This is a genomic window from Streptosporangium sp. NPDC023825 (genome assembly GCF_040639575.1).
In the GTDB taxonomy this organism is placed as follows: Bacteria; Actinomycetota; Actinomycetes; order Streptosporangiales; family Streptosporangiaceae; genus Streptosporangium.
On the sequence record NZ_JBFAAE010000054.1, the window covers coordinates 1 to 57,498 of the forward strand.

A 57,498-nucleotide genomic window follows, 5' to 3' on the forward strand; every position below is an offset into this window, starting at 1 on the left:
CACCGCCACCGGCGCCTCCAACGGCACCGCGCCCGCCGCCACCGCCACACCCACCCGCTCGACACCACCGCCCGAACCATCGTCAGAGCCGAAGGACGAACCGGCGTCCGAACCGGCGGACGAATCGCCGTCGCCGGTCAGCACCAGCCGCACCCCGGCCCGGCGGTAGATCCGCTCCTTGCGGGTCTCCGGCTGGTCCACCCCCACCGGGACGTAAACGCCCCCGGCGGCCAGCACGCCGAGCACGGCCACGGCCTGGTCCGGGCCCTTGGGCAGGGAGACGGCGACCGCGTCGCCCGGCGTGACGCCGTGCCCGCGCAACCACCCGGCCACCCCCAGCGCCCGTCCCGCCAGCTCACCGTAGGAAAGCTCACCGCCGTCCCACACCAACGCCGTACGACCCGGATCCCGGGCCGCCCACCCGAAGAACCCCGAATGCAGCAGACCCTCCGGCACCACGTCCGCCGTCGCGTTCACCCCCGCCCGCACCAGCAACTGGCCGGAGGGGGTGAGCGCGGGGAGCGGGCGGTCCCAGTCGCCCTCGGCGAGCCAGTCGAGCAGGCCGGCGAAGGCGCCGGACATCGCGTCCAGCATCCCGGCGGGGAAGAGCTCGTCGACCGCGTCCCAGTTGAACAGCAGCCCTCCGTCCACCTCGACCACCTGGTGGTCCAGCCACACCTGGGGCGTCTGGGAGAGCATCCAGCCGAGCTTGCCGAGGCTCCGCTGGACGTCCTGGCCCACGAGGTCACCCATCCCGGCGGCGCTGGTGAGCACCACCGGGGCCGTGACCTGCCCGCCGCGGCGGCCCCGGTTGAGGTCGCGGAGGACCTCGACGCCCGAGTAGGCCGAGTGGGCGACGTCGGCGATGAAGCGGCTCTGCAGGCCCGCGACCCGGTCCTGGAAGGTCTCCTCCCGCGTCAGGTCGACATCGAGGAGGATCAGGTTCGTGAAGTCGGCGACCATCAGGGGCACGTCGGGATGGAGCGTCTGCCGGTCGAACAGCGGGAGGTTGAGCAGGAAACGCGGCTGAGCGCTCCAGGCACCGATGACCTCGGCGAAGGCCGCCGCCAGCACCATGGGCAGGGTCACCCCGCGCGTGCGGGCGTGGTCGGCGAGCAGGTGGCGCCCCTCGGGCGGCAGCCAGTGGCCGCGGCGGACGACGCGAGGCCGCTCGACGCGCTCGGGCTCGACCGCGAGCGGAAGCTGGGGCCCCTCGGGCAGGTCCGCGAGCCGCTCCCGCCAGTAGGCCCGGTCCTTCTCGCGCGCCTCGCGGCCGCGCAGCTCGTGCTCGGCGAGGTAGGTGGGGAAGCCGTACCGCAGGGGCGGCAGCGACTCGCCCCGCCCGGAGTAGAGCGCGGCCAGGTCCTCCAGGATGATCTGGATGCTGCGCACGTCGGCCACGAGCAGGTCGAAGTTGACGTGCAGCCGGTGGGCGCCGCCGGGCAACAGCGAGAGCCGGATGTCGAACACCTCCCCGCGCTCGACCTCCAGGCGCCGGTGCGAGAAGGCCTCGCGCAGCTCGTCGAGACGTTCGCCGTCGTCCAGGCGCAGGTCGTGCACCACGAGGCCCGGCCAGGGACTGCGGTCCAGGATCTGCTGGGTGCCGTCGTCGAGGAACCTGGCGCGCAGCAGCGCGTGCCGCTCGAACAGGGCGCGCACGGCGTCCTCGAGGGCCTCCGCGTCGACGCCCGCGCCGTCGAACTCGGCGTAGAAGTGGCAGCCGACGCCGCCGAGCACCTGCCGGTCCTGCCGGCCGATCCAGTAGGCGTGCTGGACGGGGGTGAGCGCGAAGGGCGCGCTCTCGTCCACCTCCGGCGCCCGAGGCCCGGCCACCGTCGCTCCGGCCGTGTCCTGGCCGGCGGAGAGCAGCTCCCACCAGTCGTCGAGCCTGGGAGACTCGAACAGGTCGGCGAACTTGACCTCCACGCCGCCGCGCCGCCACTCGTTGGCCAGCTGCATGACTCTCATGGAGTCGAGGCCGTGGCGGATCAGGTCGTCCCCGCCGTTCAGCCGGGACGCGTCCAGGCCGAGCACGGTCGCGGTGGCCTGCCGGACCGCCTCGTACGTCAGCTGCTCGGCGGGCCGCGCCGGCCGCGCGGCTCCGCCGGCCGCGTCCGCGGTGCCCGTGGTGTCCGCCGAGGACTCCGAGGACGCCGCGGATGCCGCGGATGAGGACGAGGCCGGGTCCGGCGACGGGGAGGCCGGACCCGGAGACAGGGAGTGGCTGTGGCGCACGTCGAGTTCGCCGCGGCGGTACCCGGTGAGGACCGCGAGCCGGTCGTCACCGAGCCGCCGGAGCTCGCCGGGGGCCAGGAGCGTGACGACGTCGGCCACCAGCCCGTGTTCCCGGATCACGGCGGCGCGCATCCGCCGGACGAGGTCGGCCAGCCCGGTCTCCGGGAGCTCCCCGGAGGTCTCGGCCAGCAGCAGCAGGCCGCCGTCGAAGGGCGCCTGGAACGCGCGGCACTCCTGCCCCGTGGCCTCGGCCACGGTGCTCTCCAGCGGCTCGGGGCGGCGGATGCGACCGCGAATCGACATGTCCCACATAGCGATTCACGTTGTCACGGGCCGCGAATTGCGGCAATTCACATAATCGTCTTCCGTCGGCGAAATGCTCGCCGACGTAGCCGGACAGCGATTAAGTATGCCTTACCTAACTACCCATCAGGGCGGCCGTACTCCTGCGAAGACACCGTGAAGGCGTTTACCAATTGCCCGTCCGGACGTTCGGGAAAATATTCAGGCACCTATTTCGAGGTGCCCGATCGGCTACTTGCCGCCCCCTGTGCCCCGACCTAGCGTCGGCAGGGTCCATGGGAGAGGAGACCGCAAGTGGCCAGCACACTGGAGGTTTCGCCGGACCGTGTGATAGCGGGGCCGGAGGAGGCCCGCGCGCTCGGGGACGAGTACGTCACGGCGGTGGGCAAAATCCTCAACAGTCACGTCCGCAACGAGGCCGTCGGGGCGGCGGTCTTCGACGAACCCTCCATCGCGCTCGCGCCCACTCCACGCGATAAGTGGCTGGCCTGCCGAATGGCGATGGAGGAATACGGCCACCATTTAAAGTTCAACAAACTCGCCGCCGAACTCGGCCTTGAGGACGCGAACGCCAGGGGACCTCTCTCGATATTCGAGTACGAGGTGCGGAACTGGACCGAGTACGTGATGACCAAGGCGATCGTCGACCTCGCCGAGGTCGTGCTGATGGAGGACCTCTGCGACTGCTCCTACCTGCCCCTGCGTAAGCTCTGCCGGTCGCTGATGCCCGAGGAGCGCTTCCACGTGGGGTTCGGCGCGACGAGCGCGCGCCGGCTGGTGGCCGACCCCGCCCAGCGCGACGAGGTGCGGCGGGCCGGGCACGAGCTGCTCACGATGACGATGCCGTTCTTCGGCCGCAGCGACTCGAAGAACAACGAGGTGTTCCGCCGCCTGGGCATCAAACGGATGACCAACGACGAGTGCCGCGCGGAGTTCGTCCGGCGCACGCGGGAGCTCTTCGAGTCCGACCTCGGCCTCGACTACCCGGAAGTGGATGCGCGATGGTACGGCACTTCGAGCTGACCGAACCGCCCGAGGGGCTCGCCGCCGAGCTGGGGCCCGGCGGCGACAGGGTGGAGCGTCTCCTGCGCGGCATCTGCGCCGCCGACCGGCCGGAACGCGCCCCGGACTCCCCTCTCACCGCCCCGGGCTCCCCTCTCACCGTCGTGCGCGATCCGGCCGTCGCCGCCGCGGCGATGGACCGGGTCGACCCCGCCTGGCTGGAGGCGCTCGACCGGCGGCGCGGCGAGGCCCGCGAGCGGCTCGTGGCGGCCGGGCGCGAGAAGCAGCTGGATACGGCCGAGCATGTGGCCATGCTCGTCGCGACGCCCCGCCTCGACCCCGCCGACCAGACCGACCCCGACGCGCGCGCCGTGTCCGGCGCCCTGCTGTGGCTGATCGGCACGGTCGTCGCGGACGCGCTCGCGGATCCCGGCGGCGCCCCCGCCGCGAACGGCGACGGCCCGGGCCCGGGCCACGACCACGACCACGACCACGACGATCCGCTGTCCGGGCTCGCCGACCTGCTGGCCTCCGGCTGGTGGCCCATCGGCCCCGTGAACGGCGACTTCCTGATCTCCCCCTACGCGGCCGACGGAGGTGAACCGCATGCCCGATGACTCTTTCGGCACGCGCCAAGGAACCACTACGGCGCCTTCCGCGCCGGTGGCGCCCGGCGTACCGGCTCAGAGAGCACGGATTCCCAGGACCGGCGGCGCCGGAGCGCTCCCGATCACCGGTGTGGGCCAGGCCCCCGCCCCCTCGCCCGGCACGGAGGGCCCGGGGACGGGGAACGTCGCCGGCGAGCTCGCCCGCCTCGCCTCGGACCGCGGCTGGAACGCGTCGCCCGCCTTCTACGAGGGCGACCGCGTCTGGACCCACGGGGAGGTGCACGACCTGGCGGCGAGGGTCACGATGGTCCTGGTCGACCTGGGCGTGCGACCGGGCGAGCGCATCCTGATCGCGCTCGAGGACTGCGTCGCGTGGGTCGCGGCCTTCCTCGGCGCCGCCCGGCTCGGCGTCACGGCGGTGCCCGTCAACCCCGAGCTGACGGAGGCCGACCACGCCCTGGTCCTCGCCGACTGCGACGCCAGGCTCGTGGTCGCCACCAGGGAGATCGCACCCCGCTTCGACGGTGTGCCGCACCTCACCGGCGAGCAGTTGCTCTGCCTGGCCGGACGCGTCCCCCCGGGACCCGTCGCCCAGGTCGGCCCCTCGGCCCCCCTCTACGCGCAGTACACCTCGGGCACGACCGGGCGGCCCAAGGGGGCGCTGCACCGCCACGGCGACCTCGCGCTCTACCATCGCGCGGCCGGCGAGGGCGTGGTCGACATCCGCGAGGACGACGTGACCCTGTCGGTCTCGAAGCTGTTCTTCGCCTACGGCCTGGGCAACACGCTGGTGTTCCCGCTGTTCTCCGGCTCGTCCGCCGTCCTGCTCGCGGACCGGCCGACCCCGGCGCTGATCGCCGAGGCGGTCGTCCGCCACGGCGTCACCGCGCTGTACGCGGTGCCCTCCGCCTACGCCAACCTCGTCGCCGAGTGCGAGCCGGCCGCCTTCTCCTCCGTACGGGTCGCCGTGTCGGCGGGCGAGACGCTCAACGAGACCCTGGGCGCCCGCACCCGGGAACTGCTCGGGGCTCCCGTCCTCGACCAGCTGGGCTCGACCGAGGCCGGCCACGCCTTCTGCTCCAGCACCCTGGCCCGTGACGAGCCGGGCACGATCGGCCGCGCCCTGCCCGGATACGAGCTGCAGGTGCGCGACGAGCATGGGGAACCGGCCACCGAGGGAGAGCTCTGGGTGCGGGGCGAGTCACTGCTCCTGGAGTACCTCAACCAGCCCGACCAGACGGCGCACGCCCTGGTGGACGGGTGGCTGCGCACCGGCGACCGCGTCGAGCGCCTGCCCGGCGGCGCCTACGTCCACCGCGGCCGCTGTGACGACATGGAGATGGTCGGCGGCATCACGATGTCGCCGATCGAGGTCGAGAAGGTCCTGTCGGAGCACCCGGCCGTGGCCGAGGTGGCCGTCGCCGTCATCGCCGACGAGCGCGGAGCGCGCAAGCTGCGGGCCTTCGTGGTGCCCGCCGCCCCCGGCCAGGATCCGGCGCGGGTCGAGGAGGAGCTGATCGAGCTGGCCCGCGGGCGGCTGGCACCGTTCAAGGTCCCGCGGAGCGTGAAGTTGTGCCAGGCCCTGCCGCGGACGCATACCGGCAAGCTGCGCCGCTTCGCCGTCCGCGACGGAGACTGGTGATCACTGGTGCGTACGCTGCTCGTCGACAACTACGACTCCTACACCTACAACCTGTTCCAGCTGGTCGCGGAGACCTACGGCGTGGAACCGGTCGTGATGAGCAATGACGACGAGGCCTGGCACGACCTGCCCCTGCACCGGTTCGACGCGCTGATCATCTCCCCCGGCCCCGGCCGGCCCCAGGTGGAGCGGGACGTCGGCGTCTCCCTCGACCTCATCCGCGCCTCCGGCCTGCCCGTGCTTGGCGTGTGCCTGGGACACCAGGCGCTGGGCTGGCTGTCCGGCGCCGACGTGGTGCCGGCGCCCGCGCCGATCCACGGGCAGGTCGAGCAGATCCGGCACTGCGGGCGGGACCTGTTCCGGGGCCTGCCGCAGGGTTTCCAGGCGGTCCGCTACCACTCGCTCTGCGTGGCCACCCCGCCACCCGACGAGCTGGAGATCACGGCCTGGACGGGCGACTCGGTCGTGATGGGCCTGCGGCATCGCACGATGCCGTGGTGGGGTGTGCAGTTCCATCCCGAGTCGATCTCCACCGAGTACGGCCCCGCGCTGCTGCGCAACTTCCGTGACCTCGCCCTGGCGGCGGGACCGGTGCCCGGTGTGGTGCCGCCCGTCGCGCACGCCCCCTCGTGGTCGCTGGAGACGGAGCGGATCGACGGCGCCGCCGACGCCGAAACGGTGTTCACCGGCCTCTTCCGTTCCCAGCGGTACGCCTACTGGCTGGACAGCAGCCGCGCCGAACCGGGCGGGGCGCGTTTCTCCTTCCTCGGCGACGCGGGCGGCCCGCACGGCGAGGTGCTCTCCTGCCGTCCCGGCGCGGGCAGCGTGCGGATCCAGGACGCCTCGGGCGCCGGCATGGCGATCCATGTCCCGATCTTCGACCTGCTCGAAGAGCGGGTGAGCGCCCGCGCGATGGAACCGGATCCCGCACTCCCTTTCGACCTGGACGGTGGCTACGTCGGCTACTTCGGCTACGAGCTCAAGCGCGACTGCGGTGCGCGGGCCGAACACCTGTCGCCGATGCCCGACGCGGTCTGGATGTCGGCGACGCGGTTCGTCGCGATCGACCACGAGACGGACCAGACGTGGGCGGTGGCGCTCACCGACGGCGGCTCCGGCAGCCGCAAGCAGGCCAGGCGCTGGGTCGAGGAGACGGCCGCGGCGTGCCGGGGGATGGTCTCCGGGCGTGACATCCCGGTGGAGGAGGCGGGGGGGGAGGAGTTCGATCCCGAGCCCTGGCTGGTACGGCCCCGCGAGCGCTACCTGGCCGACATCGAGGAGTGCCTGCGCCTGCTGCGCGCCGGGGAGAGCTACGAGATCTGCCTCACCAACACCGTCGAGGTCCCCTTCCACGGGTCGGCCGAGGACCTCTACCTGCGCCAGCGGCGGCTGAACCCGGCGCCGTACGCGGCCTATCTGCGGCTGGAGGAGGACCACGTCCTGTGCTCCTCCCCCGAGCGCTTCCTCAAGGTCGGCAGGGACGGGACCGCGGAGTCCAAACCGATCAAGGGCACCGCGCCGCGCGATCCCGAACCGCGCCACGACGACGAGCTGAGGAGGGAGCTCGCCTCGTCCGGCAAGACCCGCGCGGAGAACCTCATGATCGTCGATCTGCTCCGCAACGACCTCGGCCGGATCTGCGACGTCGGCACGATCGACGTGCCGCGCTTCATGGCCGTGGAGTCCTACGCCACCGTCCACCAGCTCGTCTCCACCGTCCGCGGGCACCTGCAGGACGGTGTGAGCGCCGTGCGGGCCGCGCGCAGCTGCTTTCCCGGCGGGTCGATGACCGGCGCGCCCAAGCTGCGCACGATGGAGATCATCGACAGGCTCGAAGGCCGGGCGCGCGGCGTCTACTCCGGCACGATCGGATTCTTCGGGCTCAGCGGCACCGCGGATCTCAACATCGTGATCCGGACCGCGGTCGTCAGGCCGGGCGGGCTGACGGTCGGCGCGGGCGGGGCGATCGTCCTCGGCTCCGACCCGGTCGAGGAGTACGAGGAGATGCTGCTCAAGGCCCGCGCACCGCTGCGGGGTCTCGGCGGGATGCCCGGCGCGCCCGCCCCCCGGCCTCTCACCTGAGAAGGCACCGAATCATCTGAGAAGGCACCGAACCCGGCCACCGGGCCGAGCCGGCGGCCCGCGGCCCGGTGGCCGTCTCAAAGTCGATCAACGGCGTGTCATGGCCCGGTAAGCGAAGAGCCCCTTATGCCGGAAAAACTTCCTTACGGCGGCAATCCCGTCACCGCGCGAGCCGTCCGGAGCGTCGATCGCCGTCGGCTCGACCCCGCAGGTCGGTGGCGATGGCGGCGAACTCGCCGATCAGCGGGCTGCGGCGGGTACCGTCCCAGGCCAGGCACACCTGGTTCGGCGGGATGTCGGCGATCGGGACGTAGGTGACACCCGGCCGGGTGTAAAAGGTCGCCACCGACAGCGGCAAGACGATGACGCCATGGCCCTGAGCGACGTGTTCGAGCTTCTCCTCCACCGCGTGGAAGACCGGCCCTGGGCGACGCGCTGCCGGCCGGCGTAGCTCGGTGGCGAGGTCGCGCCATTCGGGAACGGCATCGGGGTCCTGGAGAAGGTGCTCGTCGGCGAGGTCGGCGATGCCGATGAGGTCCTTGCCCGCCAGGCGGTGACCGGTGGGCAGCACGGCGACGCGTGGCTCGGTCAACAGCGGCCGGATGCGCAGCCCACGCTGGTCGATCGGCAGGCGCACGTAGCCGATGTCCACCCGGCCGTCGTGGATGGTCTCGGCCTGGTCGTCCCAGGTCGTGCGCACCACCTCCACGGTCAGCCCGGCATGGCGCTCGCGTAGCGCCTGGACCGCCGACGTGACGATCAGCCCAGGCATGAATCCGACGGTGAAGACGTCCCTGCCGCGTGCGGCGCGGCCGACCCGGCGGCGCAACGCCTCGGACGCGGCCAGCAGCGGGCGGGCGTCGGCGAGCAGTTGCTCACCCGCGGAGGTGAGCTCGGTGGCCCGCCTGTTCCGCACGAAAAGCTGAGCCTTCAGCTCCTCCTCCAGCACCCGGATCTGGCGGGACAGCACAGGCTGCGCGATATGCAGCGCCTCGGCGGCTCGTCCGAAATGCAGCCGCTCGGCCACCGCGACGAAGTAACGCAGCTTGCGAAGATCGACGTCCACCAGCGCCTCCTCCCAGCGTTGATACCTAAAGGGTATTACAGACGGGTCAGAGGGTCTTGGACGGCGGCAACGGGCCGGGCCCATCGTGGAGGGGTCGGAACTCCCCTCCACGAAGGACGAAATCATGGATCTGCAGGGTCAGCGCATCATCGTGCTCGGCGGCACCTCGGGCATCGGGCTGGCGACCGCGCAGGCGGCCGCGCGACACGGCGCCGTGGTCACGGTCGCCTCCAGCCGGCGAGCCGGCGTCGACCACGCCCTGTCCCGGCTGCCCGACGGCTCCGGTGGCCGCGTCGTCGACCTCACCGACGCCCGGGCGGTGGACGAACTCTTCGAGGACCATGGCCGGTTCGACCATCTGGTGTTCACCGCGGGTGAACCGCTGAGGCTGATGCCACTGGACACGCTCGATCTGGACGCGGCGCGGGACTTCTTCGCGCTGCGTTATTTCGGCGCGCTGGGCGCGGTCCGTGCCGCGGTGCCGCACCTGCGCGAGGGTGGCTCGATCACCCTCACCACCGGCATCGCCAAGGACCGGCCGGGCCCGGGCTGGGCGGTCGCGGCGAGCATCTGCGGCGCCGTGGAGGCACTGACCAAGGCGCTGGCCGTCGAGCTCGCGCCTGCCAGGGTGAACGCCGTCTCACCCGGCTTCGTACGGTCCCCGCTGTGGTCCGAGATGGGCGAAGAGGACCGCGAGCGGATGTACGCCGAGGTCGGCACGGCGATCCCGGTGGGGCGGATCGGCGAGGTCGAGGACATCGCCCGGGCGTTCGTGTTCCTGATGACCGAGCCGTTCGCCACGGGAACCGTCCTCACCGTGGACGGCGGGAACGTACTCGTCTGATCCGGTCGATCCGAAACCGCTCTCGGGCGACCCCTTCCCCCTCGTCGGTTCGGAGCCCTGGGCGGGAAGGGGCCACCTGCTCCCTTCGGCGTCGTGGCCACCTTGGCAGCCGCAGGGGCTTTCGGCCCCTAACGGCCGGGTTCGGGGAGCAGCCCGCGGTTGAGCGCCACCGCGGTGGCGAGCGTCCGGTTGGAGCAGTTGAGTTTGGCGAGGATGTTGGCGACGTGCCGCTTGGCCCCGTGCTCGGAGATGCCGAGGCGGCGGGCGATCTGCTTGTTGCTGAGCCCCGCCGCCATCAGGGCGAGGGCCTGCTGTTCGCGCGAGCTCAGCGGCGAGTCGATGGGGTCGCTCTCCGGGCAGGGATCGTCATCGGGGACGGGCGTCTCCTCGAGGCCCTCCTCGTCGCGGATGCGGGCCAGGAGCCGCCGGGCCAGCGGGTCGGGCATCGGCATGAGGCCGCTGCCGAGGTCGGCCAGAGCGCTCCTGAGCGAGGTCTGGGTCAGGTCCGTCTCCAGCAGCAGGCCGTCGACCGGCAGGGCCGCGGCCTCCGCGAGCGAGGCGTCGCACACGCCGCGCAGGACCAGCAGGACGTGCGCGTCGTGCTCGGCCGCGACCGTGGCCAGCTTCTCGGTCGCGTGCGCCTTGCCGGACGAGGCGAGCAGCAGGACGTCCGGCCTCTGTGACTGCAGCAGTTCGAGAGCGCGGTCGAGGTCGCCCGCCTCGTACGTTTTCTCCACCGTGTTGACGGTCGCCAGCATGGTGCGCAGCCCGCAGCGGAGCACCTCACTGCCCATGGCGACCAGAACGGCCCGGCCTAAAGGATCGAGTCGTTGTGTGCTCATTCTCATCCCGCCGTCGCGTTGGAAAACCGCAGTTCCGCTACCTCGAGAGGGCTCCAATACCCCGAAAAACGCGGCATCCACCTATATTTTAAGAAAGTTTATATTTCAAGAAAGTTGGCGATAAACGATCACAGTTCTTCCGGGCCGGAGGAAGCTCCAGCCGGCCGCCGAGTGGATCCCCCTCCCGGTCGCGGCCGGTCAGGGGACCCGTGGTCGCCGGTGGACGCCGCGATCACGCCTTCGGTGCCGCTCCCATTGGCCGTCTCCGTACCGGCCCCGTAACGACCTCTTCCGCCGGACCGTTTGTCGCTTTCCTGTCGCCCCGCAAATTCCTCAGGCCGCCCGGATCGTGCGGATCCCTATTACCTGCCTACCTTGCTTTTCCCGCATCTTCAATGTCGGAAATGTCCGTTTATACGCGTCTTCGCAGATCACGGGGCCATTTCGGCGCCCCCTGTTTTGCAAGTTAGGGTACCCTTGCCTAATCAGATTTCCTGGTCTACCGTCGGAACCGGACTCCGGAACCGCACAGCCCTGATGATCACCGTGACGCGAAGGCGGCGAACCACGTGAGAATCCTGACCCGGAGCGACCTGGCCCGGGTCGAGCTCGTCCCCTCCGAGGTGATCTCGGTCGTGGAGGAGTCGTACCGGGCCCTGGCCTCCGGGCTGTCGGTCAATCCGAACAGGCAGACGGTCAAGCCACCCGACGGGCACTCGGTGGGCCACGCCCTGGTGGGGCGCGACGGCACCCGCGAGGTCGTCGCCTTCGAGACCTCCTACCGGTTCTACCCGCGGCGCGAGCGCCAGTACACGACCTTGTCGCTGTACGACGACGAGAGCGGGCTCCCCGTCGCGCTGATGGACTGCGCCAGGATCGCGACCATGCGGGCCCCGGCGGCGTCCGCGCTCATCGCCCGCGAGTGCGCCGCCCCCGGCAGCCGCAGCGCCCTGGTGATCGGCACGGGCGTCCAGGGGCGGCAGGCCCTGCCCTACCTGATGGCCACCATGCCCGGCCTGGAACGGCTCATGGTCTACGGCACCCACCCCGACGGGCTGCGCGCGGTGCGGAGGGCCGTGCCCGGCGAGGAGGTGGAGATCGTCGAGGATCTGCGGGCCGCGGCCGGCGAGGCCGACGTGGTGCTCGCCGCCGCCGGACCCAAGACCCCCGCGGCGATCGAGGCCGGCTGGCTGCGGCCGGGGGCGCTGTGCGTGCTGGTCGGCTACGGGCTGGCGTCCTCGACCCTGCACCGGGCCGACCGGGTGCTCGCCACCAGCGCCGCCCGGATGGCGGTCACCGGCACCGACCTCGCCGACGCGCGTGGCAGGCTCCGCCCGGCGGACGTCGAGCTGCCCGAGGTGCTCGCCGGATCGGCCTGGGCACGGCTCGACGCCGACGAGCGGATCTTCGCGTACAACAGCGGGCTCGTCGCCACCGACATCGCGCTCGGCCACCACCTCGCCCAGAAGGCGACGGCGCGCGAGCTGGGGCAGGTGATCGACCTGTGGCGTTGAGGACGCCGCCGGCCTCCCGCGCGCCCGAGGTGCCGACCGGCCGCGCGCCCGCGTCACCCGTCCCCGGTCGGGGGTCGCCCCCGCCTTCCGCCCGCGCCCGCCCCTCCGGCCCGTCCCGCGCCGGGGTCACACCCTCTCGCGTTCCCTTCCGGTGACGACGCGCTCCCTGCCGGTGACGACCTCGCCGGTGACGACCTCGCTGGTGACCCGGCGGTCGACGACGTTCAGGGGACCGAGGCCCGACAGGACCGTGAGGATCTCGTCCACCAGTCCGGGGGGAGCCGACCTCGCGCCGGTGAGGGCGACGGTGCCGGCCTCCCGCAGCAGGCTCGGGCAGAGGTCGGAGACGCCGGTGACGACCCGCGAAAGGACACCGGAGTCACCGGCGAGCCCGATGACGTGACGGGCGTCGGGACAGCCGGGTCCCGCGGCGACCAGCAGGAGATCCCCGGCGGCGGCGACGGAGGCGACGGAGGTCGCCCGGTCGGAGGCGTGGTAGCAGAAGTCGTCGGGGTCGGGGCCGCGCAGGCCGGGGAAGCGGGCGCGCAGGGCCGCGACGACGGGGAGGGCGCGCTCGACGGGGATGCCGGGCTGGATGAGGTAGGAGACCGCCATGGGGTCGGCGGGCCGCAGCCGCGCCACGTCGGCCGCCGTCTCCACCAGAACGGTCGTCTCCGGGGCCTGTCCGAGGATGCCGGGGACGACGGCGTCCCCGGGCCTGCCGATCACGACGGTGAGGTCGCCGCGCTCGGTGAACCGCGCCACCTCGGCGTGGGCGGCGGACACCAGGGGGCAGGTGGCGTCGACGACGGCCAGGCCCCTGGCCGCGGCCTCGGCCCGCAGGACCGGCGGCACACCGTGGGCGGGGAAGACGACGGCGGCGTGCTCGGGGAGCGTGTCGAGTCCGGTGACCGTACCGATGCCCGCGCGGGCCAGTTCCTCCGCGTGATGGGGGGCGTCGGTGACGGGACCGTAGGCGAAAACGGGGCCGCCGCCGGCCCCGCCCCGGGTGACGCCCAGGGCGGTCTCCAGGGCGCCGAGGGCACCGGGGCAGACCGGCCGGGTACCGGCCAGCAGCACGCGGCGGCTGCGCATGACGTCACTCCATCGCCACACCTCCTGACCGGCCGCCTCCACCGCGGCGCGGTCGTCGGGGTGGGCGGCGGCCGCGAGCCCGGTGGCGCGGCCGTGACGGTCGAGCCAGGAGACGGCGAACAGGTGGCCGTCGTCGGGGAAGGCGCCGTCGGCCCGCCCGGTCACCGGCGCGTACCACCGGTCGTCCCGCCGGGTGTCCGAACGGGGCTCGAGGCGAATGTCCGGAGGGACGTGGACGGCCGGACGGCTCTCCGGGTGGGCGGTCAGCGGCGCGTAGCGCACCCGCAGCCCCCTGCGGGTGAGCGCCGCCCCCAGGACCGGCGCGGCGGGACACCCGACGGATCCTCTGCCGGGGTGGTGGAAGGCGGAGGCGACGACCACTTCCCCACCGGCGACGCCCTGGCAGGCGAAACGCTCCCGGATCTTACTCCTGTTCATATCCTCGTCCCCGATCGTCAAGGAAACCGAGCCCACGGCGGCGGATTCGGAGCGGGTTTCCGAGACCCGCCAGATCTCGTTTCCCTGCTCGCAAATGGATACACGGCCCGGTGTGCGGAAATATCAGGGAATTGCCACTCGCACCTCTTTTATGACAATACTTTATAGGTGATTAGGGCCGCCGATCCGGCGGATATCCCTTCGTCACCGCGAACCGGGCCCGGCCCGTCGGACGTTTCCCTGAGAAGGTGCTCGAGAGCTGATCGGCAGCCTCGTCGAGCCCATTCCGGCGGCCTCGGCCCGAGCCGCTGAGCAGGGCGTCCGGCAGGCGCCGGACGGATACGGCTGACGCTCCGGCTGTCGATGACCGCCGCCGACGGCTCCGGCGACCCCCGCTGCTCATCGGCGAGGCCGGAGGGGCAGAAAGGGCCGTCGTGTCATGCCTGCGGTCCTACCCGTCCGCAGGACGGCTTCTCAGGACGGTGAACTCGGTTCCCAGCTCGTCACCGACACGTTGGAGGACTCGCGGCGTGGGATCGATCAGACAGCGACGCGTCGCGGCCCGCAGCAACGGGAGATCGGTGGCGCTGTCGGTGTAGGCGTAGGCCACCGGAACGGCGATACCCGCCTCCTGCAACCGGAGGACCTTCTCGGCGCCAAGACAGCCGCGAACCGCTCGGAAGGAACGGCGTCCGCACCGCAGTTGCGCGGCGACGACCTCCACCGCGTCCAGGCCCACGTCAGGGGGGCCGCCGCACGACCAGGACCACGGAGGAGCAGCACGCGCAGGAAGCGGCCGAAGGAGTCGCCGCGTACCAGAGTGTCATCGAGGTCGAAGACGGCGACGGGCCGCCCGGAAACACCGCTGCTCATCCCACTCACATCAAGATCGCCTGCACTGTTGACCGGCAGCTTACCGAGCATACTTCGGATGGGGGTCGAGCAGCGGGACGCCTTCCCTTCGACGGGACCGAACGATCACCTCTCGAACGCCCGCTCATATGGCCATGGCCCGCTGCAGCACCGCCCTGGCGAGGGCGTTGCGCTGGTAGGGGCGCAGCCGCGCCTTGAGCGTGGACAGGGCGGCGCGGGTCCGCCCGCTGCGAAGGTGGGGATAGTCGTCGAGGAAGGCGTGCCAGGTGAGCGCGGCCTGTTCCAGATGCCCCTGGTCGAGGTGCAGCGCGGCCAGGGTCGCGGAGGTGAGCGCGCGGGCACGGCGCTCGGTGGCCGGCCGGTGCCGTATGGAGGCGGCCAGGGCGTCGGCGGCGGCGGGCCTGTCGTCCAGCGCGGTCAGCACCGCGGCGTGCTGGTGGGCGAAGGACGCCTGGTGGTAGGCGCCCACCGTGTCGGCGGGGGTGCCCGTCGTGGCGACGGCGTGGTTGAGGTGGTGCTCGGCCGCCCGGAGGTGGCGGAGGGCGGTGCGACGGCCGCCCTTCACCGCGGCCGCGGCGACGGCGGCCTGTCCCCGCAGGAAGGCGTGGGTGCCCGGCTCGATCGCCACAGGAGCGCTGGTCAGGGCCGCCTCGGCCAGGTCGAGAGCCTGGCCGTGGTGTCCCAGGGTGTGGGCCTGCACCGACAGTGCCCGCAGGGTGACCGCGTACCCGGCCGCGTCGCCGTTCTCGGCGGCGAGCTTCAGCGCCGCCCGGTAGTAGCTCTGGGCGACCCCGTGGAGCTGCTCGTCGAAGCACATGAAGCCGCACAGGTACGTCAGCTCGGTGGCGATCGACAGCATCCTGCGGCGCGTCGCGGGGTTCATCCGGGACCGCAGCCACGGCACGACGTCCACGGCGAGGTACCCCGACAGCGCCCGCCGCGCCTGGCCGCCGCCGAAGGCCGTGTCCGTCTGCGAGAACACCTGGGCCATCGCCTCCGCCGCCTCCACCTGCGGCGTTCCCACCTCCGGCGCCCGCCTGCGACCCGAGCCCGCGGTGGCCGCAGCCGCGGCGGCGTCGGCCCAGCCGGGCACGGACAGCGCGGCCAGGCTGTAGACGCAGTCCTCCAGCATCCGCCGCCTGCCCAGGCACACCCCGGTGTGCAACTCCACCAGCCTGGCCACGGGATCCTCGTCCCGCCAGTCCTCGCCCGCGGCCCCCGGAGCGTCGCGGGAGGCCCGGCCCGGGTCCGCCAGGCCGACCGCGGCGATCTCCAGCGGGCGTCCGAGGCGGCGCGACAGCGCCTCGGCCACCAGATGCGGCACGGGCGGGCGCGGGCGCATGCCCGCCAGCCAGTGGGCGACCGCCGCCCGCCCGTAGCGCAGCGCCACTCCCGCCTCGGCGCCGAGCCCGTTGACCTCGTCGGCCAGTTGCTGCCCGGTCCACCGGGCCTCTGTCAGCAGCGCCCGTAATCGGATGTTGGGCCGGTGTCCTGTCCCCATCCGTTTTCTCTCACCGGACTCGTCGGCGATATTCCTCCATCTCCCGCTTTTTCAAATTTAAATTTCACCTATCGGCGGCCCTCGCCGTTATCACGAAGGCGGGCGATCGCGTCACGGGCGCCGCCATGAAACACCTTCTGCAAATGAAACCGATCGCCCGGCGCCGGGGGGTTCCGGGATATCGCGGCGGCGGTCGTACTGGAAGCAGGGGGAAGCGGACTGCTTTCATCCCGACGCACGGCGGCGGCGTAAGCCCATTCGCGACCGCTCGGCAACAAGGAGAACCGGAAGAGAGGTGAAATGTGGTGACGACAGCACCGGTGCTCGGCTCCCTCGCCGGCACCACGCGATCGGCGGACCGGGTCCTGACCGCCGCACGGGAACTGGTCGAGCCGGCCCACCGTGCCGCGGTGGACCGGCTGCCGCAGGAGATCCGCCACGTCGCCGGCTACCACGCGGGCTGGTGGGACGCCGACGGCCGCCCCTGCGACAGTGGCGGCAAGTCGGTCAGGCCCGCCTTGGTGCTCGCGTCGGCGTGGGCGGCCGGCGGCGAGAACCCGCGGGTCTCCGAGATGTCGATCCCCGCGGCGGTCGCGGTGGAGCTGGTCCACGACTTCTCACTGCTGCACGACGACATCATGGACGGCGACCTCACCCGGAGGCACCGGCCGGCCGCGTGGTCCGTCTTCGGGACCGGCGAGGCCATCCTGGTCGGGGACGTGCTGCTGGCGCTCTCCCTGGACCTGCTCGCCACCAGCCCCGGCCTGAAGGTGATGACCGGCTCGCTGCTGCGGTTGTGCTCGGGGCAGAGCGCCGACCTGGCGTTCGAGACGCGGACCGACGTCACCCTCTCCCAGTGCGTTCAGATGGCGATGGGCAAGACCGGGGCTCTGCTGGGCTGCGCCTGCGAGCTCGGCGCGCTGGCCGGCGGCGCCGGTCACGCCCGCGCCCGGCTGTTCGGGCAGTTCGGGCGCCACCTCGGCCTGGCCTTCCAGTTGACGGACGACCTCCTGGGGATCTGGGGAGATCCCGAGGTCACCGGCAAGCCCGTCTTCTCCGACCTGGCCAACCGCAAGAAATCCCTGCCGGTGGTCGCCGCCCTCACCTCCGGCACCGCCGCGGGCGAGCGGCTGGCCTCGCTCTATCACCGCGACCGCGAACTGGACGAGCGGGACCTGGCCCGCGCCGCCGACCTGGTCGAGGCCGCCGGCGCCCGCGCCTGGGCCCACCAGGAGGCCGGGGCCAACCTCGACGCCGCGCTGGACCGCCTGCGCGAGGCCGCCCCCGCCCCCGGCCCGGCCGAGGACCTCCGCCTCCTGGCCCACATGATCACTCGGCGGGACCACTGACGCGCTCACCTCCCGGGCTCGGCCCGGGTTCTCCACGCTGGAGGTATTCGATGACGACACGGACCACAGGCGACCCGTCCGCGGGCCCGCCCGCGAGGGCGGGCGAAACCGGCGGCGAGGAGGCGCGAAAGGTACTGCTGGCCTCCCCCCGGTCGCTGTGCGCGGGTGTCGAGCGGGCGATCGAGACCGTGGAACGTGTGCTGGCCGACCGCGGCGCCCCTGTCTACGTACGCAAGCAGATCGTGCACAACGTCCACGTGGTCGACGACCTGCGGCGGCGCGGCGCAGTCTTCGTCGAGGAACTCGACGAGGTCCCGCCGGGGGCGACGGTGGTGTTCTCCGCCCACGGCGTCTCACCGGCCGTGCGGGAGCAGGCCGCCGCCATGGGGCTGCGGGTGATCGACGCGACCTGCCCGCTGGTCACCAAGGTGCACGTCGAGGCGCGCCGCTTCGCCGCCCGCGGCGACACCGTCGTGCTGATCGGGCACGCCGGGCACGAGGAGGTGGAGGGCACCATGGGCGAGGCGCCGGAGCGGACCGTGCTGGTCCAGACTCCCGCCGAGGCCGCCGCGCTGGAGGTCGAGGACCCCGGCCGGGTCTCCTACCTGACCCAGACCACCCTGGCCGTCGACGAGACCGCCGAGGTGGTCGAGGCGTTACGCGCCCGGTTCCCCGCGCTGACCGGACCGGGCAGCGACGACATCTGCTACGCCACGACCAACCGGCAGCGGGCGGTCTCCGAGGTCGCCGCCGACGCCGACCTGGTCCTCGTCATCGGCTCCGCCAACTCCTCGAACTCGGTACGGCTGGTCGAACTCGCCCGGCGCCGGGGCGTCGCGGCGCACCTGATCGACGACGTCGGCGACATCAGGCCCGAATGGCTCCGCGACGCCCGCGCCGTCGGCGTGAGCGCGGGCGCCTCGGCCCCGCACCACCTGGTGGAGGAGGTCGTCGCCTTCCTGCGCGAGCTGGGGCCGATCCAGGTCACCGAGCACCGCCACACCATCGAGACCGTCCGTTTCGCCGCTCCGAAGGAAGTACGCACGCCATGAGCGCTGACACCGTCACAACCGGCCTCCACCCCGCCGCGGTCACCGTCCCCGATCCCCGCGGGCCCTCGCCGGCCGATGCCGCCCCCGGTGGCGCGGCGGCCGCGGAGAGCCTGCTGGAAAGGATCGAGGATCCCGGTGACCTGCGGCGCCTGCCGTCCGCCCGGCTGCCCGCGCTGGCCGGTGAGATCCGCCGTTTCCTGGTGGACAAGGTCAGCGCGACGGGCGGCCACCTGGGCTCCAACCTGGGGGCGGTGGAACTGAGCATCGCGCTGCACCGGGTCTTCGCCTCTCCCCGGGACACGATCGTGTTCGACACCGGCCACCAGGCCTACGTTCACAAGATCCTCACCGGCCGCCGGGACGACTTCGACGGGCTGCGCCAGCCGGAGGGTCTGTCGGGGTATCCGAGCCGGGCCGAGTCGGTCCACGACGTCGTCGAGAACTCGCACGCCTCGACCGCCCTGTCCTACGCCGACGGGCTGGCGAAGGCCGTCCGGCTCAGCGGCCGCGCCGACCGGCACGTGGTGGCGGTGATCGGGGACGGCGCGATGACCGGAGGGCTCGCGCTCGAGGCGGTCAACAACCTGGGCGCCGCGCCGGGCCTGCCGGTCATCGTCGTGATCAACGACAACGGCCGCTCCTACGCCAGGACCGTCGGCGGGCTCGCCGCCCACCTCGCCGCCCTGCGCCGCTCCCGCCCGGACCTCCCGGACCCGGAGTCGCGCGGCGGCGAGGTGGGCGGCGAGGAGTCCCGCCGTACTCCCGGGAAGGCAGGGAAGGCAGGGAAGCCCGGGGAGACCCGGGACATCGGGGACACCGGGGAAGACCGGGACGCCCCGCGGCCGGCCGGGACCAACGTCTTCGAGGCCCTGGGATTCTCCTACCTCGGCCCCGTCGACGGCCACGACATCGACGCCCTGGAGGAAGCACTGCTGCGGGCCCGCGCCCTGGGCCGTCCCGTGGTGGTGCACGCGGTCACGGTCAAGGGGAAGGGGTACGGTCCCGCGGAGGACGACGAGGCCGACCGGATGCACGGCATCGGGGTGCTGGACCCGGCCACCGGCCGCCCGCCCGGCACGGCCGCCGCGACGCCGCCCTCGTGGACGTCGGTGTTCGCCAAGGAGATCACCGCGATAGGCGCCAAGCGACCGGCCGTGGTCGCGATCACGGCGGCGATGCCCGGCCCGACCGGGCTGGCGGCGTTCGCGGCCAAATTCCCCGACCGCTTCGTGGACGTCGGCATCGCCGAGCAGCACGCGGTCACGTGCGCCGCCGGGCTCGCCATGAAAGGCATGCACCCCGTCGTGGCGATGTACGCGACCTTCTGCAACCGGGCCTTCGACCAGGCGCTGATGGACGTCGCCCTGCACCGGTTGCCCGTCACGCTGGTCCTGGACCGGGCGGGGATAACCGGCCCCGACGGGCCGAGCCACCACGGCATGTGGGACCTGGTGCTGCTCGGGATGATCCCGGGGTTGCGGATCGCCGCGCCCCGCGACGCGACCCGGTTGCGCGAGGCGCTCCACGAGGCCGTCGGCTTCGACGGCGGGCCGACCGCGATCCGCTATCCGAAGGCCAGCGTCGGCCCCGACATCGTGGCCCTGCGGCGGCTCGGCGGAGCGGGCGGGATCGACGTGCTGGCGGAGAACGGCGACCGCGTGCTGCTCGTGGCCGTCGGGTCGCTGGCGGGCCCGTGCGTGGCGGCCGCCGCGCAACTGCGCCACCACGGCGTCGGCGCCACGGTCGTGGACCCGCGGTGGGTGGACCCGGTCCATCCGGCGCTGGTGGAGCTGGCCGCCTCGCACGGCCTGGTGGTCACCGTCGAGGACGGCCTGCGCACCGGTGGCGTCGGCGCGGCGGTCGCCACCGCGTGCGCCGACGCCGACCTGGACACGCCGGTCCGCGCCCTCGGCCTGCCGAGGGAGTTCATCGGGCACGGGGACCGCGCCCACCTGCTGGCCGCCGCCGGGCTGGACCACGGCTCCATCACCGCCTCGGTGCTCCGCGCCGTCCACGCCCCCACCCGCCCCGCCACCGCCGGGCCGGGCACGGCGGCACCCGGCGCGGCCTCCCAGCCGAGGTCACCGTCGAGGTCGCAGCCCGCGTCCCAGCCGAAGCCCCAGCCGAAGTCACAGCGGAGGTCACAGCCGATCGGAGGCCGTCGATGAGCGCTCCCGTACTCGTGGGCATGCCCGGCGTCGGCGCCCCCGCCGAGACTCCGCCGCCGCCCGCCCCGGCGGAGCCCGCCGTCCTGGCGCCGCGCCGGGCCACCCGCCGCCTGCGGGTGGGCGACGTCGAGGTGGGCGGGGACGCCCCGGTGTCGGTGCAGTCGATGACCACCACCGTCACCGCCGACGTCGGCGCGACGCTCCAGCAGATCGCCGAGCTGACCGCCGCGGGCTGCCAGATCGTCCGCGTCGCCGTCCCCTCCCAGGACGACGCCGACGCGCTGCCGGCCATCGCCAGGCAGTCCACCATCCCGGTGGTCGCCGACATCCACTTCCAGCCCAAGTACGTCTTCAGCGCCATCGACGCGGGATGCGCCGCCGTGCGGGTCAACCCCGGCAACATCAGGGCGTTCGACGACAAGGTCCGCGAGATCGCCCGCGCCGCCTCCGGCGCGGGCATCCCGATCAGGATCGGGGTGAACGCCGGCTCGCTCGACGGGCGGCTGCTGGCCAAGTACGGCAGGGCCACCCCCGAGGCGCTCGTGGAGTCCGCCCTGTGGGAGTGCTCGCTGTTCGAGGAGCACGGTTTCGGCGACATCAAGATCTCCGTCAAGCACCACGACCCGCTCACGATGATCGCCGCGTACCGGCTGCTGGCCGCTTCCTGCGACTACCCGCTGCACCTCGGCGTCACCGAGGCGGGTCCCGCCCTCCAGGGCACCGTCAAGTCCGCCGTCGCCTTCGGCGTCCTGCTCTCCGAGGGCATCGGGGACACCGTCCGCGTCTCCCTGTCGGCCCCTCCGGTGGAGGAGGTCAAGGCAGGACTCCAGATCCTGCAGTCCCTCGGCCTGCGACCCCGGCGGCTGGAGATCGTCTCCTGCCCGTCCTGCGGCCGCGCCCAGGTCGACGTGTACCGGCTCACCGAACGGGTCAACGCCGCCTTCGACGGCTTCCCCCTCCCCCTGCGGGTGGCCGTGATGGGCTGCGTGGTCAACGGCCCCGGCGAGGCCCGCGAGGCCGACCTCGGCGTGGCGAGCGGCAACGGCAAGGGCCAGATCTTCGTACGCGGCGCCGTCGTCGCCACCGTCCCCGAGTCGCAGATCGTGGAGGCCCTCCTGGAGGAGGCGATGCGCATGGCCGAGGAGGCCGAGCAGGACGGGACGGGCGACGACCCCGAGCACACCATCCCCGGGAGGAACGGATGAGCACCACCGGCACGATACCCACCGTCGACGCCGCCCCTCGCGCCCTGCTCGCCGAGACGGCCCTGGACTCGATGGGCCAGGTCACCGCGTCGGTCTACGAGACCGCCCGGCTGGTGGCCTCGGCGCCGTGGCTGGCGGGCCACCGGCAGCGGGTCGAGTTCCTCGTCCGGGGCCAGAACCCGGACGGAACCTGGGGAGGGCCCGGCGCGTACGTGCTGGTCCCCACCCTCAGCGCGGTGGAGGCCCTGCTCACCGTGATGGGCGCGGATCCGCCCGGAGGGCCGCCCGCCCGGCTCGACGGCGGCGTCGTGAACGCGACGCGGCGCGGCCTGGACGCTCTGTTCGCCCGGCTCGGCCCCGGGGCCGAAGAGAGCGCCCTGCCCGACACCATCGGCGCGGAGTTCCTCATTCCCTGGCTGGTCGGCGAGGTCAACCGGCATCTGGACGCGCTGGCGGAACGTCCCCTCACCGGCCTGGACGCCTGGCGGGGATCGGGCCGCCTGGGCACGCCCGACGGGTGGAGCCAGGCACCCCTCGACCTGCTGCGCCATCTCGCCGAGCGGGGCGAGGCGCTGCCCGCGAAGGTCTGGCACTCGCTGGAGGCGCTGGGACCGGCCGCCGTGCTGGCCCCGCAGGTGCGGGTCGTCGGCGGGGCCGTGGGGTGCTCGCCGGCCGCCACCGCGGCCTGGCTGGGACCGAAGGACGACGGCGAGCCGGCCTCGGACCGGCGTTCCGCGGTCCTCTACCTGCGCGCCGTGCAGGACAGGCACGGCGGCCCCGTCCCCGGCGTGACGCCGATCGACGTCTTCGAGCGGGCCTGGGTGCTCGCGGCGCTGGCCGAGGCCTTCCCCTCCCTGACGCCGCCGCCCGAGCTGGGCGACAGCCTGGAGGCCGTCCTCGGCGACCTCGGGGCACCCGCGGGCGCCGGCCTTCCCCCCGACTCCGACGACACCGCCGGGGTGCTCCACGCCCTGCGGCTCATCGACCGTCCGCGCTCCCCCGAATGCCTGTGGGCCTACGAGAGCGACACCTACTTCCGCTGCTTCGCGGGCGAGCGCACCCCCTCCACCAGCACCAACGCCCACATCCTGACGGCCTTCGGAGACCAGGTCGGCGACGGCGCCGCCTCACCGGGACAGGTCCGCCTCCGGCAGGCGATCACCAAGATCTCCCGCTGGCTGTGCGGGGAGCAACGCCCCGACGGCAGCTGGATCGACAAGTGGCACGCCTCCCCCTACTACGCCACCGTGTGCTGTGTCTCGGCGCTCGCGCGGCACGGGGACGCCGGGTGCGCCCCGGCGCTGCGCGCGGCCGTGGGATGGGTGCTCGAAACCCAGCGGCCGGACGGGTCGTGGGGGTTGTGGTCCGGGACGTGCGAGGAGACGGCGTACGCCATGCAGACCCTGCTGAGGTCCTCGCGCCACGACGACGCGGTGAGCCGCGCGGTGCTGCGCGGCGACGCCTTCCTGGCCGAGCACGGCGACCACCGGGAGCACCCGCCCCTGTGGCACGACAAGGATCTCTACGCCCCCGTCGCGGTCGTGCGGGCCGAGGCGCTGGCCGCGCGGGCACTGGCCCGCACCCGCTTCCCCGGGGGGTGGCGATGAGTGCCGTGCCCGCTTCCCGGAGAACAACGGCGAGCCCCGCTTGCCGGAAAACGGCGAACCCCGCTTCCCGGAAAGCAACGGCGAGCTTCGCTTCCCGGAAAGCGGCGGCCCTTCGGGGAACGGCGGCGGGCCCCGCCGGGATCGGCGGTCCCGGCACCTCGCCGGCCGGTTCGGAGGTGGCGCCGTGAGCCTGAACAAGTACCGTTTCGCCCTGCGCACCCGATCGTTCCTGGACGCCCACGCCGCGGACCGCACCGGCATGGTCGAGCTCAGCCCGGCGCCGGACCGGCAGCTGCTGGTGTGGAACCCGGAGGCGGTCGGGGAGATCTTCCGCTCCGAGCAGCGAATGGTCCTGGAGGGCAGCGACACGCTGGGACCGCTGGTCGGGGAGCACTCCATGCTGTTCGCCAACGGGCAGCGGCACGCGGCGTACCGCAAGGTGGTCGGCCCGGCGCTGCGCGGGCGCCGGTTGGCCGCCTACCGTGGCGTCATCGCCGAGGCGACCGACGCCGCCCTCGGCTCGCTGGCCCCGGGCACGACGTTCTCCCTGCCCGAGTGGACCCGCGCGTTGACCCTCCGGATCATCGGCAGGATCGTCCTCGGCCGCGCCGAGGACGAGACGCTCGGCCCGTTCACGAAGTGGGTGGAGTACACGCTCGGATCACGGGCCCGCACCCTGGCCTACCGGCACCTGCGCGGCCTGGGCCCCCTGCCCTCACCGTGGCGGACCTTCCGGCGGGACAGGGCCGAGATCGTCCGCGACCTCCTGCGGGCCTCGCGGTCCGAGGAGCCCCCGCAGCCCCGGGAGCCCGGCGGAAAGGCCGCCGGGAGGACCGGCGGGCCGCCGACGATCGCCGGCCTGCTGACCTCGGGGGAGGAACCCCTCGGCCCGATGGGCGACGAGGAACTCTCCGACCAGCTGATCTCCCTGCTGTTCGCGGGCCACGAGACGACCGCGTCCGCGATCGCCTGGACCCTGTTCTGGCTGCACCGCGACGAGCGCGTCCGCCACGACGTGCTGGCGGAGCTGGAGGCGACGACCGACGACGGCTCCACCACCGAGGCGGTACCCCTGCTGAACGCGGTGTGCCAGGAGGCGCTGCGGATCTCCCCTCCCGCCACGGTCGCCGGCAACCGGATGCTCACCTCGGACTGGCGGCTGCTCGACCGGCCCGAGCCCGCGGGCACCCGCCTCACGCCGTGCATCGCCCTCGCCCACCGCAGCCCCGAGATCTACCCGGATCCGGGACGCTTCGACCCCGGCCGGTTCCTGGGCGCTCCCCGGCACGCCCAGGAGTACCTCCCCTTCGGGGGCGGGACCCGCCGCTGCCTCGGCGCGAACCTGGCCATGCTGGAGATGCGGATGGTCGTCGCGGCGGTGCTGCGCCGGCACGACCTGCGCTGCCTCAACCCCGAAGCGGCCGTGCCGCACCTGCGCGGGCCCGCCATGGGGCCGGGACCGCTCAGGATGGCGGTCGGTGGCTGCCCGATGCGGGCGGGACGGCCCCCCGCACCACCGTCCGGTGAGGGCGAGGTGCGGACATGACCGGGACGACCACGCAGGCCCGGCCGATGACCCGGGGGCGGGCGGCGCTCCGCATCCACCGGCTCGAGTATCCCTTTCCCGCCGTGTACGCCTGCCACGTGCTGTGGGGCGCCTGCTTCGCGATGACCTCCCCCGGGCAGCTGCTCGCCGTTCCGGTGCTGGTCACGCTTGTGGCCAACCTGCTCGGCATCATCTCGCAGAACCCGCTGAACGCGGCGCTGGACGTCCGCGCGGACACCAGCACACAGGGCAAGGGCGGCATCGCCGACGCGACGCGGCTGCTCGGCCCGCGCGCCGCCTTCCGGTGGGCCGCCGCGGAGATGGCCCTCGCGCTGGGGCTGTCGGCGGCGGTCTCGGTGTGGCTCGCCCGCCCCGCCGTGGTGGTCGGCGTGGCGCTGGCGATCGTCCTGCACCTGCTCTACAACCTCGAACCCGTCCGGTTGAAGAGCAGGGGCTACGCCAACCCGGCCTACTTCGGCCTGACCTTCGCCCTGCTGCCCTGCGTGTCGACGTACTCGGCGATCCGCCCGGACATCCCGGTGCCGGTCTGGCTGGTGTTCGCCGGCCTGGCGGTGCTGCTCTTCGGGCGCTCGCTGTGGTGGTCGATCCCCGACAAGACGGGGGACGCCCTCGCGGGCGACCGCCCGCCGGCCGTGCGGCACGGTGCCCGCGTCGCGCTGCTGGTGGCCTGCGCGGGTACGGCGACGGCGCTGGCGCTGATCGGCTGGGGGCTGCTGTGGCTCTACGGCCCCGCCTGGGCGCTGCTGGGCGTCGCCGCCTGCGGCGCCTTCCTCGTCGACAAGCTGGGCCTGCTGCGCGGCATCTCCGACGAGAACCTCCCCAGCGAGACGTCGATGCGAAGGCGCAGCCTGTCGCTGGTCCTCGCGGCCGACCTGCTGCTGGTGGTGATCCCCGTCATCCTCGTCGTCACCCGATGAGACCCTCCCTCACCCCTTGACCGCGCCCACGAGCCCGTTGACGAAGTAGCGCTGCAGAAGGAGGAAGAGCGCGATGACCGGGATGACGATGATCAGCGACGCGGCCATCACCTCGTTGTAGTGCGGCACGTCGCCCGACAGCAGGCTCTCCAGGCCGAGCGGCAGGGTGTAGAGGGAGGGGTCGTTGAGGGACACCCGCGTGAGGACGTACTCGTTCCAGGTCGGCACCGCGGTCAGCACGGCGACCGTGATGAGGGTGGGCCGGGCGAGCGGCAGGTAGACCGACCAGAAGATCCGGAACTCCCGCGCCCCGTCCGCGCGGGCGGCCTCGCGCAGCTCCCGGGGGATCCCGCTGAAACCATTGGTGAGCAGCAGCACCGTCAGCGGGGCGGTGCCGTTGACGAACGGCAGGACCAGGCCCAGGTGCGAGCCCAGGATTCCGAGGTTCTTCTCCAGGATCACCACGGGGAGCAGCACCGTGATGCCCGGCACGAACAGCAGCGAGACGAAGAACCAGAACAGCACCTTCCTGCCGGGGAAGTCCAGCACCGCGAAGGCGTACGAGGCGAGGCTGTAGACCACCAGCACCCCGGCGACGGTCATCGCGGTGACCTGGAGGCTGTTGAGGAAGTAGTCGAAGAATCGCAGGCGGCTCCACGTGGCCACCAGGGTGTCCAGGGTGGGATTCGCCGGGATGAGGTTGCCGCCCCGCAGGATCTCCTCCCTGGTCTTGAAGGCGCCGGACAGCATCCACAGGAACGGGTACAGGCTGATGAGCGCGTACGCCGCCAGGGCGGTGCGGGCGATGGTCCTCACGATGCGTGACCCGATCATCGGATCCTCCTGAGCAGGCGCGCGTTGACCAGGGTGAGCAGCAGGGCACCGGCGAAGAGCAGCCAGCCCAGCGCGCTGGCCATCCCCAGGGTCTGGGCGAGGCCCTTCATGAACGAGAGCCGGTAGACCTGCAGGCCGAGCACGTCGGTGTGCCCGCCGGGCCCGCCGTTCGTCATGATCAGGAAGATCTGGAAGCCGTGCAGCGCGTCCCGCACGCCGAGCAGCACGATGGCCGCGGTGAGGGGCGTCAGCAGCGGCCAGACGATGCGGCGCATCACCTGGCGCGGCGCGGCCCCGTCGATGTGGGCGGCCTCGATCACGTTGGGGTCGATGGCCTGCAGGCCGCTGAGGTAGAGCAGGGTGGCGACGGGAACGCTCGACCAGACCAGGATCAGGATCAGCGTGGGAAGCGCGGTGTCCGGGTTGCCGAGGAAGCCCTGCGGCTGCGACAGGCTGCCCAGGCCGGCCGACCGCAGGAGCACGTTGATCGCCCCGTCGGGCTCCAGCACGTAGCGCCAGGCGTAGTAGACCGCGATGCCGGTGGTGACGTAGGGCAGGAAGTACACCGAGCGGAGCACCCCGCGCAGCCGCCTGACGGAGTTCAGCGCGACCGCGAGCGGGAGCGAGATGGCCACCGTGAGCGCAGGGACGGCCACCATGACCTGGAAGGTGTTCCAGGCCGCCCGGCGCAGCTCGGGGGCGAGCGCCGGGTCGGCGTACAGCAGGTCGAGGTAGTTCTGGAAGCCGGTCCACTTCCACTCGGGGGTGAACCCGTTCCACTTGGCGAAGCTCAGCGCGAAGCCGGTGCCGATGGTGTAGACGCCCATCAGCAGGAACAGCGCCACCGCGGGCAGGACGAAGGCCCACCCGGTCAGCCACCGCCCCCACCGGCTCCGGCTCCGGCCGCGGTCACGGCGGGGCGCCTCCTCAGGGAGCCGCCCCGCGCGATCCTCGGTGGTGAGGGTGCTCACTTCGTGGACTTCCACATGGAGCCCATGATCTTGTCCATCTCCGGCCCGGCCTGCTGCGGGGTGACCTCCTTGAGCGGCGTCAGCCTGACCATCAGGTTCCCGGGCTTGACCTGGTCGTAGTCGGAGGGGAAGAAGGTGGTGTCACCGGCCTCGTAGGTGGCCTCCGGGGCGCCGGTGAAGTACTTCTGCAGCGACGCGAGGTCGGGACCGAGCAGGGTCTCGGCCTCCGTGCCGAGGTCGGTCGCCGGCAGGTCGAGCGAGGTCTTGGCGACGATGCCCGCGCCCTTGGGCGAGGTCACGAAGTCCAGCCACTTGACCGCCGCCTCCCGGTTCTTGCTGGTGGCGGTGACGCCGAGGGAGGTGAGCGCCAGGGGCGCCATCACGATCTCCTTGTTGAGCCCCTCCGAGGACGGCGGGATCGGGAAGGCGAGCACCTTGTCGGGGGTCATCCCGTTCTGCGCGAGGAACGCCAGGGTGAAGGTGCCGCCGATGTTGAAGGCGGACTTGCCCTGCGCGAAGGCGATGTCCGCCTCGTCGATGCCGAGCGACGTCGTCCCGGGCATCCAGTACGGGGTGAGCTTGCCGTACAGCTCCAGCGTCTTGATCCCGTCGGGCGAGCCGAAGCCCTGCGTGGTGCCCTTGGCGAACAGCGCGTGGAACCTCTCCTTGCCCAGGTAGGAGTGGGCCAGCGGCTGGTAGGCCCAGTTGAAGCCGGTCTGGGTGACCTTCAGGCCGAGCGAGAGGCCGCCCTGCTTGGGGTCCTCGTCCGTGGTCGCCTTGAGCGCGGCGAGGAAGTCCTCCCACGTCTTCGGCGGCGTGTCGGGGTCGAGCCCGGCGGCCTTCAGCTTCTCCTTGTTCGCGTAGACGATGCCGAACGCGCCGGCCGTGAACGGCACGCTGAACAGGGTGTTCGCCTTGACCTGCTTGAACGGCGAGTCGTTGGCCGCGAGGTCGATCCTCTTCTGGGTCATCAGCCCGGCCTCGCGGGTGGTCGGCAGCAGCCGCTGCTTCCAGGCGTCGGAGACGTCGGCGGTCAGGTCGACCAGGAGCCCCGAGGAGCCCATCTCGAGGTCCTCTCCGCCCGCGTGCATCTCCAGCACGTCCGGCAGGTCGCCGGTCTGCGCGGAGCTCTGCACCTTGCTGACGAACACGTCGTCGGGGGTGACCGCCTCGATGGTGACGGCGATGCCCGTCTCGCTCTTGAACTGCTCGGCGGCCTTGGCCAGGGCGTCGGCGTGGGTCCGCTTGAACGTCCACATCTTCAGCGTCCGGCCGGCGGCCGCCTGCCCGCCACCCTGGTCACCACTCTGGCCACCGCCCTGCCCTCCGCCCGCGCAGGCGGCCGCGGCGAGACCCACCGCGAGCGCCAGACCGGCGGCGAGAACCCGCTTGCCTGCCTTCATGTCGCTTCCTTCCCCACTGCTGCGGTGCGTGCGGCGCGGTCCGCACATGACGGTCCGGTGCTCCCGCGTCTGGCGGGCTCCGGCACCCGGCGGGCGCGGTCAGGTGATCGGTGTGGGCCGGTTGGCATCGGCATCGTCACTTCCTCGGGGGGTCGCGGAGGATGAGTCCGGGCTCTCGCCCGTGCCCCGGGGGGATCCGGATCACGGAACGACATCCGCGCAAATCGTTAAGATTGGTTCCGAAACTTACACGCAACACAGCGAGTGTCAAGGGTCACGCCGGGGCGGGGAGGGACGACGGCACACGCGGCGGAGCGTTCAGGCCGACCGGCGGCGGACCAGCCTGGCCGGGATGACCGTCTCGGCGGAGGGCTGCGCCGTCCCGCCACGCAACCGTTCCAGCAGGCGGCGGGCACACGCCTGGCCGATCTCCCTGGCCGGGTTGGCCATGGTGGTCAGTCCCGGCGAGACGAGGCTCGCCGCCTCGATGTCGTCGAACCCCATGACGGCCAGGTCCGCGGGAACGCGCAGCCCCCGCTCCTCGGCCGTGTCGAGCGCGCCGATGGCCATGATGTCGTTGGCGCACAGCACGGCGTCCGGAGGTTCGGGCAGGTCGAGCAGGCGGGCGGTGCCCGAGGACCCGCCCGCACGGCTGAAGTGCGTGTGCGCCACGAGCCGGGGGTCGGCGTCCGCGCCGGCGGCCAGCAGCGCGGAGCGGTAGCCCGCGACGCGCTCGGCCGCGGGTCCCTCCGCGTGCGGGCCGCAGACGAAGCCGATCCTGCGGTAGCCGCGTTCCAGCAGGTAGCGGGTGGCCTCGGCGGCCCCGCCCTCGTCGTCGCTGTGCACGACGTCGACACCGGCCTGGACCAGGCGGCCCCCGAGCCGTACGACGGGGATGCCCGCCCCGATGACGGGCAGCAGGTCCTCGGCGTGCGTGTGGAAGACCGCGAAGGCGAGGCCGTCCACCTGCCGGGCGATCATCTGGTCGATGGCCGCGCGCTCCAGCTCCCGGTCGCCGTCGGTGTTGCTGATGATCTCGTCGTAGCCCGCCGGTCCCAGCACGTCCTGGAGCCCGCGCGCCAGCGCCGGGTAGAAGGGGTTGGTGATGTCCGGGATGATCAGCCCGATCGTCTGGCTCCTGCTCGTGCGCAGCCCGCGGGCGAGGACGTTGGGCCGGTATCCCAGCTGGTCGATCGCGGCCAGCACGCGCCGCCGCGTCTCGTCGGCCACCGGGCGGCGCCCGTTCAGCGCGTGCGACACCGTGGTCGCGCTCACCCCCGCGAGCTGGGCCACCCTGGTGATGCTGGGACGGTCGGCGCGGACCGGCCCGCGGACGTCCAGGCCCGCGGCGCCGGCCTCCGCGGCGCCGGCCTTCCCGCTTCCGGCCTTCCTGCCCCCGGTCTCCCCGCCTCCGGCCCGAGCAGGCTCCCTCGCCCCCTGACCTTCCCGCGCCTCCCGTGCCTGCCGCGCTCCTCGCGCGGGCTCGTCCGCCGGGAGCCGCGCCGCCCCGGCGGGCGGGGTCTTCCGCGAACCGCCACGCGCGAGGTCCCGCGGGTCCCGGTCCGGCAGGTTCCGGTTTCGCGGCTCGTGGTCCGGCAGGCCCTGGTCCGGCGGGCCCTGGTCGAGTGGGTCACGGCCGGACGGGTCACGGCCGGACGGGTCACGGGAGAGGAGGTCGAGTGCCGCGTCCAGCTCGCGGCGTCCGAGGTCCGCGGCGTCCTCGAAGGCGGCACCGGCGGCGATCCTGAGCAGGGTGGACTCCCAGACCTCGCGGACGGCGGCCAGGACGAGCGCGGCCACCACCCCGGCCCCGAGCCCTCCGTGCGCGCCGGGGCCTCCCGCACCCGGGCCGTCCGCCCCCACACCCGACTCGATCGCCTCGCGCAGCGCGTGCTCCTGTCCCGCGAACATCTCCCGGGAGTACGACCGCAACGCCGGGCTGTCCCGGTAGATCCGCGCGTGGACGGCGACCGTCCCGGCGTCGGCGGTGTCGTCCGTGCCCTTTCCCGCGTCGGCCGGGGGCCGGGCCATGACGCGGCGGATCGCGTCGACGGGCCGCTCGCCCGCCGCCCGCTCCCGCAGGGCCAGCTCGGGAGCGGGCCACCCGAGCGGATCCGCCTCGAAGAAGATCTGCTCCTTGACCGGGAAGTGGTTGAAGACCGTCTTGGTCGAGACGTCGGCCACCGCCGCTATCTCGGCCACCGTCACGGTCTCGAAGCCGCGCTCGGCGAACAGGCGGCGTGCCGTGCCCGCGATGGCACGCCGCGTCTCCCCTTTCCTCCGCTCACGCCGCGTGGGGGGTCGCTCCTCGGAGGGTGCCGGGACCATGGGCAGATCTTACATCGACACACTCCTTACACCCACTATAAGTTTCTCAGGGCGGCTCGATGCCGCCGTCGGGCCGGCGCACCCGGGCCGACCAGCGCTCGTGGAGGTGCTCCAGCGGCGGATACTTCGCCGCCAGCGCCTCGTCCAGGTCGATCCCCCAGCCGGGCGCGTCGTTCGGGTAGAGGTATCCGTTGACGGGGCCGATCGTGCCGGGGAAGACCTCGTGGACGGCCTCGGGATACAGGTGCCCCTCCTGGATCTGGAAGGCGGGGGTGGTCACGTCGAGCGCCACGTTGGCGGCGGCGCCCACCGGCGAGACGTCCGCGGGCGAGTGCCAGGCGGTGCCCACGCCGGTCAGCTCGCAGAGCGCGACCAGCTTGCGCGCGGGGGTGAGCCCGCCCACCGACGAGACGTGCAGCCGCAGCAGGTCCACGCCGCCCTCGCGGACGATCCTGGCCGCGTCGGCGACGGAGCTGAGCTGCTCGCCCGCCGCGATGGGCATCGGGGCCGCCTCGCGGACCTCCGGCAGGCGGTCGTAGAACTCCGGCGCTATCGGATCCTCCAGGAAGAAGAGCCGGTACGGTTCGAGCGCCCGCGCGAGGGCGATCGCCTGCTTGGGAGTGAGCCGGGAGTGCACGTCGTGCATCAGGCCCGGCTCCTCCCCCAGTTCCCGGCGGGCGCGCTCGAACAGCTTCGGGGTGTCGCGCAGGTAGCGCTGCACGTCCCACCCGTCGGGGTACGGGGAGCCGGGGTAGCCGCCCGGCGAGCCCGGCGAGCCGTAGTGGCCGAGCCCGGGAGCGCCCGTCTGGAGCCGCACGTGGCGGTACCCGGACGCCAGGATCGCCTGGGCCTCCTCGATCGTCTCCTCCACGGTGGCCGCGCCCGCGTGCAGGTAGGTGTCGGCCGCGGCGCGCACCCGGCCGCCGAGGAGCTCGTACACGGGCATGCCCGCGCGCTTGCCCGCGATGTCCCAGAGCGCCTGGTCCACCCCCGACAGCGCGCTGTTCAGGACCGGGCCGCCCCTCCAGTAGGAGGAGAAGTGCACCATCCGGGTGATGTCCTCGATGTCGGCGGGGTGGCGGCCGATCAGGAGGGGGCCGACGTGGTGCTCCACCGCGGCGGCCACGGCGTGGAAGCGCTGGGTGAAGGTCGCGCAGCCCAGGCCGTACAGGCCTGGATCGCTGGTGTCGACCCGGACCACCACGAGGGGCACCCCCTCGGGGGCGGTGACGACCGGCCGCACCCCCGTGACGCGGAGGGCGTCCCTGGCGGGCCAGGGTGCCTGGGTCTCGGGCATGGGAAGGGGTGTCACGCGGCCTCCGCGGCGTCCGGTACGGGAAGGGTGGTCACGCGGTCTCCGCCGCGTCCGGCGCCGGGAAGGGGTAGCGGACGGTGAGGCCGAGCAGGCGCCGGGCCTCCCCCAGGTCGATCGGGACGGCCCTGCCCGGCAGCGGGGCCCGGCGCTCGACTCCGGGGTGGAAGCGGTCGAGCAGTTCCTCGGTGGGCTGCGGGGCCAGCGTGTCCTCGGCCGTCACGAAGATCGCGCGGTAGCCCTCGATCGGCCGGGTGAGCGCCTGCCAGGTGGCGAGGGCGGCGTCCCTGCCGTCGAGGTAGGTCCACAGCTCGGCGGCGCCGGAGCCGGGGTCCTCCGCGTACTCCCGCGCGCGCTTGTCGAGCTTGTCGTCCGGCCCGCCGAGCAGGGGGAAGCGCAGCGCGACGACCGTCATGCCGTGGCGGCGCGCCATCATCGCCGCGGTCGCCTCGTCGGCCTGCTTCGACAGCCCGTACGGGTCCTCGACCTGCAGGGGCAGCGACTCGTCGACCGGGAGGTAGGCCGGGTGCAGCGGGCGCGAGGCCCAGGGGAAGCCGAGCACGGAGTAACTGCTCGCGATGGCGGCCCGGCGCACCCCCGCCTGGCCCGACTCCTCCAGGACCACGAAGGTCGCCCGGGTGTTGCCGCAGAAGACCTCCTCGGGCGTGCCGAGGACCGGGGCCGGGATCGCGGCGAAGTGCGCGACGGCGTCCACGCCGTCGAGCGCGTCGCGCACCGTCGCCGGGTCTCCCACGTCCCCGACGACCACCCGGCCCGCCACCGGCCCGCCCGGTTCGTGGAGGTCGAGGGCGGTGACGGCCACGCCCCGGTGCGCGAGCAGGTCGAGCATGAGCCGCCCCAGCCTGCCCGCGGCCCCGGTCACCAGGACCCGCCGGGGAACCTCACCCATGCGTCACCACCTGCGGCGGGAAGGATACGCTCGTTTCGCAAATCGATTTGTACATATGGAGCCAGCTTGCTACCCCCGCCGTCGCCGTGTCAATAGCGGCACGCCCCGGGCAAGCCCGAGGCCCGGCCGGCGTCCCCGGAGACGCGACCGGGGCGGCCCCCGCCCCCGGCCGCGCCGTCCCGCCCGGCGCGGCCCGGCGCGGCCCGGCCCGGCGCGGCCCGGCGCGGCCCCGAGGTGCGATCCGTCCGACCCGCCGACCCGCCGGCCCGTCTAACCCGCGGCGCGTTCCGCGAGCGGGCGGCGCCGCTGAGCGGTGTCGGTCAGCGAGGGCGGGCGCCAGGCACCGTCCGGGCTGTACAGGTTGGTGCCCGGCGGCACGATCTCGTCGATCCGGTCGAGGGTCGCGTCGTCGAGGGTGAGCGAGGCGCCCTTCAACAACCCCTCCAGCTGGTCCATGGTCCGCGGCCCGGTGATCACCGAGGTGACGCCGGGATGCGCGGCGGCGAAGGCCACGGCGAGCTCGGGGAGCGAGCAGCCGATCTCCGCCGCGAGCGCGACGAGCTTCTCGACGACGTCGAGCTTGGCGGCGTTCTCGGGAATCGAGGGATCGAAGCGCGCCGGCGTGAGCGAGGCGCGGCCGGTGGAGAGGTCGATGGGCCGCCCCTTCCTGTACCTGCCGGTGAGGAACCCCGAGGCGAGCGGGCTCCAGGTCAGCACCCCCATCCCGTAGCGCCGGCAGACCGGGAGCACGGCGGCCTCGATTCCCCGGGCGATCAGCGAGTAGGGCGGCTGCTCGGTCCTGAAGCGCTGGAGACCGCGGCGCTCGGCGACGTTGTGCGCCTCGACGATCTCCTCGGCCGGGAAGGCCGAGCAGCCGAAGGCGCGGATCTTCCCCTGGCGTACGAGGTCGCCCAGTACGGAGAGCGTCTCCTCGATGTCGGTCGAGTGGTCGGGACGGTGGATCTGGTAGAGGTCGATCCAGTCGGTCCCCAGACGCCTGAGACTCTCCTCGACCTCCTTGATGATCCAGCGCCGCGAGTTGCCGCTGCGGTTGGGGCCCTCCCCCATCCGGAAGTGCACCTTGGTGGCGAGCACGACGTCGTCACGGCGCCCCTTGAGCGCCTTCCCCACGATCTCCTCCGACTCTCCGGCGGAGTACATGTCCGCGGTGTCGACGAAGTTGACACCGCTGTCGAGGGCGGCGTGGATGATGCGGACGCAGTCGTCGTGGTCGGGGTTGCCGACGGCACCGAACATCATGGCCCCGAGGCAGTGGACGCTCACCTCGATACCGGTGCCGCCGAGGACGCGATAACGCATGGATCGTGCTCCCTTGATGGTCGTTACGAACGTGATGTCGCGACGCCCCGCATCGTAGGAGCTAGAGTCGACTCTAGATCAAGTCCGTATTCTGGATGGCATGGGCACAACGGATCTGAGCATCGGGCAGGTCGCCGAGCGCACGGGACTGAGCGTTCACGCGCTGCGCTTCTACGAGCGGGAGGGCATCCTGGCCAATCCCGTACGGCGTGACCCCGGCGGGCGTCGCGTCTACGGCGAGGGCGACGTGGAGTGGCTGACCCTCTGCATCATTCTCCGCGCCTCCGGCATGCCGCTGCCCGCGATCCGCCGGTACACGGAGCTGGTCAGACGCGGAGACGGCAACGAGGAGGAACGGCTCGCCCTTCTGCGCCTGCACCGGGAACAGGTGATCGGCCAGATCGGTCAGCTCACCCGATGCCTGGACCTGATCAACCACAAGGTCGGGGTGTACGAGGACATCCTCGACCGGGGAGGTGCCGGCCACGAGTGCGTCGCACCGCCGTCACCGGAGAACAGGCCGGAGCGCGCGGAACAGGTCTGACAGAACAGGTCGGCCGGCATCTGCCGCGCCACCCCCGCACACCGAGCCCACCTCGCCGCCCACACCGTCCCACGCCGTCCACCGGTGAACGGCCACCGGACCCCGCGAGGCTCGGACACGCCCGGAGCGGAACGCCATAAGGGCGCCCGATGACAGGTTTAAAGGTTAGGAAACTTTCCTAAGGATATTGACGGATCGCTGTCGAGGTCGGTTGGATGGGCGGTCATCAAGGCCCCGGCCGAGACCTCTCGCCACCCCCTTGGCCTGTCAGGCCAGCGAGGAGCTCCACATGCTCAGACGCATCCGAACGACGGCAGCCGCGATCCTGGGTGCCGCGGCTCTCGCCGTCACCACTCTCTCCGCCCCCGCGGCCGGCGCCACACCGCCGCCGAATCTCCCGGCCGCGCGGGCGCAGGCCGCCCCGGCGACCTTCACCCACCCGGGAGTCCTGGTCAGCAGGCCGCAGCTCGACTTCATCCGAGCGAAGGTCAACGCCGGCGCCCAGCCGTGGAAGGGCGCCTTCGACCAGATGATGGGGCATTCGCTGGCGTCGCTGTCGCGGACCCCCAAGCCGCGCGCGATCGTGGAGTGCGGCTCCTACTCCAACCCCAACAACGGCTGCACCGACGAGCGCCAGGACGCGCTCGCCGCGTACACCATGGCGCTGGCCTGGTACGTCACGCAGGACAGCAGGTACGCCCAGAAGGCCATCCAGATCATGGATGCCTGGTCCGCGGTGATCAGGGACCACACCAACAGCAACGCCCCGCTGCAGACCGGGTGGGCCGGGTCCTCGTGGCCCAGGGCCGCCGAGATCATCCGCTACACCTACACCGGCTGGTCCGCCGCCTCCGTCAGCCGCTTCTCCACCATGCTGCGCGACGTCTACCTGCCGGAGATCATCAACGGCTCCAACAGCAACGGCAACTGGGAACTGAGCATGATGGAGGCCGCGCTCGGCATCTCCGTCTTCCTCGAGGACCGGGCGAGCTACGACAGGGCCGTGGCCAAGTTCCGCGGGCGGGTGCCGGCCTTCATCTACATCTCCTCCGACGGCGCGCTCCCCAAGGCGCCTCCGGGGAGCGGCATCGACACCCGCTCCGAGATCATCAACTACTGGCAGGGCCAGTCCACCTTCATGGACGGCCTCACCCAGGAGACCTGCCGCGACTTCACCCACACCGGGTACGGGCTGTCGGCCATCTCGCACTTCGCCGAGACCACCCGGATCCAGGGGCAGGACCTCTACCCGGAGATCAGCGAGCGGCTGCGCCACGCGCTGGGCATGCAGGCGAAGTACCAGCTCGGCGCCGCCGTGCCGTCCTCGCTGTGCGGGGGCAGCCTCCACCTCGGGCTGGGCCCGATCACCGAGGTCGGCTTCAACGCCCTGAACACCCGGATGGGCATCGCGATGACGAACACCCAGCGTCTCACCGAGCAGCAGCGCCCGGCCGGGACGAACGTCCTCTTCGTCGCCTGGGAGACCCTGACCCACGCCGCCAACCCCAGCTGACACCGGTTCCCCGGCCGGGCCGGCCCCCTCGAGCGGGCCGGCCCGGCCGGGGCGGTCAGTCCGGTCGGCCCGGTCGGGGCGGTCAGTCCGGTCGGCCCGGTCAGTCCGGTCGACCTGGTCAGTCCGGTCAGTCCGTACGCCGCACGCGGATGCCGTGGGCGTCGGCGCGCTGGACACCGCCGGCGTCCACGTTGGAGATCCGGATCAGGCCCTCGACCGTGCCCTTCTTGCCGTTGCCGGTCAGCTTGAGGATCAGCATCCCCGGGTCGCTCCCGTGGGAGGAGTGCGGGTCGCCGGAGAGCGGGTTCGGGCCCCGCGTCGAGGCGAAGGCCCACTTGTGGTCGGGAGAGACCGCGAAGAGGTCGACCGTCGGGTCCGCGCTGAACGGGGAGACGAGGTCGACGGTGTCGACGTGGGCGCCGCTCGCCCCGTCGAAGACCTCGGCGACGTTGGCGTCACGGTCACCGGCCCACACGTAACGTTCCCCGGCGGACGCGAGGACGCCGTGGGCGTCGCGTTCGGGCGAGTCGTCGTTGAAGAGCAGCTGGACCGCCGGGGTGTTGGGCGGGTTCGCGGGCGAGTAGCCGCTCATCGGCAGCCGGAAGACGGTGAACTGGTCGAGGTTGCTGTGCGTGCCCCCGCCCCCGTTGCCGAAGACGGTGCCCTTCGCCTCGATGAACCCGCACCCGTTCGCCGGGATCCTCGTCGCGTCGTACTCCCCCACGATGGACATCGGCGTCGTGTGCCAGTCGACCACGAGCATCCCGCCGCCCCGCAGGCTGACGAAGACCGGGCCGTTGTCCGAGGCGATGAACGGGCAGATCGGCGCGTTGTCCGGCCGGAGCGCGGGCGACTGGCACGGCGCGCCGTTCGGGGTGGTGCAACCGGCCAGGTCGATCGTCGCGGCCGGTTGCTGGACGAAGGTGTTCGAGGCGTAGTCGGTGCTGACGCGCTCCAGTTTCTTGCCGTTCTGGTTGGCGATGATCAGGTACCTGTCGTCCTCGGTGGGCCAGAGGGCGTGAGCCTGCCGTACGCCTCCGGCTCCGGCCTCGGTGAGGAGGCAGGTGAGCGGCTGCCGGGTGCGGGCGTCGAAGACGACCACGTGGCCGCTGGCGACGAAGGCGAGCGCGGCATGGGTCTCGGCCTTGTTGAAAACGATCATGTGCGGGCGCACGGGCACGCTGCCGGTCCTGGCCAGGCAGAGGGACGAGGTCGCACCGCCCAGGTCCATGACGTGGACGGGCCGCGCCGACGACAGCTGTTTGGTGACGTCCCGTCCGGAGTACACGCTGACGGTGCCACCGTGGGCGAGCCCGTTGGTGTTGGACTGGTCGACCAGCCACACCTCGTACGAGTCCTCGGCCGCCACGTGAAACGGCGTCCCCGCCCCCAGAACGAACAGCGCCAGCACCGCGACGACCACGGCCCGCCACTTCCCCATGAGCCCTCCAGAACCGCTCCGGCCGGAGCATCTCCCCGTGTCCCCGTGGAGCCGGCTGTTTCTGCTTTCAGCCCCACATCCCGATAAGTCCAGTAATTGTGCGATTTGCAAGGAAAGCAAGTCAAGGCTCCCCCGCCCCGAGGAGTGAGCGGCTTTTCGAGAAGTGGTCAAACCCCCATTGGAGGAAAAACAAAATATAAAACCATTTCGATATACAAAGCCCTGAGAGGTCCCGGTGATGGTAACCACCGGCGGCACGGCGTGGTGCGGCAGGGCGGCGCCGATCGGTGACACGGCGCGGCGCGATACGCGAGGCGAAGATCATGAACCCTCTCGCCCGGAAACCGGGGAACGTACAGGAACATCCGGGAACGTCAGCGACCGTCCGGGAACGGTTCTGAACGGTCCCGGACGTTCCCGGACGCCGTGATCGCTATATTTGGCGCCATGAACGCGCTGGTCCGACGCCCTCTGGGCCAGACCGCCCTGTCCGTGACACCGCTCGGCCTGGGCTTGGCGGCCCTCGGCCGTCCCGCCTACATCACGCTCGGCCGTGCCGAGGACCTCGGCGACGACCGGGACGTCGCCGCGATGCGGTCGCGCACCTGGGCCGTGCTCGACGCGGCGTGGGCGGCGGGTGTCCGCTACCTCGACACGGCGCGCTCGTACGGGCGGGCGGAGGAGTTCCTCGCCGGGTGGCTGCGCGAGCGCGGGATCGCCCCGGGGGCCGTCACGGTCGGCTCCAAGTGGGGATACGCCTACGTCGGCGACTGGCGGCTGGACGCCGAACGGCACGAGGTGAAGGAGCTCACCGCCGGCCGGTTCCACGTCCAGCTGGAACAGACACGCGCGCTGCTCGGCGAGCATCTGTCGCTCTACCAGATCCACTCGGCGACGGTCGAGAGCGGCGTGCTCGACGACGAGGACGTGCTCGACGGGCTGCGCGCGTTGCGGGCCGAGGGGGTCGCGATCGGGCTGTCGACGAGCGGGCCGCGCCAGGCGGACACCATCGGGCGGGCGATCGAGGCCGGGCTGTTCGACACGGTGCAGTCGACGTGGAACCTGCTGGAGCGCTCGGCCGGCGAGGCGCTCGGGCGAGCGCACGAGGCGGGGATGGGCGTGATCGTCAAGGAGGGGGTGGCGAACGGCCGGTTGACCGTTCGCGCGGCCCCCGCCGCGCTCGTGGCCGCCGCGCGCGAGCGGGACACCACGCCGGACGCGCTCGCCCTCGCGGCCGTACTGGCCAGGCCGTGGGCGGGAGTGGTGCTGAGCGGGGCGGTCTCGGCCGGGCAGCTGCGCGACAACCTCGCCGCGGCCGGGACAGACTGGGACGCGGAGCTCGACGAGCGGCTCGCCGGGCTGGTGGAAGATCCCGAGGCCTACTGGGCGAAGCGCGGCACGCTGCCCTGGAGCTGACCGCGCCAAGCCCTGACCGCGCCGGGCCGGGGCCGCACCGGACACCGTCCTGGAACCGACCGCGCCGGTCCCGGGACCGCACGGCCCGGGACCTCACCAGGCCCGGATCGCACCGGGCCGGGATCTCACCAGGCCGGAATCGCGCCGGGCCCGGAACCACTGCCCGGAATCTCCCTTCTCAGGGAGGTGCGCGCAGCGGGGTGCGGCCGAGGTTGCCGATCAGCTCGGGAAGGGAGTCGAAGACGTGGCCGGCCCCCGCCTCGTGAAGCTCCTCGGGTGAGAAGCCTCCGGTGCGGACCCCGATACCGGGGATGCCCGCCCTGCGGGCGGCGAGGAAGTCCCAGGTGGAGTCTCCCACCGCGACGCCCGACGCGCCCTCGACCTTGGCGAGTGCCACCTGGAGCAGGTCGGGCGCGGGCTTGGTCGCCCCGACGTCCTCCGACGTGGTCCACGCCCGGCAGCGTGACCGGCCGTCGATGAGGTCGAGGAAGTGCTCGACGTGCTGGGGTCTGCCCGACGAGGCCAGCACGACGGTGAACCCGCGCCCGCCGAGCTCGTCCAGGAGTTCGGTGGCTCCCTCGAAAGGCCGTATGTCGTCGAGGAACACGTCGAACTCCTCCACCCACGCGTCGCGCAGCGCGTCGCCGTGCCGCCGCTCGACGTCGTCACCGGCGAGGGCGGCCACCAGCTGATCCCCGCCCATGCCGATGTGCCGGTGGATCCGCCACACCGGCAGCCACACGTCGTAGCGCCCGAACGCCCTGAACCAGGCGAGCGCGTGCTGGTAGTTGGTGTCGACCAGGGTGCCGTCGATGTCGAGGATGGCGGTGTCTGCCATGTGGGGGATGTGCCCCCGCCCGTACGGCGCCATTCGGAGCGGTGTTCCCGGGATTGGGGAAAGAACCTGCCTGCCGCGCTTTGCGAAGAAAGCGGCGCGGGCGTTTTCCGCGGCCCGGACGGCATCACCCTCACCGCCGCGACCATCCACCCCGGCGACTCACCCTCTTAATCACCGAAGCCGGAAAGGCCGTAAAACAACGAGATAGCGGATTCTCCCTCCGGCACCGGTGCCCGGCCCTCGGCGGGTCTTTCCGTACCGCACGGAATGGTCCTCGAAGCGTGCTCGGGGACTCTCTCGAAACCTGCTCGGGGACTCTAAGCGTGCTCGGGAAGCGGGACGGAGCTCGGCGAGGCGGACCCGCCCCCGCCCCCGGTCGCGTACGCCGCCCCGATGCTAGGATTCCCGGCTATGACGTACTCGTTCTTCTTCAACCTGCGTTAGGCCCCCGTCGGCGAAGCGAGGCACACCCCGTCGTCGACGACGCGGGGCGGCGTGGCGCCGTCCCGGGCTGACGTGGGAGAAGAACGATCACTATGCGCATTCGCGCGAGTTTTCTCACCGCACCGCGTCCCAGCGCCCTCGCCGTCCTGTGACGGCGGCGCGCCTGGTGGCGCGGTGCGTTCACGGGCTGGAGTCGACGGTCGCGGCCGAGATCCTCCAGCTCGGACTCGGAACGGTCACCCATCTGGGGCATCGCGAGGTCCACTTCCGCGCGTCCCGGCCGGGACCGGGAGTGCTCGGGCTGAGCACGGCGGACGACGTGTTCCTGCTCGCCGCGCAGCGGCCCGACATCGGCACGACCAAGCGTGAGCTCACCGTGCTCGCCCAGCTCGCCGGCGCCGCCGACATCGGCACGCTGATGCGGCTGCGGGAGGAGTGGGGAGGTTCCCGCGCGGTCACCGGGGTCGAGGTGTCGGCGTCGTTCCTGGGCCGGCGCACCTTCAACCGGTACGACGCCGAGGACGCCGTCGGTCAGGTCCTGGCGCGGCGGCTGGGGATCGGTTACCACTCGCGGCGGGCGGGCCTCGCTCCCCCGCCCGCGCACAGCGGGTGGCGGCTCACCCTCGACGGCACGCGGGCCACCCTCATGCTGAGGATCACCGACCGGCCGCTGCACCGGCGTGCCTACAAGCAGCGCTCCATCCCGGGGACGCTGCATCCTCCGCTGGCCGCCGCGATGGCGCGGATGGCCGACATCCATCCCGGACACACGGTCCTCGACCCCTGCTGCGGTGCCGGAACCCTGCTGATCGAGGCGGGGCTCCACCAGCCGCGGGCCCGCTTTCACGGCTTCGACCTGGCTTCGGAGTCGTTGCGGGCGGCGAAGGAGAACGCGGCGGGGCTGCCGATCTCCATCGACCAGGCCGATGCCGGCCACCTGCCGCTGCCGGGCGGCGGCATCGACCGCGTCCTGTGCAATCCCCCCTGGAACGGCCAGGTCGCCGCACGGGGCCGGCTCTCCGGTTCCTCCTCGCACTGGTGGGCGGAGCTGCGCCGGGTCCTGGCGCCCGGCGGCATGGCCGTGGTGCTGCTTCCCGACGCCGGTGACATCGCGGCCGGGATCCGGCGACGGTTCGTCCCGCTGCGCGTCCAGCGTGTCCGGATCTCCGGCGCGCAGCCCTTCCTCGTCCAGTTCGCGGCGCCCGGCGGGGAGAGGGGGTCGTAGTGCCGTGGACTCCGTCCGGCGAAAAAGCGCCGGACGGAGTCCTACCGGGTCCTGAGCTGGTCGAGGGTGTGGCCGGTGGCCCGCTTGAACAGGTACTCGGCCCGTTCGTAGGAGAGCCTGCGGCGGCCGGTCTCCGGGCACAGGTCGGCCGGTGCCGGGGGCCGGCCGGGACCGGGCCTGCGATCGGACAGGAAAAGAGGGCCCCGGCGACGGCCCGCGACGAGCCGCGGAAGGAGTTCGGCGGTACCGGAGCGCCAGTGGACCCAGCCGGATCCGGTGGCCACCTTCCCGCGCCTCCCGGCCAGGTCGAGATCCTCGACGTTGAGCGAGAGCACCGGGCCCGCTCCGGCCGCGCTCTCGTGGAGCAGCAGCCACAGGGCGCGCTCGCGCGGGGCGATGTCCGGACGCTCCCAGAGCGCCTCGACCCGCGGCCGGTCCATGGGGTGGGTGCGCCCCCGGGGCTCGGGCCTGCGCCCGAGCCCCGCGGCCAGGTCGCGGGGCACTCCACCGCCCGGACCGCCGGCCGCCGGACCCCGATCGCCGGCCGGCGGACCCTGGCCGGCGGCCCAGGCGCAGAAGGAGCGGACGGCCCCGCGGTGGCGGTTCCACGTGGCGGGGGCGGCGTCTCCCCACGCGGCGCCGAAGATCTCCGCGACCCGTGCGGCGCTCACGTCCGGCAGAGGGATGTCGTCGCCGAGGTCGCGGCGCAGCCGGTTCATGGTCTGGCGGTAGGAGCGGACGGTCGAGGCGTCCAGGTCGTCACGGGCGAGGAAGGCGGTCGCGGCCTCGGCCAGGGTGAGGACCGTCCTCGGCGTGGCCCTTCCCTGGACGGCCCCTTCCGGAGTGGCCGCCCCCGGCGCGGCCGTACCGGATCCGGCCGTCCCCGGCCCGGTCGTTCCCGGCGCGGCCGCCCCCGATCCGGCCGTCCCCGGCCCGGTCGTTACCGATCCGGCCGCCCCCGGTACGGCCTCTTTCCGCGCGGCCATGTCGGCGCAGGCCGCGGCGCGTCCCGTGAGGACTGCGCGTTCCGGCCCGTTGAGGGTGAGGGCGGCGGCCCGTTCGAACTCCCGCCGGGCCTCCTCGTGGCGGCCGAGCCTGGCCAGCAGATCACCGCGCACGCTGGACAGGCGGTGGTAGCCCTTGAACACCGGCTCGCCGACCAGCGTGTCGGCGAGCGCCAGACCCGCTTGCGGGCCGCCGGCCATGGCCAGCGCCACCGCGCGGTTGAGCTGCACGACGGGAGTGGGCAGCACCCGGGCGAGCGCCTCGTAGAGGGCGTTGATCTGCGTCCAGTCGGTCTCCTCCGCCGTACGGGCCCGCGCGTGGCACGCGGCGATGGCGGCCTGCAGCACGTACGGGCCAAAAGGCGCGGCGCACTGCCTGGCGCGCAGCAGGGCCGCGAACCCCCGGCGGATGAGCAGCTGGTCCCAGCGACCGCGGTTCTGCTCGTGCAGCGCGACGGGCTCCCCCGAAGGCCCCGTCCTGGCGGCCGCCCGGGACGCCTGGAGCTCCATCAGCGCGACCAGGCCGTGCACCTCGGCCTCGCCGGGCGCGAGTCCGGCCAGCAGACGGCCCAGGCGCAGCGCCTCCTGGCAGAGGTCCTGACGCATCCAGTCGTCGCCGGCACTCGCCGCGTACCCCTCGTTGAACACCAGGTAGACGACCCCGAGGACCGACGACAGGCGCGCCGCCCGGTCCGGGCCCTCCGGGACCTCGAACGGGATCCGGAGGGTGGCGATGGTGCGCTTGGCCCGGACGACGCGCTGCGCGACGGTCGGCTCGGGGACGAGGAACGCGCGCGCGATCTCCTCGGTGCGCAGGCCGCCGAGCAGCCGCAGCGTCAGGGCCACCCGGGACTCGGCGGGCAGCGCCGGGTGGCACGAGACGAACATCAGGCGCAGGACGTCGTCGCCCACCTCGTCGTCGAGGGCCGCGTCGATGCCGGCCTCGGCGGCTCCCGCGGCCCCGGCGGTGTCCTGCCGGACGGCGAGGTCGTGGGCGAGCTGCTCGTGCCTGAGGCCGAGCCGCTCCTCGCGGCGCAGGTGGTCGATGGCGCGGCGCTTGGCGACGGCCATGAGCCAGGCGCCCGGGTTGTCCGGGACGCCTGCCCCCGGCCACTGTTCGAGGGCGGCCAGGAGCGCGTCCTGCGCGAACTCCTCGGCCAGCCCCACATCACCTACCGTCCGGACGAGCCCGGCGACGATCCTCGCCGACTCCATCTTCCAGACCGCGTCGACCGCGCGGTGGGCGTCCCCCGACATCACGTGCTCGATCAGAGCACCCTCCGGACCGGGTACGCAAGCGTACGGTCAGCTCTCCGGGCCGAAGACCTGCTGGATGTCCCCCTCTCCGTCGCCGACGATCCTCCAGAAGCGCCGGGCCAGCTCGACGGCCTCCTCCTTCGAGCGCGCCTCAATGAGCGCGAAGCTGACGATCGCCTCCTTCGCCTCGGTGAACGGCCCGTCGGTGACGGTGATCTCGCCGCCGGAGGACGAGATGTGGGTGCCGGCCGGGTCCAGGCCGCCGGTCGCCAGCAGCACCCCCGCCTTGGTCATCTCCTCGACGAAGGCGGCCATCTCGGCGTACATCGCCTCGCTCGGGGGTGCCATGTCGTCGCTGCTCTTGGTCGTCATCAGGAACCGCATCGCCATATCTCCTTCGGGTGTCCGGGTGACCGATCCTCGCCGGTCGTCGGCTACGCGTCGAACGGACCTGCCGGAAATCGACACGCACCGCCCGACCTGGGCGGTGGCCCGATGTGACAGGGAATGCGATGTGACAGAGAATGCGCACCCGATCCACACAGTCGCAGCTCAGGGGCGTGATGGAAGGAGGCGTCGATTCCCGCCTCGCCCGTTCGACGCGTCAGCGAGGCCGGGCGAACCGGCGGACCGAGAACGGCGACGGCCACCGTCGCACCGAGAGGAAACGACATGACCGCCATCCAGCCCGGCAACGCCACCGTCCCCGTCGACGGCCCCGCCGCCACCCCTGCCGCCCCCGCGACGCGTGTCCTGCTCGCCTGCTCCGTCGCCGCCGCGCCCCTCTTCGCGGTCGTGTCGATGGCGCAGGCCTTCACCCGCGAGGGTTTCGACCTGACGCGCCACCCCCTGAGCATGCTCGCCACCGGCGACCTCGGCTGGCTCCAGATCGCCAACTTCCTGCTCAGCGGCGCCCTGACGGTCGCCGGGGCGGCCGGCCTGCGCCGCGTCATGCGCGGCACGCCCGGCGGTACGTGGGCGCCCCGGCTGATCCTGGTCAACGGCGTCATGACGGCCGCCGCCGGTGTCTTCGTGCTGGACCCGGGCGACGGGTTCCCCGCGGGCACCCCCCTGGGCCAGACGGGCACGTTGAGCTGGCACGCGTTCATGCACCTGGTCGCCGGGTCCATCGCGTTCACCGCCCTCATCGCCGCCTGCTTCGTCCTGGGCCGCCACTTCTCCCGCGCCGGTCGTCCCGGTTTCGCCGCGGCCTCGCGGTTCAGCGGCCTGGTCTTCGCCCTCGGCGACGGCTGGGCGATGTCGGGCGGGCCGGCCGGTTCCCTGACCCTGGCCGTCGGCGCGATCACCGCGATGGTGTGGATCGCCGTGGTGGCGGCGGACATGCGGGCCGCGCTCCGCTAGGCCGCACTTCACCAGGACCGCCTCAGCGAGCCGCGGCTCCCTCGCGACGCGAGGGAGCCGCGTCCGGAAGACCGCGCATCACGCGGATCGCCAGAGCCGCCACGAACGCGAACAGGACCGCCGACGCGAGCAGCAACCGCACGCTGAGGCCCTCCGGATCGGGCCACGCGGTGAGCACCAGGGCCGCCACGGCGGTCGCGAAACACGCCGCTACCCAGCCCCACCACCCGAGCGCGGCGAACCGGCGGGCGAACACCAGGCATCCCACCGTCATACCGCCGACCGCCAGCATGGGCCCGAGGCCGTGCAGGGCACCGTGCCAGCTGATCTCGGGTGCCCCGGCCGGCGCGCCCGGCGGGTACCCGGCGCCCGCGTCGGTGACGAAGACCCCGCCCACGACCAGTCCGGCCCCGAGAAGACCGACCAGCAGCGGGCCCCAGGTGCCGCCGCGGCCGGGACGCAGCGCCCGCCACAGGCCGGCGGCGCAGGCCATGTACAGCACGCCGGTCACGGTGAAGTTGGCGATCTGGACCCATCCCGGATCCCCGAGACTCAGCAGGCTGATCGGGTGACGGTTCAGGTCGTACCCCTCGCGGGTGAACGCCTGGATCAGCACCACCGCGACGAACAGCGGACCCGCGACGACGCCGCACATCAGCAGCTTGTGTTTCACGGCTCTGTCTCCTCTCCGGGCACCCCTGCGGTGCCACTCGGCGGAGACGTCGGAGCCACCGGACCCGTTCCGGACATCCACCCGCCGCCACATCGCGGGAAGCGGACATCCGCCGTACGCGCCCAGATCGCGAGAAGCGGCCATCCGCCTTACGCGCCCAGCCGGGTCCGAGGAGTGCGGCGGCGACTCCCGCGATCTGGTTTGCCACTTTCCTGAAGGTTGTGAAGGATGCACGGATGATCTCCCCCGGCCCGCCGCGGCGCCGTTCGCCGTCGTTCCTGCCCGGTGGCCTGAGCCAGCAGCTCGGCATGTGCGTCCAGGCCGGCATGATCGCCTTCTCCGTCATGAGCCTGCTGGACATCGGTTACGGCGAGATCGGCCTGCTGCAGGTGGCCGCGCTCCTGATGCCGCTACTGCTGGCCCTCCCCCTCGGCGTGCTGGTCGACCGGGTACGGCGCAGGTCGGTCCTGGTGGTGGCGGGCCTGCTGAGCGCGGGATCGCTCGCCTCCCTCGCGGTCGTCTCCTGGCTGGGGGTGGCCGGGATCCCGCACTTCGCGGCGGTCATCGCGGTACTGGCGATCGTGTGGACCGCGGGAGAGATCGCCAGGAACGCCTACGTCCCGTCCGTCGTCGGCCGTGACCGGCTGGTCCCGGTCAACGCCGCGCTGTTCTGCGTGGCGTCGATCGGCTCCCTCGCCGTTCCGCCGATGCTCGGCGACCATGCCGACGCCGTCGTGCCGGCCGTCTTGGCGGTCATGGCCGTGGCGTCCGCCGCCTCGGTGCCGCTGTTTCGCCGCCTCGACGTGCCTGAGGAGCCACCGGGGCCCCGGACGGGCTGGTGGCGCGAGGCCACCGCGGGGGTACGCTTCACCCTGACCCAGCCGGTGCTCCGGGCGATGACCGTGTACCTGGTGGGGTCGGCGCTGCTGGAACCGCTGGTCGACGAGCTGGGCCGGCGTCCGCCGCGCGGGGAGGACGGCCACGAGAACCTCGTCGCGGTCCTGTCCCTTGTGATCAAAGTCGCGCCGGCGGCCGGAGCCCTGGTGGCGGTGCTGCTGCACCGGCGCGTCGGTGCTCTCCGGCTGGCCTGGCTGGCGGTTGCGGTGACCCAGCCGTTCGTGCTCCTGCTCGCCCTGACCGGCACGGCGGGAGGCCCACTCTGGTATCTGCTCGGCGAGTTCGTTCCCTGGGCCGGGTGGACGGCCACCGCGCTGGCGCTGCTCAGCCACCGGCAGGTGATCACCCCCGGCCGGCTGCTGGGCCGTACGGGCGCCACGCTGATCCTGTTCACCGGTTTGGCGACGATCGCCGGAACGTTCGTGCAGGTGCTCATCCTCCACCTGATCCGTGCCATCCCCCTCCTCGGCGAGGCCTTCCCCACCGAGGCCGGGCCCCTGGCCGGGGCGCCGGTCCTCGTACTCTGCGTCCTCGGCGCCCTCGCCGCGGCGATCCCGCTGCGGAGGGTCGCCCGGACCGCCGGGCCCGCGCCTGCGGTGAGCGCGACGCCGGCGACGTCCCCGCGCGAGGACTGACGACGAGCCCCGCGTTCTCGCCCGGAGAGCCCCGCGTTCTCGCCCGGAGAATCGGCGTCCCGCGGGAACGGGCGGGCGGGGCGGGCTCGCGGCTCGGCCGGTGAACGGGACGGCGGCCATGACCGTCACCGGTGACCTCACCGTGATGGCCGCCGGCACGGCACGCGCTCGGCGATAAGGGCTCCCGGCCCGTAAAGCGCGCATTCGTTCCAGCGAAATCTCGCCCTGCGAGAATAATTTCCGGATGCCTGCGACGTCGTATGTTCCGTTCCAATATCCCGCCGCCTTCACCGCGAGAAGAACGGGTCGCGAAGCGGGCTCGCGCAGAGCGCTCCCCGAAGGAGGGCGGACGCCGGGAGGAGGCGGGCACGGATAGCGGAACGCGGAGATGAGAGACGGGCGTGCCCGTGCCGCGGCGACAGGATCCCCTCCTGGATCGCCGCCTTTCCCGCGCCCCGGAGAGTATCGGGGCCCGCCGCTCCTCACCATGTGAAATGGCAGCCGCACATGGGTTTCGCGATGACCGTGGACGCGCAGTTGATTTGCCCCGAACATCACGTTTGTGATCAACTACTTCCCATCCCATTCGATGCGAATAACCTCATGAACGGATCCCGCCCCCATGAGTACCTCTCGCGAATCTGACTGGCAGCCCGCGGAACTCGATGTCGACCGGCCGCATTCGGCGCGCATCTGGAACTACTGGCTGGGCGGGAAGGACAACTACCCCGCCGACCGCGAGGCCGGGGACATGGTCGAGGGACTCATCCCCGGCATCGTCGACTCGGCCCGCGCCGACCGGGCGTTCCTCGGCCGCTGCATCGAGCACCTCGTCGCCGACGCCGGAATCCGCCAGTTCCTCGACATCGGCACGGGCCTGCCCACCGCCGACAACACGCACGAGGTGACGCAGCGGATCGCCCCGGAGTCCCGGGTCGTCTACGTCGACAACGACCCGCTGGTCCTGATCCACGCCCGCGCCCTGCTCGTCAGCAGCCCCGAGGGCGCCACCACCTACATCGACGCCGACCTGCGCGACCCCCATCACATCCTGCGGGCGGCGGCGGAGACCCTCGACTTCGACAAGCCCGTCGCGCTGATGCTGCTGGGGATCCTGCACCACATCACCGACGACGACGAGGCCAGGAAGGTCGTACAGGAGCTGGTCGACGCCGTCGCGCCGGGCAGCTACCTGGTGATCGCGCACGCCACCGCCGAGGTGCACGGCGACGCCATGCACGAGGCGATGCGGCGGTTCATGGAGCGGGGCGGCACCCCGATCGTGGCCCGCGACCGTGGCCACCTCGCCTCGTTCTTCGACGGCCTGGAACTCCTGGAGCCCGGCGTGGTCTCCTGCTCGAGGTGGCGCCCGGAACACTCCCCGTGGGGCGAGCCCGCGGAGGTGTCCCAGTTCTGCGGCGTCGCCCGCAAACCCTGACGTCGCCTCTCCCGAGGGCGGCCATCCGCTCCCTCGCCGAAGGCTCCGCCGGGCCCGCCCGGGCCCGGCGGACGGTCCCGGGATCGGGGGCCGGGAGAGTTCCCGCCCCCCGCGTACGGCCACGATGACGCAGGCGCGGCCACGATCCCTCGCGCACGGCCACGATGACGCCGGCGCGGCCACGGTGGCCGACCGGCCCGGCGCCCGCGGGGCGCGGATCGTCGTCCCGGACGCCCTCGAGCGCCCCCGCATGCTCCCGGTCGGGTGCCGGTCCTCCCCGGTCCCGGCACCCGACCGGCGACGACGTCACCCGACGCGACCAGCGCGCCGAGTTTGTTCAGGGTTTATTCAGGGCGCTCCGGTGCAGTCTCATAGTCGTCCGTCGTCGTCCCCCGGTGACTGAACACCCAAAACAGGGATATAACAGCACAAAACCTGGTTTATCACTGTTAATCCTGGGTCGCAGATCGCCGATCCAGTCAGGCCGTCGTGAAGATCGACATGGGAGGCCGTCTCCATGAACCCCGCTCAGGATCCCGCCGCACCGTCCTCCGGCGCCGCGCTGCTCGTCGTCATGGGGGTGACCGGTTCCGGCAAGACCACCGTGGGGGCCGCCCTCAGCCAGCGGTTACGAGTGCCGTTCGCCGACGCCGACGACTTCCACAGCGAGGCCAACATCGCCAAGATGTCGGACGGGATCCCCCTCGACGACGAGGACCGGCTGCCCTGGCTGCGCGCGATCGGCGCCTGGCTCGCCGGCCACGCCGCCACCGGCGGCGTGGCGAGCTGCTCGGCGCTCAAACGGGGCTACCGTGACATCCTGCGCGAGGCCGCGCCGACGGTGACCTTCGTCCATCTCCACGGCGACATGGACGCCGTACGCCGGAGAGTGGCCGGCCGCCCGGGGCACTTCATGCCCGCCTCGCTGGTCGAGTCGCAGTTCAAGACCCTGGAGCCCCTGGAGCCCGACGAGCGGGGGATCGTCCTCGACTTCGCCATGCCCGTCGACGAGCTCGTGGACGCCTACCTCACCACGACGGCCCAGGCACGGCCGAACCCGTCCCTCGCCGGCCCCGCCGCTCCGGCCGCGCCCGAGAACCGTGACACGGGCAAGGACGCCGGCGAGGCCGGGAGCACGAGGTGAGCCCCCTCCTGACCGCGCTCGCCGAGCCCGCCGCCACCGCCCCCGGCAGGCTCATCCCGGCAGCGCTCGTCGGCATCGCGCTGATCGTCGTACTGATCACGTACTTCAAGCTGCACCCCTTCCTGAGCCTGACCCTCGGCTCGCTGGCGGTCGGAGCCGTCGCGGGCCTGGCGATGACCGACACCATCGCCGCCTTCACCGACGGGTTCGGCAGCACCGCGGCCGGTGTCGGCACGCTCATCGCGCTCGGCGCGATGTTCGGCAAGCTGCTCGCCGACTCCGGCGGGGCCGACGAGATCGTGGACACGATCGTCGGCCGGTCCAGCCCCCGCTCCCTGCCCTGGGCGATGGCCGCGGTGGGCGCGCTGATCGGCCTGCCGATGTTCTTCGAGATCGGCCTCGTCCTGCTGATGCCGGTCATCTTCCTGGTCTCGCGCCGCTCCGGCGTCTCCCTGATCCGGGTGGGCATCCCCGCGCTCGCGGGGCTTTCCGTGATGCACGGGCTCGTCCCTCCCCACCCGGGTCCGCTGGTCGCCATCGACGCGCTCAAGGCCGATCTCGGCATCACGCTGGGCCTGGGCGTGCTCGTCGCCATCCCGACGGTCGCCGTCGCCGGACCGCTGTTCGCCAAGTACGCGGCCCGCTGGGTGGACGTGCCGGCACCGGAGCTCTACGAGACCCGGCCCCCGGCGGAGGACACCCGGCGGCCGTCGTTCGGCGTCACCCTCGCCACCGTGCTGCTGCCTGTCGTGCTGATGATGGGCAAGGCCCTCGCCGACATCCTTCTCGCCGAGGGCAACGTCCTGCGCACCGTGCTCGACTTCCTCGGTACGCCGCTGGTGGCGCTGCTCATCGCCGTCATCGTGGCGATGTTCACCCTGGGCCTCGGCGCCGGCATGGACAGGAAGGGGATCGCGAAGTCCCTGGAGCAGTCGCTGCCGCCGATCGCGGGCATCCTGCTGATCGTGGCCGCCGGCGGCGGTTTCAAGCAGACGCTGATCGACACCGGGATCGGCGACCTCATCGCCACGTGGGTGGAGAACAGCGGCCTGTCGGTGCTGCTGCTCGCCTGGCTGGTCGCCGTGCTCATCCGGCTGGCCACCGGCTCGGCGACCGTCGCGACCGTCACGGCCTCGGGGATCCTGGCCCCGCTGGTCGCCAACCTCAGCGTCGGGGAGACCTCGCTGCTCGTGCTCGCCATCGGCGCGGGCTCGCTGTTCTTCTCCCACGTCAACGACGCGGGCTTCTGGCTGGTCAAGGAGTACTTCGGGCTCACCGTGGGCCAGAACATCAAGACCTGGTCGGTGATGGAGACGATCATCTCGGTGACCGGCCTGGTGTTCGTCCTGATCCTGAGCCTGTTCCTGTGATCTCGCGGCCCTCGCTCCTGGGATCCCGCGGCCGGTTCCCGCGGACCTCGTGATCCCGCGGCCGGTTCCCGCGGACCTCGCGCGACACGGTGCCGGTCAGCCCGGACGGTCACCCGACACCGTGTCGCGCAGGCCTCGGACGGCGGAGTGGACCGGCTCCAGCGACTCCTCGACGCAGATCCCGGGATCGCCGGGGTCGCGTCCCTCGCGGATGTCCCCGGCGATGTCCTCCAGGCTGCCCGCCAGCGCCCGTACGGCCGCCTCCGACGGCGGCGGCACGCCGCGCTCGGCGCACGCGACGATGACGACGATCGCGTCGGCCACCTGCTCCAGCGCGGCCATCGCCGGCATCCAGGTGGTGACGCGCCGGCTGATCACGGAGGGTTCTGCCAGGGCCCGCTGGAAGACCGTCCGCAGGTCACCCAGGGCGTCGTACACCCCGCGGCGCAGCCGCGCCCTGCCGGTGTGTTCCGTGTCGAACGCGTGCCGCAGGTAGTTCGCGGTGGCCGCCACCGCGTCGGCGAGCCTCGGCCCGACCGGCGCCTCCCAGCTCGCCGGCCACGGCAGGTATCCCAGCACCAGGACGATCACGCATCCGATCAGCGTGTCCAGCATCCGGACCCTGCCCAGGTCGGGGCCTCCCCGGGTCAGCAGGTCCACCAGGAGCAGGACCAGCGGCGCCTGGAAGGTCGACATCAGCCCCCAGTTGCGTTGCAGGCCGTACGGCATGAGCGCCGCGCACACGGCGATGGGAACCAGGAGCAGCGGGCCGTACGGCACCAGGACGAGCATGAGCGTGCCGATCAGCGCGCCCACGAAGGTGCCGAGCGCGCGCTGCACGGCACGCGCGAACACCGACCCGAAGTCGGGCTTGAGCACCAGCGCGACGGTCAGCATCATCCAGTAGGACCGTTCGAACCAGCCGGACGCGCTGAACGCGGCGGCGACGCCCATGCAGAGGGCGAGCCGGACCGTGTAGACGCGGACGAGATGGCCCCGCCACATCTGCTCCACGACGGCCAGGATCCGGGAGCGGTAGCCGACCGGTTCGTAGGGCAGCTGGTCCGCCGCGACGTCGCCGCCGGACACCAGCTCGGCGGCCCCCCGCACGGCGAAGTAGAGAGCACGCGCGGCGGGCGAGCCGGGTTCGCAGGGCGGCATCCGGGGCGCGGGCCCACCGGCGAGCGACCCGGCGACGGCCCTGACGGCGGACACGGCCTCGGCGAGCGGCTCGCGTCCCTCGTAGCGCAGCGAGAGCAGCGCGTTGCGGATCAGCGAGGCCTGGTTCAGCAGGGCGACCAGACGGGTGCGGCCGGGATCCAGCCCCGCCGCCGGGGAACGGGCGCCGAGCACGACGTCGTAGCCGCGCTTGATGGTGGTGTTGAACTCCGCCAGCGCGGGGGCGTCGCGATCGGAGAGCAGCCGGTCGAGGGCCTGGTAGACCTCGATCACGGCGGCCCGCTCCGGTGCCCGGGGATGGAAGGGCCAGTCGGCGGCCACCAGCACGATCACCCACAGCACGCCCAGCAGGAACGCGAGCGCGTTCGCCTCCGACGCCCCCGGCAGCCCTATGCCGCTGGCGATCGCCGTCATCACCAGCAGCTGCAGCCCGGCGGCCGAGCCCGTGGCCCCGCTCGTGCTGATGAGCGCGGACACCACCGAGACGGCCACCACGACCGGCACGATCCACCAGCCGTGGCCGTGGACCGCGGACCCGACGAGATACCCCAGCGCCCCGGCGACACCGGCCGCGCCCATCAGGACGATCCTGGCCCGGTACGGGCCGCCCCGGTCGGCCATGCCGGCGTTCATCGCGCCCAGGGCCGGCAGCAGACCGGCCGTGACGTCACCGGTGGCGAGCCCCAGCAGGAGCGGAAAGGTCACCGCCACGGCCATGCGCAGCATCGGCCACCACTGGAGCGGCGCGGGCGCGAGCCTGACCGTCTCGACCAGCCAGCCGGGCGCGGCGTCGGTCAGCCGGTCGGCGGCCCGCCGGAAGAGCGGCGGCATCGCTCGCCGCTCAGGGGACGATGGCGTCGACGTATCCCCCGTCGACGCGCAGGGCGCCGCCCGTGGTGGCGGAGGCCTGCGGCGAGCTGAGGTAGACGACCATGTTGGCGATCTCCTCCGGCTCGATCAGCCGCTGCAGGAGCGACTGCGGGCGGTGCTCGCGCATGAAGGCGCGCTGGGCCTCCTCCCAGGGCAGGTCCCGGTCGACGAGCCCGTAGACGAAGTCCTCCACGCCGCCGGTGTGGGTGGGGCCGGCGATGACGGAGTTGACGGTGACGCCGCTGCCCGCGGCCTTCTTGGCGAAGCCGCGCGAGACGGCCAGCAGGGCGGTCTTGGACATGCCGTACTGGATCATCTCGATGGGGGTGACGATCGCGGAGTCGCTGGCGATGTACTGGACGCGACCCCAGGAGCGCGCCGTCATCCCCGGCAGGTAGGCGCGGGTGAGGCGGACCGCCGCCAGGACGTTCACCTCGAAGTAGCGGCGCCACTCGTCGTCGGTGATCTCCAGGGCGTCCTTCGACTCGAAGATCCCGAGGTTGTTGACCAGGATGTCGACGTCCGGCAGGAGGTCCACGGCGCGATCCGCGCCCTCCTCGGTGGCGAGGTCGGCGGCGAGCGGGACGACCTGCGCGCCGGGGACCTCCGCGCGCAGCGCGTCGGCGGCGGCCTCGACCTTGTCGGGTTTGCGGCCGTTGACGGCGACCGTCGCGCCGGCCCGCGCGAGGCCGGTGGCGATGGCCGCCCCGATGCCCTGGGTGGATCCGGAGACCAGCGCCGTCCTGCCGGTGAGATCGATATGCATGCGTCACGTCCTTGGAGCCCGGCGTGCGGCCGCCCGCCGGTGCGGGCGGGCACTGCACGACCTGGCGATATGTCGTCCAGCCGATCCGGTGTTCGTTCCCGTGTCCGCCGGGGCGGAACATGCGGACGGTGATCGTTCTCGCGAAACAGCTACGAACAACACTGATTTTTCCTGATAATGCCCTCATGTCGCTGTCAGGCACTGCGGCGTACCGCAGCGAAACCGGCCTCCCCCCGCTCGTGGCCCGCGCGGTCGCGGCGGCCGAACGGCACGGGTTCGCGTTCTCCTGTCTCCCCGAGCAGGGCCGCCTGCTGCGCGCCCTCGCGGGCGGCGCCACCCGCCGGATCGCCGAGACGGGAACGGGGTACGGGGTGGGCCTGGCCTGGCTCGCCACCGGCGCGCGGCCGGGCGTCGAGATGATCGGTGTCGAGCGGGACGGGCACCGGGCGAGGAGCGCCGCCGAGATCTTCGCCGGCACCCCGGGGATCCGCGTCCTGCACGCCGACTGGACCGAGGTGTACGCTCACGGCCCCTACGACCTCCTGGTGCTGGACGGAGGCGGCCAGGGCAAGGACGGCGAGGCCGCCGCCGACCCCGAGCGGCTGCTCAACCCCGGTGGCGTGCTGGTCGTCGACGACTTCACGCCGTCGGCCGCCTGGCCGCCCGAGCATCTCGGGCGGCCCGACTCCGCCCGTGTCCACTGGCTGGAGCATCCGGCGCTCCGCGCCGTCGACATCCCGCTGTCCGGGAACCTCAGCACCGTCGTCGGGGTCCGCCGCCCCTGATCCGTCGGATCCAGCGGTGTTTCAGCGGCGTTTCAGCGGTGATAGGCGTGGACGACGGCGTGTCCCCTGCCCCGGCCGATGATCCACTTGTTGACGGGTGTGGTGACCAGGAAGGCCACCAGGAGGGCGAAGGCGAGGGCGCCCCAGAAGAGACCGGAGGTCAGCCCCGCGTCCATGGCGCCGGGGACGGCGATCATCACCCCGTTGTCGACGATCTCCATGACGAGGATGGACAGGGTGTCGGCCGCCAGCGCCAGCCGCAGGGCCTTGCGCCAGTCGACGCCGGCCCTGCGCAACCCGACCAGGGTGAGCGCGTAGCCGAAGAAGAAGGCCAGCGCGACGGCCAGGACGATGGTGGGCGCGTCCGGCCATCCCAGAGCCGTGCCGACCACCATGCCGAGCACCTCACCGATGGCGCACCCGGTGAGGCAGTGCAGGGTCGCCGACGCGGCCACCCGCCAAGTCGCCTTCCGGGGGTGGTGGCCGGATCCGTGGTGATCCTCGCCGTCCGGACGGCTCGCGTGCCGCACCGGTTCGGACATCATGGCCTCCTCCTTCACCTATCGATACCTGTCGATACCTGTCGATCTCCGGCAGACGCCTCAATCTATACCTACGGGGGGTATCTGACAACGGCCGGAGGTCCTGGAGGGAAACCCGCGACGGGATCCGGCTCGGCGCCGCCGGGCATGACGTCCCCGGCGAGCATGGCCGCCGGGCGCCCGGAAACAACCGGCAGGCCTTCCGGATCCGCGAGCCGCAGGGACGCCGGGACGCCGGGACTAACGGTCAGCCGGCCGGAGACCCCGGAGCGTGGAACGACGGCGCGAACCGGTCAGGCCCCGCCCGTCTCACCGTCCCAGGCGAAGGCGTGGAACGGCGGGTCGAGAGGGGCGTCGATCAGGCGGTTGGCGAAGGCCGAGATCGTGTACGCGCCGATCCCGAGGACGACCTCCAGGGCGTTGCGCGGGCTGTGGCCCGCGTCGAGGAACGCCCGCGTCTCCTCGTCGCCGACCGCGCCGCGGTGGTCCATGACGGCGAGGGTGAACGACCGCAACGCCTCCGACCGGGCGTCCGGGAGGGGCGTGCCGGCCCGGAGCGCCTCGACGAGCTCGGACGGGGCCTGCAGCCGGGCCAGCGTGGCGGTGTGCATCGCCACGCTGACATGACAGCCGTTGCGCGCGGCGACCGTCATGACGACGATCTCGCGGTCGACCGGATCGAGGGAGCTCTGGTCGAAGGCGGCACTCGCCGCCAGGAACCCCTCGAGCAACTGCGGGGAGGTGGCCATCCGGCCGACCGCCGTGGGGACGTGGCCGAACTTCCGCAGCACACCCTCGATGGTGGGGCGGGCGTCGGGCGGAGCGCTCTCGGCGGTGTGCGTGACGAAGACGGCATGGGACATGGGGGCCTTCTCTCTCGTTCTCCGGGTCCGCGGAACGCGGGCTCCGCGATCGCGCGTCGAGGCGATATCGTCAATGAGGTTGTCTATATAGTAAACGTGGTTGACGACTTCGGCAACGCCGGATCCCGGAGGGCCGCTCAGGTGCCGAGGAAGACCAGGTCGACGTCCTCCCGGGGGACGGGCGTGCCCTCGTCGTCGACGAACGTGACGCGCACGGTACGCCCGGTGGACCGGCTGCGGCTCCACATCGAGGGGCCCTCCTCATGAGGCCGGTTGACGTCGCCCCACTGCTGGAGCGAGGCGA

Annotated in this window: 45 protein-coding genes (1 of these 45 only partly in view); 23 read left to right on the forward strand and 22 right to left on the reverse strand. The window is 72.5% G+C overall.

Annotated features, from left to right (window positions below):
* Positions 1-2,538: condensation domain-containing protein (locus AB0G15_RS33125; RefSeq protein ID WP_362847430.1), on the reverse strand; the 2,538-nt coding region annotated here is incomplete at its 3' end.
* 294 nt (positions 2,539-2,832) lie between these two features.
* On the opposite strand from AB0G15_RS33125, the gene AB0G15_RS33130 reads away from it, so the two are divergent.
* From AB0G15_RS33130 to pabB, 4 genes are read left to right on the forward strand one after another with little or no spacing between them, the layout of a single operon-like run.
* Positions 2,833-3,561, forward strand: a complete 729-nt coding sequence (locus tag AB0G15_RS33130; protein WP_362847433.1) for a Phenylacetic acid catabolic protein — start codon at positions 2,833-2,835, stop codon at positions 3,559-3,561.
* Positions 3,540-4,157 carry a hypothetical protein gene (locus AB0G15_RS33135; RefSeq protein ID WP_362847436.1) on the forward strand — a complete coding sequence of 206 codons (618 nt, stop codon included), beginning with the start codon at positions 3,540-3,542 and terminating at the stop codon, positions 4,155-4,157. Before AB0G15_RS33130 ends, AB0G15_RS33135 begins: the two co-directional genes overlap by 22 nt.
* Positions 4,147-5,790, forward strand: coding sequence for an AMP-binding protein (locus AB0G15_RS33140; protein WP_362847439.1), 1,644 nt, complete (start codon positions 4,147-4,149; stop codon positions 5,788-5,790). The genes AB0G15_RS33135 and AB0G15_RS33140 overlap by 11 nt, the downstream gene beginning before the upstream one ends.
* A gap of 6 nt (positions 5,791-5,796) precedes the next feature.
* Positions 5,797-7,872 (forward strand): aminodeoxychorismate synthase component I, encoded by a 2,076-nt coding sequence (pabB, locus tag AB0G15_RS33145; RefSeq protein ID WP_362847442.1) that lies wholly within the window; start codon positions 5,797-5,799, stop codon positions 7,870-7,872.
* Positions 7,873-8,032: 160 nt separating this feature from the next.
* Here pabB and AB0G15_RS33150 read toward each other — a convergent pair whose 3' ends face one another.
* On the reverse strand, positions 8,033-8,938 hold the full coding sequence (locus AB0G15_RS33150) for a LysR substrate-binding domain-containing protein (RefSeq protein WP_362847445.1): 906 nt from the start codon (positions 8,936-8,938) through the stop codon (positions 8,033-8,035).
* 124 nt (positions 8,939-9,062) lie between these two features.
* On the opposite strand from AB0G15_RS33150, the gene AB0G15_RS33155 reads away from it, so the two are divergent.
* Positions 9,063-9,782: an SDR family oxidoreductase gene (locus AB0G15_RS33155; protein ID WP_362847448.1), complete on the forward strand. Its 720-nt coding sequence runs from the start codon at positions 9,063-9,065 to the stop codon at positions 9,780-9,782.
* 128 nt (positions 9,783-9,910) lie between these two features.
* On the opposite strand, the gene AB0G15_RS33160 is transcribed toward AB0G15_RS33155, so the two are convergent.
* Positions 9,911-10,624, reverse strand: coding sequence for a response regulator transcription factor (locus AB0G15_RS33160; protein WP_362847451.1), 714 nt, complete (start codon positions 10,622-10,624; stop codon positions 9,911-9,913).
* Positions 10,625-11,193: 569 nt separating this feature from the next.
* Between AB0G15_RS33160 and AB0G15_RS33165 the strand changes: the two genes are divergently transcribed.
* The gene (locus AB0G15_RS33165; protein ID WP_362847453.1) at positions 11,194-12,138 is read left to right on the forward strand and encodes an ornithine cyclodeaminase family protein; all 945 of its coding nucleotides are present in this window, start codon (positions 11,194-11,196) and stop codon (positions 12,136-12,138) included.
* A gap of 126 nt (positions 12,139-12,264) precedes the next feature.
* Here the strand turns inward: AB0G15_RS33165 and AB0G15_RS33170 are convergent, their stop codons facing one another.
* Positions 12,265-13,671, reverse strand: a complete 1,407-nt coding sequence (locus AB0G15_RS33170; RefSeq protein WP_362847455.1) for a hypothetical protein — start codon at positions 13,669-13,671, stop codon at positions 12,265-12,267.
* A 997-nt stretch (positions 13,672-14,668) separates the two neighbouring features.
* The gene (locus AB0G15_RS33175) at positions 14,669-16,045 is read right to left on the reverse strand and encodes a hypothetical protein (protein WP_362847458.1); all 1,377 of its coding nucleotides are present in this window, start codon (positions 16,043-16,045) and stop codon (positions 14,669-14,671) included.
* 305 nt (positions 16,046-16,350) lie between these two features.
* On the opposite strand from AB0G15_RS33175, the gene AB0G15_RS33180 reads away from it, so the two are divergent.
* The 7 genes from AB0G15_RS33180 to AB0G15_RS33210 all read left to right on the forward strand — a co-directional run bounded on the left by AB0G15_RS33180 (position 16,351) and on the right by AB0G15_RS33210 (position 25,910).
* Positions 16,351-17,394: a polyprenyl synthetase family protein gene (locus tag AB0G15_RS33180; RefSeq protein WP_362847461.1), complete on the forward strand. Its 1,044-nt coding sequence runs from the start codon at positions 16,351-16,353 to the stop codon at positions 17,392-17,394.
* Positions 17,395-17,444: 50 nt separating this feature from the next.
* Entirely contained in the window at positions 17,445-18,446 is a 1,002-nt protein-coding gene (gene ispH / locus AB0G15_RS33185; protein ID WP_362847463.1) for a 4-hydroxy-3-methylbut-2-enyl diphosphate reductase, read from the forward strand.
* Positions 18,443-20,614, forward strand: a complete 2,172-nt coding sequence (locus AB0G15_RS33190) for a 1-deoxy-D-xylulose-5-phosphate synthase (protein WP_362847466.1) — start codon at positions 18,443-18,445, stop codon at positions 20,612-20,614. The genes ispH and AB0G15_RS33190 overlap by 4 nt, the downstream gene beginning before the upstream one ends.
* A gap of 20 nt (positions 20,615-20,634) precedes the next feature.
* Positions 20,635-21,819: a flavodoxin-dependent (E)-4-hydroxy-3-methylbut-2-enyl-diphosphate synthase gene (gene ispG, locus AB0G15_RS33195; RefSeq protein ID WP_362847564.1), complete on the forward strand. Its 1,185-nt coding sequence runs from the start codon at positions 20,635-20,637 to the stop codon at positions 21,817-21,819.
* Positions 21,816-23,426 carry a prenyltransferase/squalene oxidase repeat-containing protein gene (locus AB0G15_RS33200; protein WP_362847469.1) on the forward strand — a complete coding sequence of 537 codons (1,611 nt, stop codon included), beginning with the start codon at positions 21,816-21,818 and terminating at the stop codon, positions 23,424-23,426. Before ispG ends, AB0G15_RS33200 begins: the two co-directional genes overlap by 4 nt.
* Positions 23,427-23,610: 184 nt before the next feature.
* Positions 23,611-24,972: a cytochrome P450 gene (locus tag AB0G15_RS33205; protein ID WP_362847472.1), complete on the forward strand. Its 1,362-nt coding sequence runs from the start codon at positions 23,611-23,613 to the stop codon at positions 24,970-24,972.
* Positions 24,969-25,910, forward strand: a complete 942-nt coding sequence (locus AB0G15_RS33210; RefSeq protein ID WP_362847475.1) for a UbiA family prenyltransferase — start codon at positions 24,969-24,971, stop codon at positions 25,908-25,910. The genes AB0G15_RS33205 and AB0G15_RS33210 overlap by 4 nt, the downstream gene beginning before the upstream one ends.
* A gap of 9 nt (positions 25,911-25,919) precedes the next feature.
* Here the strand turns inward: AB0G15_RS33210 and AB0G15_RS33215 are convergent, their stop codons facing one another.
* From AB0G15_RS33215 to AB0G15_RS33245, 7 genes are all read right to left on the reverse strand, one after another.
* On the reverse strand, positions 25,920-26,744 hold the full coding sequence (locus tag AB0G15_RS33215; RefSeq protein ID WP_362847478.1) for a carbohydrate ABC transporter permease: 825 nt from the start codon (positions 26,742-26,744) through the stop codon (positions 25,920-25,922).
* A complete protein-coding gene (locus AB0G15_RS33220) occupies positions 26,741-27,715 on the reverse strand; it encodes a sugar ABC transporter permease (protein ID WP_362847481.1) in 975 nt (324 codons plus the stop codon). Before AB0G15_RS33220 ends, AB0G15_RS33215 begins: the two co-directional genes overlap by 4 nt.
* Entirely contained in the window at positions 27,712-29,118 is a 1,407-nt protein-coding gene (locus tag AB0G15_RS33225; protein WP_362847484.1) for an extracellular solute-binding protein, read from the reverse strand. The genes AB0G15_RS33220 and AB0G15_RS33225 overlap by 4 nt, the downstream gene beginning before the upstream one ends.
* A 318-nt stretch (positions 29,119-29,436) precedes the next feature.
* On the reverse strand, positions 29,437-31,446 hold the full coding sequence (locus tag AB0G15_RS33230) for a substrate-binding domain-containing protein (protein WP_362847487.1): 2,010 nt from the start codon (positions 31,444-31,446) through the stop codon (positions 29,437-29,439).
* A gap of 46 nt (positions 31,447-31,492) precedes the next feature.
* Positions 31,493-32,758, reverse strand: coding sequence for an enolase C-terminal domain-like protein (locus AB0G15_RS33235; protein ID WP_362847489.1), 1,266 nt, complete (start codon positions 32,756-32,758; stop codon positions 31,493-31,495).
* 34 nt (positions 32,759-32,792) lie between these two features.
* Positions 32,793-33,668, reverse strand: coding sequence for an NAD(P)-dependent oxidoreductase (locus AB0G15_RS33240; protein WP_362847492.1), 876 nt, complete (start codon positions 33,666-33,668; stop codon positions 32,793-32,795).
* A 270-nt stretch (positions 33,669-33,938) separates the two neighbouring features.
* Positions 33,939-34,988, reverse strand: a complete 1,050-nt coding sequence (locus AB0G15_RS33245) for an aldo/keto reductase (RefSeq protein ID WP_362847495.1) — start codon at positions 34,986-34,988, stop codon at positions 33,939-33,941.
* A 100-nt stretch (positions 34,989-35,088) separates the two neighbouring features.
* On the opposite strand from AB0G15_RS33245, the gene AB0G15_RS33250 reads away from it, so the two are divergent.
* Entirely contained in the window at positions 35,089-35,532 is a 444-nt protein-coding gene (locus tag AB0G15_RS33250) for a MerR family transcriptional regulator (protein ID WP_362847498.1), read from the forward strand.
* 289 nt (positions 35,533-35,821) lie between these two features.
* A complete protein-coding gene (locus AB0G15_RS33255; RefSeq protein ID WP_362847501.1) occupies positions 35,822-37,045 on the forward strand; it encodes an alginate lyase family protein in 1,224 nt (407 codons plus the stop codon).
* 127 nt (positions 37,046-37,172) lie between these two features.
* On the opposite strand, the gene AB0G15_RS33260 is transcribed toward AB0G15_RS33255, so the two are convergent.
* Positions 37,173-38,486, reverse strand: coding sequence for a hypothetical protein (locus tag AB0G15_RS33260; protein ID WP_362847504.1), 1,314 nt, complete (start codon positions 38,484-38,486; stop codon positions 37,173-37,175).
* 447 nt (positions 38,487-38,933) lie between these two features.
* Between AB0G15_RS33260 and AB0G15_RS33265 the strand changes: the two genes are divergently transcribed.
* Positions 38,934-39,902 carry an aldo/keto reductase gene (locus AB0G15_RS33265; protein ID WP_362847507.1) on the forward strand — a complete coding sequence of 323 codons (969 nt, stop codon included), beginning with the start codon at positions 38,934-38,936 and terminating at the stop codon, positions 39,900-39,902.
* A gap of 178 nt (positions 39,903-40,080) precedes the next feature.
* Here the strand turns inward: AB0G15_RS33265 and AB0G15_RS33270 are convergent, their stop codons facing one another.
* The gene (locus tag AB0G15_RS33270) at positions 40,081-40,740 is read right to left on the reverse strand and encodes an HAD family hydrolase (protein ID WP_362847509.1); all 660 of its coding nucleotides are present in this window, start codon (positions 40,738-40,740) and stop codon (positions 40,081-40,083) included.
* A gap of 592 nt (positions 40,741-41,332) precedes the next feature.
* Here AB0G15_RS33270 and AB0G15_RS33275 point away from each other — a divergent pair.
* Entirely contained in the window at positions 41,333-42,409 is a 1,077-nt protein-coding gene (locus AB0G15_RS33275; RefSeq protein WP_362847512.1) for a methyltransferase domain-containing protein, read from the forward strand.
* Positions 42,410-42,450: 41 nt separating this feature from the next.
* On the opposite strand, the gene AB0G15_RS33280 is transcribed toward AB0G15_RS33275, so the two are convergent.
* Both AB0G15_RS33280 and AB0G15_RS33285 read right to left on the reverse strand, forming a co-directional pair.
* Positions 42,451-44,670: a sigma-70 family RNA polymerase sigma factor gene (locus tag AB0G15_RS33280; RefSeq protein WP_362847567.1), complete on the reverse strand. Its 2,220-nt coding sequence runs from the start codon at positions 44,668-44,670 to the stop codon at positions 42,451-42,453.
* Positions 44,671-44,718: 48 nt separating this feature from the next.
* Positions 44,719-45,060 (reverse strand): YciI family protein, encoded by a 342-nt coding sequence (locus AB0G15_RS33285; RefSeq protein ID WP_362847515.1) that lies wholly within the window; start codon positions 45,058-45,060, stop codon positions 44,719-44,721.
* A gap of 282 nt (positions 45,061-45,342) precedes the next feature.
* On the opposite strand from AB0G15_RS33285, the gene AB0G15_RS33290 reads away from it, so the two are divergent.
* Complete coding sequence (locus AB0G15_RS33290) at positions 45,343-46,032, forward strand: DUF998 domain-containing protein (RefSeq protein WP_362847518.1); 690 nt, start codon at positions 45,343-45,345, stop codon at positions 46,030-46,032.
* A gap of 22 nt (positions 46,033-46,054) precedes the next feature.
* Here AB0G15_RS33290 and AB0G15_RS33295 read toward each other — a convergent pair whose 3' ends face one another.
* Positions 46,055-46,705, reverse strand: coding sequence for a DUF998 domain-containing protein (locus AB0G15_RS33295; protein ID WP_362847521.1), 651 nt, complete (start codon positions 46,703-46,705; stop codon positions 46,055-46,057).
* Between the two features lie 236 nt (positions 46,706-46,941).
* Between AB0G15_RS33295 and AB0G15_RS33300 the strand changes: the two genes are divergently transcribed.
* From AB0G15_RS33300 to AB0G15_RS33315, 4 genes are all read left to right on the forward strand, one after another.
* Complete coding sequence (locus AB0G15_RS33300; protein ID WP_362847524.1) at positions 46,942-48,237, forward strand: MFS transporter; 1,296 nt, start codon at positions 46,942-46,944, stop codon at positions 48,235-48,237.
* 622 nt (positions 48,238-48,859) lie between these two features.
* Positions 48,860-49,675, forward strand: coding sequence for an SAM-dependent methyltransferase (locus AB0G15_RS33305; protein ID WP_362847526.1), 816 nt, complete (start codon positions 48,860-48,862; stop codon positions 49,673-49,675).
* A 517-nt stretch (positions 49,676-50,192) separates the two neighbouring features.
* A complete protein-coding gene (locus AB0G15_RS33310; protein WP_362847529.1) occupies positions 50,193-50,819 on the forward strand; it encodes a gluconokinase in 627 nt (208 codons plus the stop codon).
* Positions 50,816-52,189 carry a gluconate:H+ symporter gene (locus tag AB0G15_RS33315; RefSeq protein WP_362847532.1) on the forward strand — a complete coding sequence of 458 codons (1,374 nt, stop codon included), beginning with the start codon at positions 50,816-50,818 and terminating at the stop codon, positions 52,187-52,189. Before AB0G15_RS33310 ends, AB0G15_RS33315 begins: the two co-directional genes overlap by 4 nt.
* Positions 52,190-52,285: 96 nt before the next feature.
* On the opposite strand, the gene AB0G15_RS33320 is transcribed toward AB0G15_RS33315, so the two are convergent.
* Positions 52,286-54,199, reverse strand: coding sequence for an FUSC family protein (locus tag AB0G15_RS33320; RefSeq protein ID WP_362847534.1), 1,914 nt, complete (start codon positions 54,197-54,199; stop codon positions 52,286-52,288).
* A gap of 10 nt (positions 54,200-54,209) precedes the next feature.
* Positions 54,210-55,004, reverse strand: a complete 795-nt coding sequence (locus tag AB0G15_RS33325) for an SDR family oxidoreductase (protein ID WP_362847537.1) — start codon at positions 55,002-55,004, stop codon at positions 54,210-54,212.
* Between the two features lie 185 nt (positions 55,005-55,189).
* Here AB0G15_RS33325 and AB0G15_RS33330 point away from each other — a divergent pair, with 185 nt between their 5' ends.
* Positions 55,190-55,789 carry a class I SAM-dependent methyltransferase gene (locus AB0G15_RS33330; RefSeq protein ID WP_362847540.1) on the forward strand — a complete coding sequence of 200 codons (600 nt, stop codon included), beginning with the start codon at positions 55,190-55,192 and terminating at the stop codon, positions 55,787-55,789.
* Between the two features lie 32 nt (positions 55,790-55,821).
* Here the strand turns inward: AB0G15_RS33330 and AB0G15_RS33335 are convergent, their stop codons facing one another.
* The 3 genes from AB0G15_RS33335 to AB0G15_RS33345 form a co-directional block, all read right to left on the reverse strand.
* Positions 55,822-56,334 carry a DUF4396 domain-containing protein gene (locus AB0G15_RS33335; RefSeq protein ID WP_362847543.1) on the reverse strand — a complete coding sequence of 171 codons (513 nt, stop codon included), beginning with the start codon at positions 56,332-56,334 and terminating at the stop codon, positions 55,822-55,824.
* A 290-nt stretch (positions 56,335-56,624) separates the two neighbouring features.
* On the reverse strand, positions 56,625-57,194 hold the full coding sequence (locus tag AB0G15_RS33340; RefSeq protein ID WP_362847545.1) for a carboxymuconolactone decarboxylase family protein: 570 nt from the start codon (positions 57,192-57,194) through the stop codon (positions 56,625-56,627).
* Between the two features lie 137 nt (positions 57,195-57,331).
* Positions 57,332-57,498: the 3' end of a helix-turn-helix domain-containing protein gene (locus tag AB0G15_RS33345; protein ID WP_362847548.1), read on the reverse strand. Its footprint extends 289 nt past the window's final position; only the last 167 of its 456 coding nucleotides appear in the window; its start codon lies beyond the right edge, outside the window; the stop codon is at positions 57,332-57,334.

Bases quoted from the DNA above. Each gene is read 5' to 3' on its own strand.
- AB0G15_RS33135 (WP_362847436.1), top strand. From the start codon at position 3,540: ATGGTACGGCACTTCGAGCTGACCGAACCGCCCGAGGGGCTCGCCGCC.
- AB0G15_RS33140 (WP_362847439.1), top strand. From the start codon at position 4,147: ATGCCCGATGACTCTTTCGGCACGCGCCAAGGAACCACTACGGCGCCT.
- AB0G15_RS33155 (WP_362847448.1), top strand. From the start codon at position 9,063: ATGGATCTGCAGGGTCAGCGCATCATCGTGCTCGGCGGCACCTCGGGC.
- AB0G15_RS33160 (WP_362847451.1), bottom strand. From the start codon at position 10,624: ATGAGCACACAACGACTCGATCCTTTAGGCCGGGCCGTTCTGGTCGCC.
- AB0G15_RS33170 (WP_362847455.1), bottom strand. From the start codon at position 13,671: ATGAACAGGAGTAAGATCCGGGAGCGTTTCGCCTGCCAGGGCGTCGCC.
- AB0G15_RS33175 (WP_362847458.1), bottom strand. From the start codon at position 16,045: ATGGGGACAGGACACCGGCCCAACATCCGATTACGGGCGCTGCTGACA.
- ispH (WP_362847463.1), top strand. From the start codon at position 17,445: ATGACGACACGGACCACAGGCGACCCGTCCGCGGGCCCGCCCGCGAGG.
- AB0G15_RS33190 (WP_362847466.1), top strand. From the start codon at position 18,443: ATGAGCGCTGACACCGTCACAACCGGCCTCCACCCCGCCGCGGTCACC.
- ispG (WP_362847564.1), top strand. From the start codon at position 20,635: ATGCCCGGCGTCGGCGCCCCCGCCGAGACTCCGCCGCCGCCCGCCCCG.
- AB0G15_RS33200 (WP_362847469.1), top strand. From the start codon at position 21,816: ATGAGCACCACCGGCACGATACCCACCGTCGACGCCGCCCCTCGCGCC.
- AB0G15_RS33210 (WP_362847475.1), top strand. From the start codon at position 24,969: ATGACCGGGACGACCACGCAGGCCCGGCCGATGACCCGGGGGCGGGCG.
- AB0G15_RS33215 (WP_362847478.1), bottom strand. From the start codon at position 26,744: ATGATCGGGTCACGCATCGTGAGGACCATCGCCCGCACCGCCCTGGCG.
- AB0G15_RS33225 (WP_362847484.1), bottom strand. From the start codon at position 29,118: ATGAAGGCAGGCAAGCGGGTTCTCGCCGCCGGTCTGGCGCTCGCGGTG.
- AB0G15_RS33230 (WP_362847487.1), bottom strand. From the start codon at position 31,446: ATGGTCCCGGCACCCTCCGAGGAGCGACCCCCCACGCGGCGTGAGCGG.
- AB0G15_RS33240 (WP_362847492.1), bottom strand. From the start codon at position 33,668: ATGGGTGAGGTTCCCCGGCGGGTCCTGGTGACCGGGGCCGCGGGCAGG.
- AB0G15_RS33245 (WP_362847495.1), bottom strand. From the start codon at position 34,988: ATGCGTTATCGCGTCCTCGGCGGCACCGGTATCGAGGTGAGCGTCCAC.
- AB0G15_RS33250 (WP_362847498.1), top strand. From the start codon at position 35,089: ATGGGCACAACGGATCTGAGCATCGGGCAGGTCGCCGAGCGCACGGGA.
- AB0G15_RS33255 (WP_362847501.1), top strand. From the start codon at position 35,822: ATGCTCAGACGCATCCGAACGACGGCAGCCGCGATCCTGGGTGCCGCG.
- AB0G15_RS33260 (WP_362847504.1), bottom strand. From the start codon at position 38,486: ATGGGGAAGTGGCGGGCCGTGGTCGTCGCGGTGCTGGCGCTGTTCGTT.
- AB0G15_RS33265 (WP_362847507.1), top strand. From the start codon at position 38,934: ATGAACGCGCTGGTCCGACGCCCTCTGGGCCAGACCGCCCTGTCCGTG.
- AB0G15_RS33270 (WP_362847509.1), bottom strand. From the start codon at position 40,740: ATGGCAGACACCGCCATCCTCGACATCGACGGCACCCTGGTCGACACC.
- AB0G15_RS33280 (WP_362847567.1), bottom strand. From the start codon at position 44,670: ATGTCGGGGGACGCCCACCGCGCGGTCGACGCGGTCTGGAAGATGGAG.
- AB0G15_RS33285 (WP_362847515.1), bottom strand. From the start codon at position 45,060: ATGGCGATGCGGTTCCTGATGACGACCAAGAGCAGCGACGACATGGCA.
- AB0G15_RS33290 (WP_362847518.1), top strand. From the start codon at position 45,343: ATGACCGCCATCCAGCCCGGCAACGCCACCGTCCCCGTCGACGGCCCC.
- AB0G15_RS33300 (WP_362847524.1), top strand. From the start codon at position 46,942: ATGATCTCCCCCGGCCCGCCGCGGCGCCGTTCGCCGTCGTTCCTGCCC.
- AB0G15_RS33305 (WP_362847526.1), top strand. From the start codon at position 48,860: ATGAGTACCTCTCGCGAATCTGACTGGCAGCCCGCGGAACTCGATGTC.
- AB0G15_RS33310 (WP_362847529.1), top strand. From the start codon at position 50,193: ATGAACCCCGCTCAGGATCCCGCCGCACCGTCCTCCGGCGCCGCGCTG.
- AB0G15_RS33320 (WP_362847534.1), bottom strand. From the start codon at position 54,199: ATGCCGCCGCTCTTCCGGCGGGCCGCCGACCGGCTGACCGACGCCGCG.
- AB0G15_RS33325 (WP_362847537.1), bottom strand. From the start codon at position 55,004: ATGCATATCGATCTCACCGGCAGGACGGCGCTGGTCTCCGGATCCACC.
- AB0G15_RS33330 (WP_362847540.1), top strand. From the start codon at position 55,190: ATGTCGCTGTCAGGCACTGCGGCGTACCGCAGCGAAACCGGCCTCCCC.
- AB0G15_RS33335 (WP_362847543.1), bottom strand. From the start codon at position 56,334: ATGATGTCCGAACCGGTGCGGCACGCGAGCCGTCCGGACGGCGAGGAT.
- AB0G15_RS33340 (WP_362847545.1), bottom strand. From the start codon at position 57,194: ATGTCCCATGCCGTCTTCGTCACGCACACCGCCGAGAGCGCTCCGCCC.